This window comes from Kitasatospora cystarginea (assembly GCF_039533515.1).
Classification (GTDB): Bacteria; Actinomycetota; Actinomycetes; order Streptomycetales; family Streptomycetaceae; genus Kitasatospora; species Kitasatospora cystarginea.
In genome coordinates, this window is the sequence record NZ_BAAATR010000043.1 from 1 (window position 1) to 57,671 (window position 57,671).

Consider the following 57,671-nt stretch of genomic DNA (forward strand, 5'->3'; position numbering starts at 1 on the left):
GGGCTACCTCACCCCACTCGAGACCCGACAACGACACCAGCAGGGTCACGCCTTGGCGGCGTAAACGGACAGTGTCCAACTGCAGGGTGGAACTTCAAGGTCACCGTCGTGCCCGCCTTGACCGTCAGGCTGGCTGGTGCGAACGCGAAGTTCTGGATCGTCACCGTGTTCCTGGTCGCCGGTGCCGTTGTGGCCGGAGGGCTTGCCGGTGTGCTCGTGTTGGGCATCGCCGGGGCGCTCGGGGCGGAGCTTGAGGTACCGCCGGAACCGGTCGAGGAGGGATGCGGTGATCCGCCGCAGGCGCTGAGCAGCACCAGCGTGCTCGCGGTGGCAACGGCCAGGCCGGCTGCCACCAGGGCCCGTCGGGGTGAGGGAACGGAGTTCGGGTGCACGGTGTGTGCCTCTCTGCTGGTCAGCCCGCGATAGGGGCGGGTGGGGGTCGGTCATCCGGTCGGTGTTCCGCGCGGGGACCCGGCGTCGAGGACGTGCACGGCATTCAGGTCAACGCGGCCGCCGTGCTGTTGTGCGTGGATGGCGGATGCGGGGGCGCCGGTTGCGACGGCGTAGTCGCTGTGTGTGATGGCGGGCGCGCCGGGCAGGAGGCGGGCGGTGCATCCGCTGTGCTCGTGGAGCGCCTCGTGGAGCCGTGGCACGTGGTCGGGTCGCGTGACCGGCCGCGCGGTGGGGGAGGTCCCGAGGGGCGGCGGAGCCATCTCGGTCATCTCGGCTCACTCCTTGCGGGACGGGGGAGGCTCGGGGATGGGTGCTCGTCTGGTTCCACGGGTGCCGGGGCCGTGCGGTTCGGCGCGTAAGTACCTTTTGCGAGATTTCAGGGTTTTGTGGCATATGCGATGATCGACTTATGCCGTGGAGTCTTCGGAAACGCGGTCCATCGAGTGAGCCGGATCGCTCTGGGAACCGTGTCTCTGGTACGGGGACCATTTCCCGCGCGGACGAGGAACTGCTCCGCACGCTGTACGCGGAGCATGCCGGGCCGCTGCTTCACTTCGTCCTGCGACTGACCTCAGGAGACTGGCAATGGGCCGAGGATGTCGTGCAGGAGACACTGCTGCGGGCCTGGCAGCACCCGGCGGCGTTCGACCCCGAGCGCGGACCGGCCCGGGCCTGGCTGTGCGCGGTCGCCCGGAACCTGGTCATCGACGCCCGCCGGGCCCGCGGGGCCAGGCCGACCGAGGTCGATGGGGAGGTGCTGGAACGGGTCGCGGAGCAGGCGCCCGGAGAAGACGAGATCGAGCAAGCGCTGCAGAGCTGGGCGGTGGCCGAGGCCATCCGGACCCTCTCCCTGGAGCACCGGGCCGTGCTGCTGGAGACGTACTACAGGGGCCGGACGATGGTCGAGGCCGCGCAGGTGCTCGGCGTTCCGGTGGGCACCGTGAAGTCGCGCACGTACTACGCCTTGAAGGCGCTGCGGCTGGCGCTGCAGGAACGGGGCATCGAGCCGTGACAGCGGCGTGGAGGAGGTGCGGACCATGAACGGCGACCGTGACGCCATCCGGCTCTCCCTGGGCGGATACGTGCTGGGAACGCTGTCCCCGAGGGAGACGGAGCAGGTGCGTGCCCACCTCGCGGAATGCGCCGAGTGCCAGGCCGAGCATGCCGAACTGGCTGGGCTGCCCGCGCTACTCGCGACGGTCAGCGAGACCGAGGCCGCAGGCGAGGCAGCGCCCGCGCCCAGCGAGGAGCTGGCCGACCGGTTGGTACGACGGGCCGCCGCAAGCACGCGAGCGCAGCCGGAGCAGCCTGCGGCCGCTGCCGTGCCGGGGGCACCGCGGCGAACCGAGCGAGCCCGACTCGACCGGCTGCTCCAGCAGGCCGCGTCCCGACGTCGTACCGCCGTGCGGAGGCAACTGGTCGGGCTCGCAGCCGCCACGACGCTCATCGCCGCGGCAGCCTCGGGCGGTACGTGGCTGGCTACCGTCGCGTCCACGAGCAGCCAGGTCGCGCAGCCCGCCGCGACGTCACCGGCCCCGGTCCGCACCTTCTCCGGAACCGACCCCACCACCGGCGTGTCCGCCACGGTCGAGGTCTCGCCCGCTGCCTGGGGCAGCGCCCTGCAGGTCTCGGCGAAGGGAGCGCCCCCCGGGATCACCTGCAGCCTGCAAGCGGTCGGGATCACGGGCACCACAGCGACCGCCGCCACCTGGCAGGCCGGCGAGTACCCGGGTGACGCCAAGATTTCCGGGACCGTACCCATGTCCCCAGGAACGATCAGTCACTTCGACATCTACGCCGGCAACGGCCAGAAGCTGCTCACCATCCCGGCGTGAGGCCCCAGCCGCCCGGTCGGCTCCTCAGAGCCGGCAGCCCGCCAAGGCCGGCACGGGCTGGCCGGACGAGCGGGGCAGGTCATGCCGCGCGGCGCGACGTTCACCGCGGGACGGGGAGGCAGATTCGGGCGACGGCGGTCATCCCCGCCCCCATCGCCGACCGCGCCGGGTTCGAAGGTCATGACGTGCTCATCGCGGTCGCCATGTGAGCGACGCGCTCACATGGCGACCGAAGCCTCAACTGGGTTCGGTCACGCCGACCACTGAAGGCAGGCGTGGACTTCGCGACCCTCCGGAGCCTGGCGGACCTCGGTCGATTGTGCGAGGAACCCGACGATGCCGTTGCCACGGCCGTGTTCGTCCGGGGCGATGTCATGACTGGGGCGGTCTACGCCAGCTCCGGAGTCGACGACCACGATGTGCAGCACGTGGTGGTCGAGGACCAGCTGCAGCGTCATGCACTCGTGGCCGTACCGGGCGGCATTGGCGGCGAGTTCGTCGACGATGAGAACGGCGGAGTCCCGCTTGTCCCGGGGAATGCTCCAGCTGTCCAGCAGCTCCGCCGTGAAGTGACGGGCGGCGGAGACGAGTGCTTCCTGCGCCGGCAACGTGAGCAGCGCCTGGTGACGGCAGCAGCCTCGCGCAGGCAGCGCGCCCGTAATGGGTGCGAACCGGGGACGCTGCGGGCTTCGGCGTGTGGCGTGGAGCCGAGCGTTGCGGCCGCGGCGGGAGTCTGCGGGGAGTAGCTGGGTCATCTCAACTCACTCCTTGCGGCTGGGAGGGGAAGGGGAGGAGATCTCGTGAATACCAGCGCTTGTCTACTTTCACGTGCGAAGGCGCCGTGCGGTTCGGCCCGTTCATGCCTCCGGAGTTCGCCGGTTGGGGGGCACACGGCGCTCAGCGGAGCCGTGACCTGCGGCGACCTCAAGGGTCGACGGGTGCCTACGAGGCGTCCGGGCGGCTCGGGCGATGGTGCTGGGCGATCATGATGGTGGCGACGGTGTGCCTCGGGGCGTGGAGGCCGGTGTTGGGTAGGTCGAGCTCGGCGCTGCGCTTGCGGACCTGGTCGAGGACCCACTGGGACCGCAGCGGCGAGCCGTCGGCGCGACCGACGACCAGGCCCTCCAGAGGCCACTCCGGGTGGCCGAGCTGTCGCTGCAGCACGGCGAGTTGCTGTCGGAGCACCCGGGTCTCTGCGTTCCAGGTCGCTCATCGCATATGCCAAAAATCTACGAAATCTCGCAAAAGGTGCTTACGCACCGAACCGCACAGCCCCCGGAACCGTGGAACCTGACGAGCACCGATCCCCGGGAACCCCTCCTTCCCCCATCCGGCAAGGAGTGAGCCGAGATGACCGAGATGGTTCCACCGCCCCTCAGGACAGCGACTGCGCCGTCGCAACCGGCGCCGCCCGCGTCCAGCCACCGGCGCACGCCCCGTTCACTGGGCTCCGCTACGCCACCGACCCGCTGCTCAGCCGACACCCCCACATCGGCCCATCCGCGCACGGCAGCACGACGCGCTGACCCAGAAGCCATGCACGTCTTCAACGCCGGGGCCCGGCACGGAAAACATCAACCGAATGACCGACCCCACCCGGCCCGCCTCGCGGGCTGATCAGTAGAGAGCACACACCCATGTACCTGAACTCCCCGGTCCGCAGCGGCCCGAGTGATGCACCCGAGTGGTCCAAGCGTTGCCACCTGTTGCCACGGCCCGCCACCAGCGAGAAGGAGCCACCGAAATGAGTGGAAAGCAGAAGACACTCGCCGTCCTGATCGGAACCGTGCTGGCAGCCGGACTCACCAGCCCGGCTTTCGGGGCCACCGCCACCGCCGCCCAGTCACCGGCCACGAGCACCGCCGCTGCGGGGTCCGGCAGGTCGGTCGTGGCGTGGAACCGCGAACTCATCGGCATCCTGAGCGATCCCAAGGCCCAACCGGCCACCGTCCACCCCACGCGGAGCTTCGCGCTGCTCCAGGCCGCCGAGTACGACGCGGTGGTATCGATCACCCAGTCGGACCCCCCGTACGTGTTCTCGGTGCCGGCACCTCAGGATGCGCGTGCGGACGCCGCGGCGGACCAGGCAGCCCACGACGTGCTGGCCGCCCTGTACCCCACCAAGCGCGCAAGCGTGGACCAGCGGCTGAGCAGCCAGATGTCCGCGATCGCCAACGGCGCCGGCAAGCAGGCGGGCATCGGCGTGGGAGCAGCGGTCGCGCGCCAACTGATCAGCCTGCGGTCCACTGACGGGTCCTCAACCAAGCCGCCGCAGTTCACCGCTGGCAGCCTGCCCGGCGACTACCGGCCCACACCGCCCGCCTTCCCCGCACCGGTGTTCAGCAACTGGGGCTCGGTCAAGCCGTTCGTGCTGACCAGCGGGAGCCAGTTCCGCCCGGCGGCGCCGCCGGCCGTGAGCACCGCCACGTACGCGTCCGCCCTGAACGAGGTCAAGGGCCTGGGCAGCAAGACCAGTACCACCCGTACCCCCGATCAGACCGCGGCCGCGAAGTTCTGGGCGGCGGCGCCCGTCTGGAACGTCTGGAACCAGGTCGCGCAGGGCCTGGTCACCTCCCAGAACGCGAGCCTGGCGCAGGCGGTGAAGGTCTTCGCCCACCTCGACCTGTCGCTCGCCGACACCGCGATCGCGATGTACGACGCCAAGTACGCCTACCACGTGTGGCGGCCGGTGACCGCGATCCGGCTCGGCGACACGCACTACAACCCGGGCATCGTCGGCGATCCCAACTGGACCCCGCTGCTGCCGACCGCCCCGGATCCGTCCTACCCCGGCGCTCACGGCGCTCTCAGCCAGGCCGCGGCGACGACGCTCACCGGGCTCTACGGCACTCAGCACCGGATCACGGTGACGTCGAAGGGCGTCTCCCGAACCTTCGCCGGCTTCCAGGACGCCGCCACCGAAGCCTGGCTCAGCCGGATCTGGTCCGGCCAGCACACCGCCATCGACAACCAGTCCGGCCAGCAACTCGGCACGCAGGTAGCCGATTTCGTGGCGCACCACCTCTGACCGTCCGTGCGGCGTCAGGGCGCCGTGACCAGGAGCCGGCTGTACCCGACACGTCGGGTACAGCCGGCCGCCGATACGCGCGTAGCTGGGGCCTGGCTAGTGGACGAGGGCTTCGGGCACGGCCCACAGTCGGGTGGCGTTCTCCCGGTCCACGGCGTAGGGCGCCACGCCCGCGATGGCACCGGCTCGCTCGGGACCGTCTGTGCCTGTGCGCAGTCCTCGAAGTAGCGGCCGGTGATGCCCACGCCGGCGTCGTACCGAGTCGGTGGTTCAGCCAACCCCTCTGGAGGTCCATCGTGGCGAAGTGGAGCGAACGCAGTGCGGACGAGCAGCAGGAAGCGCGGGCGCTTCGAGCGTCGCTGGCCAGGGCCGGAATCGGTGCGTCGCTCTCCCAGATCGCCAAGGAGTGGGACGTGGCCGGCGCCTGGGCAGCCGGGAGCATTCCGCTGGAGCAACTGCTGCGGCAGACCGGGTGGACCGAGACCACCAGCAAGCCCGATCAATCACGCGAGGCGCCGGACGACCCGGCTGCGGCGAGTGAGTGCTGGATGGAACGGCGCCGCAAGTCGCGGACGTGGACGGCGTGCTGGTCGTCCGGTGCACTTGGGTCCTGCTTAATCGGGCTCATCACGCGTGCCGCGCCGACGACAAGGAACGCTTGAGCCACCTCACCGTGTCCGGCCCGAACGGCAAGGAGACGGTCAGGCTGACCCTCTCCTACTACACCCTGGACGGTGCTGGTCCCTACCACCTGATGACATGCGCAGCCTCGACATGCGCGACAACGACCTCATGTACGCGGTAGTTGCCGCCGAGACGCAGGAGTAGGGCTTGGCAGCGCCACGTCGGCAACCGCCTCCTGAGCGGTTGGCTGTCGCTCTGATTGCTTTGCGTAGCCGGCATCGGAGGCAGCAGGAGCAGCCGGCAGTCCTCTCCGTGCCACGCTTCGGATCCCCGAGTCCTGGAGTCCCTCAACTGGCCGAAGGCCAGCGAGGCCAGGGCGCGCACCGCTTCGGTTGCGTAGCCCTGGTCGGCGTACTGCGGGTTGAAGACCCAGCCGATGTCGGCCTGCCGGGCGCGCGCACTCGCGAGGGTGCGGACCACCTCGCCAACGACTGCTGACTCGTCCGCCCGGCACACGGCCAGCAGGAGCACATCGCCATCGGTCTTCCAGACGGTCCCGCAGGCTCGCGCGGCGATGGACTCGGCACAGCCCTCACGGGTGAGCGACGGGCGATAGAGGTAGCGAGCGACCTCCGGTAGGGACTGGTACGCGTACCGGTCATCAACGTCACCCGATGTGAATAGTCGCAGGATCAGCCGTTCGGCGGCGATGGTTGTACGAGTGCGGCGACTACACCGCCGCGTCGGCGACAACGTGATCGTGATCGAGTACACCGACTCCGGCATGAAGACCGCGTGCCGAGGCTGGGGAGACAGGATCAGCATCGTGCGGCGGGACGAGAAGCTCGTGCCCGCAGACAGCGCGGGACACCTCCGCCAGACATGCGGCACGTCGTGATCCCCGAGAGCGAGGCCGTGAGGGGCGTGTGGCGCGGGACACGGGCCGCGGCCGGGGTGGGACTCGCCTTGAAGCCCGGTCCCGGCGCTCGCGAGGTGCACCACGCTGAGGCCCGAGCATCTGCCGCCGGCCGACGTGGACTCGGTCGTCGGGTGACGCCGGTCGCCATGGCGATGTCCGCTGGCTGCGCGCCGGAGCGGGCTCAGGAGTGGGTGACGTTCGCCGTGATCAGGCGGAGCAACTGCTTGGCGGTGGCGTCCTGTTCCGGGGTGAGGCCCATGGCGTCGCCGATGGCGAGCGGGACGGTGCTGGCCTTCGCGCGGAGGTCCGCACCCGCCTGCGTGAGGCGGACGGCGACGGAGCGCTCGTCGTCCGTGCGACGCTCGCGGATGACCAGGCCGCCGGCCTCGAGGCGCTTGAGGAGGGGGGAGAGCGTGCTGGACTCCAGTTGGAGTGCGGCACCCAGCTCGCGTACGGAGACGGAGTCCCGCTCCCAGAGGGTGAGCATCACCAGGTACTGGGGGTAGGTCAGGCCGAGGCTGTCCAGCAGGAGCCGGTAGCGGGCCGTGACCGCGCGCGAGGCCGCGTACAGGGCGAAGCAGAGCTGGTCATCCAGCAGGAGCGAACCCTGTGCGCTCCCGGTCGCCGCTGTCTCCATCGGTCGTGCCCTCTCAGCCTGTCGCTTGGCCCATTCCTCCCACCCTATCGTTCGAAGTACGCGCGACCATAGTGTGCACAATTGAGTAGCGCACAACTTAATCGCGCGCTACCTTATGAGTGTGCCCGCCGGACGGCGGGCGCGACGACCGTCAGGGCCGGCCCGGCCCTGACGCTGCACGCCCTGATGAGGAGCCTGGCATGACCGAGAAGATCACTGGTCCCGTCCTGGAGCCCGCCGCAGCCGCGTTCGCGCAGGCCACCGCCGAGCCGCCGTTCCTGTTCCAGCTGCCCCCGGCCGAGGGCCGCAAGGCCGTCGACGATGTCCAGTCCGGCGAAATCGCCAAGCCCGAAGTGGACGAGGAGTGGGTCACCGTCCCCGGCGGCCCCACCGGCCAGGTCCGGGCTCGGATCGTCCGGCCCGCGGGCGCCACCGGCGAGCTGCCGGTCATCGTCTACATCCACGGCGCGGGCTGGGTGTTCGGTAGCGCACACACCCACGACCGGCTGGTCCGCGAGCTCGCCGTCGGCACCGGCGCCGCCGTGGTCTTCCCCGAGTACGACCTCTCACCCGAGCACCGCTACCCGGTGGCCATCGAGCAGAACTGGACGGTCGCCCGATGGATCGTCACCGACGGCGCCGCTCACCACCTGGACTCGACCCGGATTGCCGTGGCCGGTGACTCGGTCGGCGGCAACATGAGCGCCGCCCTGACCCTGATGGCCAAGGAACGCGGCGGACTGCCGCTGCTCCAGCAGGTCCTCTTCTACCCGGTGACCGACGCCGCCTTCGACACAGGCTCCTACCGCCAGTTCGCCGAGGGCTACTTCCTGCGCCGCGACGGCATGCAGTGGTTCTGGGACCAGTACACCACCGACGAGAACCAGCGCACCGAGATCACCGCCTCCCCGCTGCGCGCCACCACCGACCAGCTCACCGGCCTGCCCCCGGCGCTGGTCATCACGGCCGAGGCCGACGTGCTCCGGGACGAGGGCGAGGCGTACGCCGACAAGCTCCGCCAGGCCGGAGTGCCCGTCACCGCCGTCCGCTACCAGGGCATCATCCACGACTTCGTGATGCTCGACGCGCTGCGCGGGACCCAGGCCGCCGAGGCCGCCATCAACCAGGCCGTCGCCACCCTGCGCACCGCGCTCGGCACCGTCTGAGCGGCCCGGACTCCGCTACCGGCCCGATCGCCGGGCGGCGGGCGGGCCCCGGCGCGGCCCGGGCATCTCCCTCGGGAGTGACGCCGCCGGGGTGATTCCCGCCCCGGCCCGCGCGCGGCAGGATGGCTCCGCCGCGTCCGGCGAACGGTCCGGCCGGTCGGGCGCTCCGAATGGGGTGAACCATGTCGAGCGGCGTGTGGGCTGCGCTGTCCGGAGGCGTTGTGATGCTGCTCTCCGGTGCGGCCGTGCGGGGTTGAGCGGGCGCCCGGCCGGAGAGTCGGGGCGTGTCGAGCGGACGGGCCTGGCTGCTCCCGGGCGGGATTCGCGCTCGTGCGGGAGGGCTGCGGCAAGGCCGCGCCGGGTCGGTGATTCAGCGGTCGGCTGCCGGTCCGCTTCCGGCAGGGCTGCCGAGTACGGAGGCCGTGTAGTCGGCCAGCCGGTGTCGCAGTTCCTCGCGGGGGACGCGCTTCTCGCCGGCCAGATGCTCGACGAGATCGGCCCGGGTGGCGGCGAGCAGCGCGTGGGCGGCGAAGTCGCTGTCGCCCGGGCCCGCGATCCGTTCCAGCAGGTCCCGGAGCAGGGCGTGCCACCGCTCGTACTGGTCGGTGCGGTAGGGGCTGTCGGCTGCGGTTCCCTCCAGGGCCAGTGCGAGGTGGCGGTTGTCGAGTTTGAAGCACAGGAGGGCGTCGAGCAGGGCAGGGACGCGTTGAAGGGGTGGGGTGGCGGGCCCGAGCGGGGGAGGGCCGTCCTCGACGGCTGCCCTGACCGGTTCGAGCCGGGCCTCGTACAGTGCGCGGATCAGGCCGGAGCGGTCGCCGAAGGCGCGGAAGAGCGTGCCCTTGCCGACGCCGGCCGCGGCCGCGATGTCGGCCATGGTGATGTCCTCGGGGCTCCGTTGGGCGAGGAGTGTGTCGGCGGCGGCGAGGGCGGCCGTGCGGTTGCGGACCGCGTCCTTGCGTGGCGCTCGCTCGGGCATGGGTCTCCTCCAGTTGCGATCCGGACCGGCGGTCCGTATCTTTCCCGGAAGAAGCGGACCGCTGGTCCGTATCGTACGGGACGGAGAACCCCATGCCCGCAACCACCTCGGCGGCGGATCTTTACCGCCACAGCCTGCGCCTGCTCCTGGAGAAGGACATTCCGGCCTGGGTCGGCCTCTGGGCCGAGCACGGCGTCATGGAGTTCCCCTTCGCTCCGCCGGGCTGGCCGCAGCGCCTGGAGGGCAGGGCGGCCATCGCCGCCTACATGCGCGACTATCCCGACCACATCGACCTGCACGACTTCCCCGACCTGCGGATCCACCAGACCACGGACCCCGGGACCATCGTGGTCGAGATGCGGGGTGTGGGCCGCCTGGTCGAGACGGGCGGGCCCTTCGAGATGACCTACATCGCCGTCGTGACCGTGCAGGACGGACGGTTCACGTCCTACCGCGACTACTGGAACCCGCTCGCCGTCAACGATCCCGGCCTGGACTTCACGAGGAGCAACGCCCGATGAACGCCGCCGCCACCCTCGTCATCGGCGCCACCGGCACCACCGGCAGCCGTACCGCCGCGCAGCTGGTCGCCGCCGGCCACCGCGTCAAGGCCGCCAGCCGTCGCGCCACCCCGCTCCCGGGCGCGCAGCCGGTCCGCTTCGACTGGTACGACCCCGCCACCTTCGCCGACGCCGTCTCCGGTGCCGACCGTGTCTATCTCGTGCCGCCCGTGGGCGACCCGGACCCGGCCGCGGTCATGGTGCCGTTCCTCCGGCAGGCCCGGGAAGCCGGCGTGCGGCGCGCCGTACTGCTCAGCTCCTCCGCCGTCCCCGAAGGGGGCCCGGCGGTGGGAGTGGTGCACCGGGCCCTGCCCGGTCTGTTCGACCAGTGGGCGGTGCTGCGGCCCTCCTGGTTCATGCAGAACTTCACTGGAGCGCACCTGCATGCCGACAGCATCCGGGGGGATGGCGTCATCCTGACCGCGGCCGGGTCGGGCCGGGTCGGATTCGTCGACGCCGACGACATCGCCGCCGTCGCCGTCCACGCACTGACCGGGGACCGCGCGCCCGACACCGACCTCGTCCTGACCGGACCGGAGACGCTCAGCCACGACGATGTCGCCGTGATCCTCACCGAGGTCACCGGCCGCCCCGTGCTCCACCGCCACCTCTCGCACGAGGACATGCGCGAGCGCCTGGCGGCGATGATGTCGCCGAAGTTCGTGGCGCTGCTGGCCGGCATGGACCGCGCCATCGCCGAGGGGGCCGAGGACCGCATCACCGACACGGTCGAGCGCCTCACCGGCCGCCCACCGCACAGCTTCCGGGAGGTCGCCCGGAGGGAGCTCACCGACGCCCGGTGACGTGGTCCCCGGACTGGACGCCTCGGTCCTGAAGCCGGACCGGCACGGGGTGCCGACGGAGCGTCGTGCCCCGGAGAGGCTCAATTCACTGCGCAGATAGGCGGCTGGGCGGCGTCGGGGGCGGGTGTCCCAGCGGTGGGTGGTCCAGGCTCGGCGGATCAGACTCCGGACGGTGATGACGGTGTCGGCGAGGTCGAAGAAGGCCTCGATGACGCTGGTTCGGCGCTCGTAGCAGCGGGCGAGGCGGTGGAAGGCGTTCTGCCAGGCGTGGGTGCGCTCGACATGCCATCGCCGGGTGGCCTGGACCGGCGCCTTGGTCCCCTTGCGCGCGATCTGACCGCACAGCTTCCGCTCGTCGAGCACGGCACGGGACTTGTCCGAGTCGTAGCCGGCGTCGAGGTGGACGGTGATCTCGTCGGGCAGCGGCCCAAGTCCCTCCAGGAGATCGAGAGTTGGCGCCAGGAGCGGCGAGTCGTGGCGGTTGGCGCCGGCCAGGACGCGGCCGAGCGGGATGCCGTAGCCATCGGTCATCCCGGACCGTTTCACGCCCTGCTTGCCCCGGTCGACGGGTGAGCGTGCGGCCGCTTCGCCGCCGCCGGGGGCCTTGGTGACGGCGCCGTCCACGGTGATCTGGTCGAGGACGAGGCCGACGACGCGGTCATAGGCCTGGAGGGCGATCTGCTTCAGGCGGGCGAACAGGCCCAGGCCGATCCACTCGTCGCGGCGGCCTCGGATCGTGGCGGCCGAGCAGGTCGAGTCCGCTGTCGCCTCGTAGGAGCAGCCGAACCGCAGGACTTGGAGCAGCTTGTCGAAGACGATCCGCTCGCTGATCCGGCGTCGGTGGCAGCCCAGCGGGTGGGCTGGATCGAACTGTGGCCGCTGCGGCAGCAGGGCGGCGAATTGGTCCCAGAGCGGTTCGGTCAACCAGAACGGCAGCACAGGCACAGGTCTCCCCAATGATCACAGAACGTCGCAACTCCATGATCAAGGAACCTGTGCCTGTCTCGTCCGCCGACTGGTCCCACCAACCGCCTATCTGCGCAGCCTCTTAATGCTGCGCAGAGTGTCGTGAGCATGCCGAATCACGAGAGGGTTTTCTGCTGCTTGTCCTACTATTGGCGCTAATGTCCAGTTTGGTTCGGCCGGTGCGAGCGTCTTGCACTGTCATGAATGGATCCAAAACCCGTCAACTAGTCAGATTTTGGTAAAAGTACGGTAGTTCTGAGCCGTTGACGCGCGTAGACTCCCACCGTACCTGTCCGGCGTTGTGGCCGGACCCGATTACACCTACGGAGCCCCCCTCATATGGACACCCTGTCCACCGCCGACTCCGACGGCGCCATCGAGACCCGAGGTATCGAGCCTGTACCGGACGGTGAGCGGCACGGCCGCGTCCGCGAGCTCTTCCCGACCTGGGTCGCGGCCAACATCAGTGTGCTGCTGCTCACCATGGGCGCCGCCCTGGTGGTCTTCAACCAGCTGAACTTCTGGCAGGTCCTGATCGTCGCCGCCTGCGCCGCGGTCGCATCGTTCGGCATGGTCGGATTGCTGTCGGTCTCCGGTAAGTGGGGTGGCGCGCCCGGCGCGATGCTCTCCCGTGCGACCTTCGGTGCGCGCGGCAACCTCTTCCCGGGCTCGATCCTGTGGGTGGCCCGTTTCGGCTGGGAGACGATCAATGCGGTCACCGGTGCCTACGCCGTGCTGACCGTCCTCGACCTGCTCTTCGGCATCAAGAGCAACACCGTGCTCATCGTGGTGACGCTGTTCCTCTTCGTCGCCAGCACCTTCCTGGTGAGCGGCATGGGCCGCAAGGCGCTGAACGTGTGCAACAAGTGGTCGACCTACCTGTTCGGCGTCTTCAGCATCATGGTGCTCGGCTACCTGGTCGCCAACGTGCACTGGAACGAGGTCTTCGCCAAGCCGGCCGGCACCACCGCGATGATGATCGCCGGTATCGGCACCATCGCGGCCGGCGGCATCAGCTGGGTGCCCACCGGCCCCGACTTCGCGCGCTACCTGCCGCACAAGGCCTCCGGTAAGAAGATCGTCGGTGTGACGGTCTCCGGCGCAGGCATCGTGGTGGTCCCGATGGTGCTGATGGGCGGCGTCATGGCGGTCTCCACCCCGGACCTGGCCAAGGCGCAGGACCCGGTCTCCTTCCTCGGCGACATCCTGCCGACCTGGCTCGCCGTGCCGTACCTGATCACCGCGATCGTGGGCATGCTGCTGATCAACAGCCTGTCGATGTACTCGGCCGGCTTCACCGCGCAGACCATGGGCGTGAAGCTGCCGCGTGCCATGGCGGTGAGCATCAATGCGGTGATCTCCCTGGTCGGCGGTCTGATGCTGATGCTGGTGGCGAGCAGCTTCCTCGGCTCCTTCATCACCTTCCTGGTCCTGCTCGCGGTCTCCTTCTCCGCCTGGATCGGCGTCTACTCGGTCGACATGCTGCGCCGCCGCTCGCGCAAGGTGCGCTACGACGCCGAGGGCCTGATGGACACCACTCCCAGCAGCCGCTACTGGTACTCGGGTGGCTTCTGCTGGCAGGCGATGGTCGCCTGGGCCGTCGCGCTGATCGCGGGGCTGTGCTTCACCAAGTGCGACTGGTTCACCGGCCCGCTGGCCTCCACTCCGGTCGGTGAGTACGGCCTCAGCTGGGCCGCCACCATCGCCATCTCGGCGCTGCTCATGGCCGTCCTCCCGACTCCGCGGGAGAACACCCCGGCCCCGGTCGAGCCGGCCGCCGCCGAGGCCGCAGTCGAGGAGCGCGAGACCGCGACCGTCTGACGGATCACGGCTCCCGCAGGAACGCGGAGGTCCCCCACACCGTGCACACGGCGTGGGGGACCTCCGCGCTCCTGCGGGTGGCCCCTACGTGTCGGCCCTGTTCTCGTATAGCTACGGCCAACGGACAAGTAGCTCTCTGTAGCTGACCCAGAGGACGTGTGTCCCGGGTTCGGCTGTTTCCGCCTCTTTGGTGATGTGCCTGCGTCACCTTGGTCGCGTTCGTGCGATGGAGGAGGAGCTGAGCGTGCGGCAGGACTGGGAGCCGGAGGACCTGATCGAGGTCTGGACGCTGCTCGAAGACGACATGAAGCGGCTGCGGAACAAGTCCGGGGCGAACCGGCTGGGCTTCGCGATGCTGCTGAAGTTCTTCGAGGTGGAGGCGAGGTTCCCGGAGGTCGCCGCGGAGGTCCCGACCGTCGCGGTGGCGTACGTTGCCCAGCAGGTGAAGGTGCCGGTAGAGGAGTGGGTGTCCTACGACTGGCAGGGCAAGGCGATCCAGCGTCACCGGGGTGAGATCCGCGACGCCTTCGGGTTCCGGGCGGGCACCGAGGAGGACCAGGAGCGGCTGGCCGAGTGGCTGACCGCCGAGCTGTGTCCGGTGGAACTGTCCCGGGATCGCCTGGCCGAGGCGGTGGTGGCCCGGTGCCGCAACGACCTCATCGAGCCTCCGGCCCCGGGGCAGATCCGGCGCCTGAAGGGGTGGCCGGGGGCGGCCGGTCGTTCTTCACCGAGCTGAAGACGGACCCCGGGGCGCCGGGCCTGGAGAGCCTGCTGGCGGAGGTCAACAAGCTCCAGCGGGTGCGGAGGCTGGAGTTGCCGGAGGACCTGTTCGCGGACGTGTCGGAGAAGCTGGTGGACGCCTGGCGGGCCCGGGCGTCCAAGGAGTACCCGGCGAACGTGCAGCGGATGAAGCCGCCGACGCGCCTGACGCTGCTGGCGACGCTGTGCCACGTGCGGCAGAGCGAGATCACCGACTCGCTGGTGGACCTGTTCATCCAGCTGGTGCTGCGGATCAACACCCGGGCGGAGAAGCGGGTCGACAAGGAGTTCACCAACGACCTGAAGAAGGTCCGGGGCAAGGACGCGATGCTGCTGCGGGTCGCGGAGGCCGCGCTGGCGGAGCCAGCCGGGACGGTGCGCCGGGTGATCTACCCGGCGGTCGGCGGGGAGAGGACGTTGAAGGCGCTGGCGGCGGAGGCCGCGGCGAACGAGGCCCGGTACAAGGCGCGTATCCGCACGGTGCTGCGGTCCTCGTACTCGGCGCACTGGCGCAGGATGCTGTCGCCGCTGCTGCGGGCGCTGACGTTGAAGTGCAACAACACCGCGTACCGGCCGGTGATGGACGCGATTGGCCTGCTGGAGCGGTACCTCGAACAGCCGCTGAAGGAGGGCGCGTTCTTCGACCCGGCCGAGACGGTGCCGCTGGAGGGGGTGGTACCCGAGCAATGGCGGGCCGCGGTGGTGGACGACAAGGACCGGGTGGAGCGCATCCCGTACGAGCTGTGCGTGCTGGTGGCTCTGCGCGACGCGCTGCGGCGCCGGGAAATCTGGGTAGTGGGGGCGAACCGGTGGCGCAACCCGGAGGACGACCTGCCGCAGGACTTCGAGGACAACCGCGACGTCCACTACGACGCGATCCGCCAGCCGCAGGACCCGGCGAAGTTCATCGACACCCTGCAGAAGAAGCTCCGCGGCTCCCTGGACCGGTTCGAGGCCGCCTTGGTGGAGGACACCACCGGCGGGGTGGCGATCACCAAGAAGCGCGGCGAGCCGTGGATCAGGGTCTCGCCCCGCCCCAAGCAGGAGGAGCCGGAGAACCTCGTCGCCGTCAAGGCCGAGATCGAACGCCGGTGGGGAACGATCGACCTCCTGGACATCCTCAAGTACGCCGAGTTCGACACGGACTTCATCGCCGAGTTCACCTCGGTGGCCACCCGCGAGAACCTGTCCAAGGACACCCTGCGGCGCCGGCTGCTGCTGGTGCTGTTCGGGCTGGGCACCAACATGGGCATCAAGCGGGTCGCGGTGACCGGCAAGCACGGCGAGAGCGAAGCGACGTTGCGGCGGGTGCGGCACCTGTTCGTGAACCGAGCCAACCTGCGCGCCGCGCTGGTGAAGCTGGTGAACGCCACCTTCGCCGCCCGCGACGAGATGTGGTGGGGCACGGGTACGGCGTGCGCCTCCGACAGCCGCAAGTTCGGCTCCTGGCCCAGCAACCTGATGACCGAGTGGCACCAGCGCTACCGGGGCCCCGGGGTGATGATCTACTGGCACGTCGAGCGGAAGTCGGTGTGCATCTACTCCCAGCTGAAGTCCTGCTCCGCGTCCGAGGTCGCTGCCATGATCGAGGGCGTGCTGCGGCACTGCACCGACATGGAGGTCGACCGGCAGTACACCGACACCCACGGCGCCTCGATCGTCGGCTTCGCGTTCGCGCACATGCTCGACTTCAAGCTGATGCCCCGTCTGAAGAACATCGGCTCCGCGAAGCTCTACCGGCCGGCGGCCGGTGAGGACGCCAACTGGCCCACCCTGGCCCCGGTGCTGTCTACCAGGACGATCGACTGGGAGCTGATCGCCCAGCAGTACGACCAGATCGTGAAGTACACCACCGCGCTCCGCCTCGGTACGGCGGAGGCCGAGCAGGTACTGCGCCGGTTCACCAAGGGCGGGCCCAAGCACCCGACCTACCGGGCGATCGAGGAGCTCGGGCGGGCGGTGCGGACGGCGTTCGTCTGCGACTACCTGGCTGACGTGGAGCTGCGGCAGGAGATCGGCGAGGGCCTGCAGGTGGTGGAGAACTGGAACTCCGCCAACAAGGACCTGTTCTACGGCAAGGACGGCGACCTGACCGGCGCGGACAAGGAGAGCCAGGAGGTCAGCATGCTCGCGCTGCACCTGCTGCAGTCCGCCCTGGTGCACGTCAACACCCTGCTGGTGCAGCAGGTGCTGGCCGAACCGAAGTGGGCCGAGCGCCTCACCGAGGCGGACCGGCGGGCCCTGTCGCCGCTGTTCTGGACACACGTGAACCCGTACGGCAGGTTCGAGCTGGACATGAACAGCCGTCTCGATCTCGGTCCCGTCGCGTCTATCCCGGGTCAGCGGACGGGTGAACCGCAGCCGGCAGCCGCCGGGTGAGGTCGGCTACCGGCTCGACGCACGAACCACGGGTACGTCAGTCGGTGTCAGTCGCGGCCAACACGGCCAGGCGCCGCCGGTCCGGTGCAAGGGCGGCCAGACCGATGTCCCAGGCCACTTGCTCGAACCACTTCGTGTCGGCACCGAAGCCGTGCCAGATGCAGTCCCGCACACGTGCTTCGACCTCGTCGGCGGTGGCGCCTTCCGGGCTTCCGGCGAGCGCGGCCAGGGACTGCCAGGCCGCCAGACGGCCGTAGGCACCGTAGGAGCCGGAGTTGTATGCCCCTCCCGTGGACGCCGCCGCGAAGAGCACTCGCCATACCTGGGCCGGCGGACGGACAGCGACCGACAGAGTGGCCTTCTTCCCCACTCCATTCAGACACTCCAGCCCCACCGTCAGGAGCGAGTTCGGGACCGATGCGACGTCCAGGGGTTCTGCGAGTTCGAAAACCCGCGCCTCGATGCGCCCGTTGGACTCTTCGGCCCAGTTCGCCACGGCCTTGGCCATGGCCGCGGCCGCGGCTTCTGTTGTCGCTTCCTCCACCGACGGCACATTCGCGCTGGCGATCACCGCCAGTTCGCGGCTCTCCCCAGGCCCGTACGGCATCGAGTGACTGCCGCCACGAAGGCTGTAGCTCGGAAGATCCGCACATCCTTCCACGTCGGACAGCGCCAGCGGCAGCCAGCCCAGAGGGTGATGACTCCAATGCGACGACGATGCCCAACCCGCGATCCCGGGAGTCTCCTCGACAGCGACGCCCCTGAGAACCAGTTCGTGGACCAGACAGGCCCGAAGCTCCTCCGAAGCGCTTCCGGTGAACGCCGCAGCCAGGTCCGTCGGCTCCTGACTGGAGGCAAGCAATGAGGCCGTGTAACGGTCCAGCTTCCTGCTGGTGACCTCCGCCGAGGAGACCAGCCGCAGCGCCTGGGCGACATTCTCGGGACCGGCGGTGGTGGACAGCAGCCGAAGCAGATGGTCGAAGACACTTCTGTACTGCCACATCTGCCCGGAGCCGTACGCCCTGGCGAGAGCGATGCCAAGGTCTGCGGGGAAGGCAGCGTCCCCCTGAGCGACACGGCCGTCGGCCACCGCCCACACGCCGGTGACGTCCTTCAGGTCCGGCAGCTCTGTCACGATCTTCTGTATCTGATCAGCCACGGCCCTGAGACTACGCGTTCTGACGCCCTGCCTCATCTCATAAACGACCCTTTCCGGGAGCAAGATCGGAAACGGCCGTCGGGGGCGGCCCGGACGCTCAATCGGTTCTCAGAACTCGTTCTCACTCAAGTGGTGATGGGGCCCTGTTCTGGGAATGGTTTGTGAGAGGATTTCGGCCGTGACGGACCCTCAGGACACCACCGCGAGCGACGCCGACGACGTCGAGCGCCACCCCTGCCCCCGCTGCCAGGTCCAACCCGGCTCGCCCTGCCGCTCGCGCTCCGGCGCGGTCGCCGGGATCTACCACACCGGCCGCTTCAAGAAGGTCGCCCGGCTCGCCAAGCTGCTGCGGGTGCCGACCCCGGCCGACCGCGGCCCCGGCCAGCCCTGGCGGCCCGGCACCCCGCCGCCGGCCGCCCCCGAGACCGGCACCCCGGGCGCGGACATCCGCATCGGGTACGCCCGCTGCAGCCACCTCACCCAGGAGCTCCAGTCGCAGCTGGACGCGCTCAGCACGCACGGCATCCCCCGGGACAAGGTCTTCTCCGAGAAGATCAGCAGCCGCGTCCGGGTTCGCCCCCAGTTCGAGGCCGCCCTCGCCCTCGCCCGCGAGATCAAATCCCACGCGCCGCACTGCCGGGTGTTGTTCACCGTGTACGAGATGAAGCGGCTCGGTCGCGACGCCGCCGAACTCACCGCACTGGCCGACCACCTCACCGCCCACGGCCTGGTCCTGGAGATGCTCGCCGGCCCGCTGCCCGGCATCTACGACCCCAGCGGCCCCGGGCGGACGCTGTTCGGGTTCTTCGCCGCCATGGCCGAGACGGAGCGCGAGAGCATCCGCGAAGCCACCCTCGAAGGACTCGACGCCGCCGCCCGCAAGGGCAAGCACGGCGGCCGGCCACCCGTCATCACCGACGACATGCTGCACACCGTGCTGCGGCGCCGGGCAGCAGGCGAGTCCGTCGAGCAGATCCGCCCCGACCTGATCATCCCCACCGGCAAGCGCAAGGGCCAGAACCCAGGCCTGGCCAGCATCTACCGGGCGCTGGCCGAGCACGAGAAGCGCCAGGCCTACCCCGAAGCCGTCGCCCAGGCCCACGCCGACTTCGCCGCTCTCCAAGCGGAAGAGATCCCCCACCCCCGGTCACTCTGAGCTACTTGTCCGTTGGCCGTAGCTATACGAGAGCAGGGCCGTGTCCTCCGACACGCGATCTTGTGCCAAGTGATCTTGACCGGCGCTAGGTTTCTGCCACTTGATCTTGAACGGCGGCGGGGAGTCGGTGGCGGTTGCCGCGTTGGCGTACGGCTGTGCCGACCTGTCGGCCGGGGTACGCGCCGACGTGATGAGCACCTTCGGCACCCACTTCGGCACGGGTGACCCCGAACGATCCCCGGACATCCTGATCACCGGCACATCCGACGCCGCGCCCGAGGTCCGAAAAGCAGCTGTGAGCGCACTCTGGAGGTCACACGAAGGACGGGTCACCGATGTCCTGGTCGCCCGCACCAGCGACTCTCGAAGTCGACGCCCGCCATGCGGGCTGAGTCGCTCGCTGCCAGCGCCTCGGCATGCATCGCGAGCGCGAACCTGCCCACCAACCCCAGTGCGCGGTCGGGATCGGCGAGCACCGACTTCCGGAACTCCGCCCGGAGCAGCCCTTCAGCCAAGTTCAGGGAGGGCGCCTGCGCGGTGTCGGCGTTCACGCCTTGCCAACGAACTGTCCGCCCATCAGGCACGGCGGGTCGTCCCGGTCCTCTGATCGGTCAAGATCACTTGTCAATCGGTCAAGATCGCCTGTCAGGGGACACGCTACGGACGGTCTCGCCCCTCGGGGCGGGTGGTGCCGGTCGAACGCGCGGGGCGCCGGCTGATCGTGTGATGGTTCTGCGATCATCTCGATGTCCCGGGTGTGCCCGGCAATGCGGAGGGGGCGGCAGGGTGTGCACCCTGCCGCCCCCGGGGGCGCTCCGGCCGGTGGGCCTACGAGGACGTGGCCTCGCGGGCCCGGCGGCCGGCCAGCCAGACGTAGACCAGGATGCCGGCGAAGAGGAACAGCACGCCCTGGTAGACGGCCGCGTAGCCGGCGCCGGCGAGCAGCCACAGGGAGAAGGCGAAGGCGCCGAGGCCGAGGACGGCGTCCCTGGTGAGGCGGCCGGGGGTCACCTTGCCGCTCTCGCCGCGGACCAGCCAGTAGAGCTGGGCGGCGGTGGAGAGGAGGTAGGGGACGGTGGCGGTGAAGGTGGTGACCAGTACCAGGATGTTGAACGCGCCCTGGGAGCCGGTGGTGAAGTTGAGGATGGTCAGCAGTGAGGCCAGTGAGACGCTGACCAGGACGCCGAAGACCGGTATCCCGCGCCGCTTGGCGGCGAAGACCGCCGGGAACAGTCCGTCCTGCGCGGCGGCGTACGGCGCCTGCGCGGCCAGTAGGGTCCAGCCGTTGAGCGCGCCGGTCATCGACACCAGCGCGGCGACCGCGATCACCGTGCCGCCCCAGGAACCGCCGAACATGTTGTCCACGGCGTCGGAGAACGGCGCGGTGGAGTGGACCAGCTTGTCGTGGGCGACCGTCCCGAACACGGCGAGGGTGCCGAGCAGGTAGACCAGCGCCGCGCCCGAGGTGCCGAGCACGCTGGCCCGGCCGACGTTGCGCTCCGGGTCGCGGACCTCGCCGGCGCTCATCGCGGCGGACTCCACGCCCAGGTAGCTGAAGAGCAGGATCGCGGCGGCGGCGGTCATGCCGCCGGCCCAGCTTTGCCCGGAGGCGTTGAAGGGGCCGAGCTTGGACGGGTCGAAGAAGCCCAGGCCGCCGATCGCGACCAGCGCGAGCGGGATGAACTTCAGCACGGTGGAGACCAACTGCACCGCGCCGACGTACCGGGTGCCGGCCAGGTTGGCCAGCGCGGGCAGCCACTGGACGGTCAGTGCGGCGCCGATGGTGAGCCACTTGGAGTGCTGGATCGGCACCAACACGTCGAGGTAGCCGACCGCGGCCACCGCGAGCGCGGCGTTGCTGACCCAGGTGGTGATCCAGTACGACCAGGCCGACAGGAAGCCGGCGAAGTCGCCGAATGCCTCGCGGGCGTAGACGTACGGCCCGCCGGTGCGCGGGTTCCGTCGGGCCAGCTGTCCGAAGACCAGGGCGAGCGCGATGGCCCCCACCGTCAGCACGACGAACGACACCAGGCTGACCGTGCCGTAGGGCGCGACGGCCGCGGGGATCATGAAGATCCCGCCGCCGATGATGTTGCCCATGACCAGGGCGGTGGCGGTCGGCAGACCGAAGCGTCCGGTTCTTCCGGTGGCCGGGGCGGGCTCCTGTGCGGGATCGGGCGTGCTCGGTGGGGCTGCCTGCCGTGGTACGGCCGGACTGGTCTGCATGAGGGTGGTGTGCCTTTCCTGGTCCTGCTCGCGCTCGGTGGAGCGGACATCAATGCTGGCGTAGCGGACACTCTTGACCAAATCGCCAGGAATTGTGTCGCAAGCCCGATATCCCGCCGAAAAACTTGCGGCCACGGACCCCCTCGGCCGGTACTCGTCCTGCGTCGCCCGGCGCCGCGCGATGCCGTGCACCGCAGGCGATCCCCAACTGGAGCTTTCGAACATCCCAGCACCACTTATGGCCCAATTCACGCTTTCGAGTGAGTTTCCGTGAGGCGAGGCCTGATGCTGCGCACCGGAATAAAACCGGCGCAATCGAACAATCTCACGCCGGGGCAATCGCTATGGCGACAATCTCTGATGGCCGGAAGAAGAGCTGATCTTCCTTCTGTCATAGGCATTCTGACGCTCAGTCAGTTCTTCGGACCAAGGGACAAGGACCAGGACCTGCCATGACCACCGAGACCGTCCAGCAGAACCAGCAGAGCCTCAGTACCTCCGCCGCCAGGAACCTGGCCACCACCACCAAGACCGTGCCGCAGATGCTCGGGATCACCCCCCCGCTACCTGCTGCGCGCGCTGCCCTGGGTGGACCTGGAGGCCGGCGTCTACCGGGTCAACCGCCGTCGGGGCTTCATCCTCGGCGACGGGCTGATCAGCACCTACGTGGACGGCGGCGGTGCCTCCCGGGTGATCGCCGAGGACCTGCGCGAACTGTCCTTCCTGCGTGACCAGGAGAGCCCGCTGCTGACCGCGCTGGCCGGCGGCTTCGTCCAGCGCGAGGTCGCGCCCGGCGAGCTCATCGCCGCCGTTGGCGCCCCCGTCGAGGCGCTGCACATCATCGCGTTCGGCCGCGCCGAGAAGCGCGCCACCGGCCAGTACGGCGAGGACGCCCTGCTCGCCGTGCTCGGCGACGGTGACTTCTTCGACGCCGGCGCCTGGGTGCGCGGCGAGGCCGTGCCGTACCAGGTCAAGGCGGTCACGCCGTGTACCGTGCTCTCGCTCGACCGCCGGGTGCTCACCGAACTCGCCGACCGCGAGCCCGCGTTGCGCGCCGGACTGGACGCCTTCGCCGCCGACGGCCAGGGGCCAGCCGACCGCGAGCACCCGATCAGCCTGACCTCCGGCCACAACGGCGAGCCGCAGCTGCCCGAGACCTTCGTGGACTACGAGGAGAACCCCCGCGAGTACGAGCTGAGCATCGCGCAGACGGTGCTCAAGGTGCACACCCGGGTCTCCGACATCTACAACTCCTCGATCGACCAGGTCCAGGCGCAACTGCGGCTGACCACCGAGGCGTTGCGCGAGCGCCAGGAGTGGGAGATGCTCAACAACCCCGGGTACGGGCTGCTCCACAACATCGTGCCCGGCCAGCGGGTGCACACCCGCACCGGTGCGCCCACCCCGGACGACATGGACGAACTGCTCACCCGGGTCTGGAAGCAGCCCGCGTTCTTCCTGGCCCACCCGAGGGCGATCGCCGCCTTCGGGCGGGAGTGCACCCGGCGCGGAGTACCGCCGCAGATCGTCGAGCTGTTCGGCAGCCCGTTCATGACCTGGCGCGGCGTGCCGCTGCTGCCCTCCGACAAGCTCGACCTCAAGGGCTCGGACTCGGCGCCCGGAACCACCAACATCCTGCTGATGCGGGTCGGCGAGGCCCAGCAGGGCGTGGTCGGACTGCGCCCGGCGAAGGTGCCGGACGAGGTGGAGCCGGGCCTGTCGGTACGTGCGATGGGCGTCGACCGCCAGGCCATCACCTCCTACCTGGCGACCTGCTACTTCTCCACCGCCGCGCTGGTGGACGACGCCATCGCGGTGCTCCAGAACGTCGAGGTGTCGAACTACCATGACTACTCCTGACGGATTTCGGCCCGCTACCGGTCCTGCCGCACTCGCCGCCGCCCCGGCCGGCGGGCCGGCCCCGGTCGCCGCACCGGCGACCGGGGTGTTCGGGAGGTTCCCGGCACCGGGGATGCCGGCGGTGCCGGACCCGCTGCCCGGGGCGCTCGCCCACGCCGCCGGCGGCACCCGCTACTGGCTGCCGCAACAGCCGCTCCAGGCACCGGCGGTGACACCGCGCGTCGCCCCGCCCACCGCGCCGCCGAGCGGATTCGACGTCGAGGCCGTCCGGCGGGACTTCCCGCAGCTGCACCGCGAGGTGAACGGCCGGCCCCTGGTCTGGCTGGACAACGGCGCCACCACGCTCAAGCCCCGCCAGGTCGCCGAGGCCGTCGCCGAGCACTACTCGACGGGCACCTCCAACGTCCACCGCGGTGCGCACAGCCTGGCGAGGCAGGCCACCCAGGTGTACGAGGAGGGCCGCGAGGAGGCGGCCAAGCTGCTCGGCACCCAGGACACCGACGAGATCGTCTTCGTCCGGGGCACCACCGAGGCGGTCAACCTGGTGGCGCAGACCTGGGGCCGGGCCAACCTCGGGGTGGGTGACGAGATCCTGGTCTCGGCGGCCGAGCACCACTCCAACCTGGTGCCCTGGCAGCAGATCGCGGCCGAACGCCGGGCCCGGGTCCGGCCGATCCCGCTGCTGCCCGACGGGCAGTTGGACCAGGACGCGTACCAGGACCTGCTCGGCTCGCGGACCAGGCTGGTCGCGCTGACCCATGCCTCCAACGTGCTGGGGACCGTTCCGCCGGTGGCCGAAATGACCGCGCTGGCCCACCGGTACGGCGCCAGGGTGCTGGTGGACGGCGCGCAGGCGGTGAGCCACTTCCCGGTGGACGTCACCGCGCTGGACGCCGACTTCTACGCCTTCTCCGGACACAAGGTCTTCGGCCCGACCGGGATCGGCGTGCTCTACGGCAAGCGTGAGCTGCTGGAGGCCATGCCCCCGTGGCAGGGCGGCGGCAACATGATCGACTCGGTGAGCTTCGAGGAGACCACGTACGCGCCGATCCCGCACCGGCTGGAGGCCGGCACCGGCCACATCGCCGGGGTCGCCGGACTGCGGGCGGCCCTCAGGTACCTCGCCGGGCTCGACCGGCAGGCCGCCACCGCGTACGAGGAGCAGCTCACCGCATACGCGATGGGCGCGCTGGCCACCGTCCCCGGGCTGTACCTGATCGGCAGCGCACCGGGCAGGATCGGGGCGCTGACCTTCGTGCTCGCCGGGACGGACCCGATCGCGCTGGCCGGGGCGCTCGACCGGCAGGGCATCGCGGTGCGCGCCGGGCACCACTGCGCACAGCCGGCGCTGGCCTCCTTCGGCCTGCAGAGCGCGGCCCGGGCCTCGCTCGCCCTGTACAACACTGCGCAGGAGGTGGACACCCTGGTCGCCGCGCTCCAGGACATCCAGGAGCAGGCGCAGTAGCGGCACGACGGGCGGGCGCCGGCAACGGCGCCCGCCCGGCTGCTACTGCGCAGGCGGCGACTGGAGCCGGTTCGCCAGGGCCGAGGAGAACGAGGAGACACACGCGGCGAGTTGGGAGGTGCTCAGCTTCGCCGGGTCCCCGCCGCAGTCGGTGGCCGACGGCGGCGCCGAGGGGGCGGTGGTGGCCGAGGGCTGGGGCGAAGGGGACGGAGTGCCACCGGGGGAGGGCTGGGAGCCCGGCGGACTCTGCTTGAGGTAGACCAGGTTGGGCGTGGTCCGGCCGTCACCCGAGACGTCGATGTAGTCCTGGGTCTGCCCGTTGATGTCGACGAACCCGCGCCACATGCCCTTCCCGAACGGGATGATCTCCTGAAGGTTCCCGCCCGCTCCGGTGGTCACCGTGACACCGGTCTGCTGGGTGATCCAGGCGACCATCCGGCTGGAGAGCTCGGTCAGGTTGACGGGCCTGCTGGTGTCGCCCTGCACGTACACCTGGAGCTCGTTGAGATCGGCGTCCACCTCGTCGGCGCGCACCACCGCGAAGGCTATGATCGCCTCCGAGGAACTGTTCCTCGGCACCAGCGGAGTCACGTAGTAGTAGTGCCCGTCGGTGGCCGAACGCAGCAGGTACTCGCCGGGGTTGGTGGCGTTGGTGTCGGTGGAGGTGTGGGCGAAACCGAAGCCGTCGCGGTTCTTCGCGCCCCGGCCGGCCAGCCACTGGACCGCGCTGATCTGCTCCTTGACGACCGATCCCGGGTAGACCGTGCCCGGCAGCTCACCGGGGTGCACCGTGCTCCGGTGCTCGATCACCGGCTTGCCGCTCGGCGAGCCGGTCAGCACCAGCACACCGTCCGGACGCTGCACCGTCCGCTTGTGCCAGGCGATCTGCCGGGTCACCGCGATGACGATGACCGGCTTGGCCGTGGCGAGGTCGGTCCCGTCGCAGTAGCCCCAGACGTCCTGGTCCTGGTAGAGGAGTCCGGGGAACCGCTCGGCCAGCAGGTTGCGCAGGCTGTTCGCCCGGTTGCCGCCGAAGGCCCGGTCGAAGGAGTGGTCGCCCTTGAACTCGCAGGCGCTGTTGCTGTTGGAGGTGCCGTCCCAGACGGCCACGCCCTCGGTGGGCTGGGAGCCCGAGCCGTCCAGCACGCCCGTCCAGACGCCGTGGCCCTGGCCCTTGCCCGGCAGGTAGTGGATGCTGTGGCCCAGCAGGCTGACACCCGAGGCGAGGGCGGAGCCGGTCTTCAGCGCGGTCGCGGCCGCGGCGTAGGAGGCGGTGCGCGGCTCGAAGTCGAAGTTCGGCATGGGCCGCACCTTGATGCAGGCCGGGACGTCGGCGGCGCCGAGGTGGTCGCAGCGGTCGCCGTCGCCCTTGCGCGCGTCCCTGGTGAGCGGACGGGCGGAGGCCGGGGCGTCGGACGCCGAGGCCGGGATGTCCAGCACCGTGGCCCGTGCGTAGTAGCGGCCCAGGTCCTTGTCGTTGTCCCAGAACGCCATCACCGTGCACCCGGTCGACGCCAGCAGGGCCAGCGACGTGGCGCCGACCAGCAGGTAGTCGACCCACCGCGGCAGCACGACCGTCACCGCCACGTTGACCGCCATGACCAGGTTGCCGATCAGGCCGATCGTCGCCCAGATCCAGAACAGCGCCGTCGCGTGCACCGGAGTGCCGTGCGGCAGGAACTGCGCCTGGAGGAACAGCCGGTAGCTCTGGTCCTGCTGTCCGAAGCCACCGAAGACGAAGTGCTTGACCACCCATATCAGCAGTGCGAGGGCCGGCATCCACAGCCACCACAGGGCGAGAAGGCCCAGTCTCCCCAAGAGCAACCTGCGTCGAGTCGTACCGGCCATGGACCCCCCTGTCGGTGCTGTCGTATGTCCGCCCCGAGTCTGCCGCCAATCAGTAGGCTTTGTCCGCGATTTGTTGAACCGTCAGCGAGTGCCGGCCCGGCACCGGCTCAGCGGCCGCGCAGCGCCCGCCCGCCGAACCCGTTGCCACCGCCGGCGGCCTGCCACCACCGCTCGACCGCCTGCTGGTCCATCGCCGCCCAGTCGGGCGTCTCCTGGACCTGGGCGCGCCCCAGGCTCCGGCCGAGTTCGACCGTGGACCGCCCGACGGGCGCCCGCTCGGCGTCGTAGGAGTGCAGCGCCTCGGCCCAGCTGCCGGCCGTATCCAGGGCGCGCTCCAGCGCGGCGGCGTCCTGCAGTGCCTTGATCGCGCCGCTGCCGGTGGGCGGACGGGCGATCGAGGCGGCGTCACCCACCACGGCAAGCCGGCCGCGTGCGTAGTGCGGCGTGGCCATGTCGTACATCGGCTGCACGAAGCGCGTACCGGCGGGGGTGAGATGGATGACCTCCTGCCAGTAGGGCGGGAAGTGCTCATTCACCAGGCCGAGCTGGTGCTCGGACAGCTCGCTGGTCATGGCCCTGGGGTGCACGTTCGTCGGGCCGCCGAACCGCAGGCCGTCGGCGGCCGGCGGACTGGTGTAGAAGACCCAGTTGACGTCGGTGCCGTGGCCGCCCGGGCCGGGGATGCGATAGACGATCATGTGTCCGCCGGGGAAGACCACCGTCGAGGCGTCCTGCTCCGGGAACGCCTCGGGCGGGGAGGGCAGCCGGCCCGCGGGCAGCGTGCCGCGCCAGGCCACGAAACCGCCGTACCGCGCCTGGGCGTCCGGGAACATCGCTGCCCGCACCACGGACCGGTACCCGTCCGCCCCGACGACCAGCTCGAAGTGCTGCTCGCCGCCGTCCGCCAGGTGCACCACCGCGCCGTCGGTGCCGGAGACGACCCTGGTCACCGTGGCGCCGGTGCGGTAGTCGACGCTGTCGGGGATCCGGTTGCGCAACTCCTGCCAGAGCGAACCCCAGTTGTACGAGCGGAACGGGAACGGCAGCACGCCGATCTGCCGCCCGGCCCGCACCGTGCCCTCGCGCACCACCCAGGGCCGCCGGGCCAGTTGGACCCAGGGCATCCCGGCGTCCAGATAACCGGCCGCCTCCAGCTCGGCGTACCGGTCGTTGTGCAGTGCCAGGCCGACGCCCCGGTCCTGCAGTCGGCCGACGGCCCGCTCGAACACCACCACCTCGTCCGCACCCGTGCGTGCCGCGGCCAGCGCGGCGGCGCAGCCCGCGATGCTTCCGCCCACTACGGCTACCCGTCCTCCGCGCACAGCCGCCTCCTTCCCTCGCCGAACGAGTATGACGGTGCGTCGGACGTTCAGCCGTCGATTCGGTGCAGTTTCCAGAACTCGGTCAGGTCGGTGGCGGTGGCGGCCTGCGCGGCGGCCTTGAACTCGGCCGTGGTCGAGACGCCGTACCAGTGGGTCCGCGCGTAGGTGCGCAGGAGTTCGGCCATCGTGGTGCCGCCGATCAGCCGGCGCAGGTCGTGCAGCGCGCACTTGCCGTAGTCGTAGACGACCGTCCCGTACCGGGTGGGGTGGGCGTCCCAGTAGCGCATCGAGTTGGTCAGCCGCTCGGCCGCGGACTCCCAGGAGACGTCGCGCCAGCAGCCCTCGCCCAGCTTGCCGAGGGCCAGGTCGGTGGCGTAGTCGCTGAACGACTCGTCCAGCCAGGGGGCGTGGTACTGGTCGTCGCCGACGATGCCGTACCACCACTGGTGCGCGAGCTCGTGGACCAGCGCCGTGGTGCTGACCCGGTCGAGCACGAACCCCGGGTACTCCATCCCGCTGAACCAGAAGCCGTCGTCCAGCACGGCGGCCAGCCGGCCGTACGGGTAGGTGCCGAACCGCCGGGCGTGGGCGTCGACCGCCGAGGTCGCCAGGGCCAGCATCGACCGGGCGTCCGCGGAGCCGACGCTCGCCGTCGAGTAGACGTCGATCCGCACCCCGGCCGGGGAGGTGGCGGAGACCCTGGTGAACGGGCCCGCCGCCCAGGCGAAGTCGCGGACCCGCTTCGCCACCGCCCTGGTGACGGTCCGTCCGGCGGACCCGGGAATGTCGACCGAGCGGCCGGTGGCGGGCACCAGCAGCCGAGAGGGGTGGTCGAGGGTGACGGTGAAGTCCGCGGCCTGCGTGTAGAAGGACTCGCCGTTGTCGGTGTACGGATCGAGGTGCACTCCGGCGGCGTCCCGGATCGCCAGCACCGGCAGTGCGTTGCCGAGGAAGCTGTACGGTCCGTCGTGACCGAACCGATCGGTGCCGTCCGGGACTTCGACGCCCAGACCGAAGGCGATCACCCCGGTCGCACCCCGGCCGAGCGGTGCGGGCAGTGCGACCCTCAGCGCGGTGCAGCCCACCGACAGCGCGTCCGGGGTGCCGCCGGTGAGGCCGGTCACCGTGACGGGCTGTGCCGCGCAGCCGCCGTGCGCGTTGTCCCACAGCCGGAGGTAGACCTCACGCAGCGGCTCGGCGGAGGCGTTGGTGAAGCGCACGGACTCATGGCCGTGCCAGCGGGTCCCGGTGCCGTCACTGCTCAGCTCGACCGTGTAGGCGGGGGCCGCGGGCGTGCGGGTCGGGTCGGAGTGCGGATCGGGCGTCCGGGCGGGTGTCGCGGCTGCCGTGAGGAGCACGGCGAGGGCGGCCAGCAGGGCCAGGGTGCTCCGCATGTGATCCTCTCGGTTCGGGCTCGCGATCGAACGGCCGGGCCGGGCCGCCCGACGGACGGCCCGGCCCCGGGGCGACGCGAAGTCACTCCCTGCGGCCGGCCTCCCGGTGGCGGGCCACCGCCCGGCGTACCGCCCCGTCCACGGCGGGCAACGCCGCGGCGATGTCGGTGTACAGCACGTACTCCACGGTCGCCACCGTGTGCAGGCCCTGGACCAGGAAGGTGTACTCCCGGCCCCGCTCCAGCAGCAGCACGATCGGCTTGTCGAAGGCGCTCGCCCAGCCCACCTCGACATGGGTGCCGGGTGAGGGCGGAGAGCCCGGCAGCGCGACGAAGACCTCCGCCTTGCGGATCTCCTCCTGGTCCAGCCCGGTGCACTGCTCCGGACTCATCAACTCGGCACCCCACGCCTCCCGGCGATGGGCGTTGTGGACGGAGATCCCCTGCGCCTCGAAGTGCTTGATCAGCAGGTCGAACGGGGCCCGGGCCTCGTCCGGCATCTCCCCGGTGGCCGGGTCGAGCAACTGGATGAAGGGACCGGCCAGGAACAGCGAACGGACGGCCGGTGCGTCCGGGTCGGCCGGCAGACCGGCGGTCGGTGCGGTGGTCTCGGTGGTCATACGGGTACCTCCGGAACGAGGCCGGCCTGCGGCGTCGGGTGGGGGCCGACCGGCGGGGCGGTCGAGGACTGGCGGAGCGGGGCCGCGGTCAGCACTTGCGGAAACACTGGATGTACGCGTCGCCGCTGGTGCCGTACGTGTACTCGGTGGTGTCGTACGCCGTGTACGGGTGGCGCTCGACCCGGATGGACGTGAAGTGCGGCAGGTACTGCCAGCGCAGTTCGGGCTTGGTGCTGAAGAACGGGATGAACACCCCGCCGGGACGCAGCACCCGGACCACCTCCGGCATGGTCCTGGCCCACAGGTCGGCGTTGGTCCAGACCTCCATGTCCAGCGCCGGGTCGAAGAACATCCCGTCGATGCTCTCCGAGGGCAGGGCGAAGACGTGCTGGAAGAAGTCGCCGCGTTCGATGGTGAGATTGCCGGGCAGCTTCGGGTGCCGGGCCCGGAACAGGTCCTCGACCTCTCCGAACAGCTCCAGGACCGTGTGGCTGCGGGTGGCGGGGTTGTTCGCGATGCGCAGTGCGGAGAGCCCGAGGCCGAGGCCGACCTCGTAGAAGTCGTGGCCGTACTCGCACAGCATGTCGGCGCTGGCCCACATCAGGTCCCGCTCCCAGGCCTGCATGGCCTGTTCACCGCCGATGCTCAGTGTCACCTCGCCATCGCGCTCGATCAGTTCGATCTCGGGCTTGGGCTGCGTTTCCATGGCAGACGTCCTTCGTTCCGTCAGTTGGGGGATCGGCGGGGGCTGCCGACCGGTCAGGTGCGGCGAGGCAGTACTCCGAAGTGGCGCCGGGCCGTGGAGACGGCGAGGTCCTGCACCGCGAAGACCGTGAAGTAGTAGGCCTGCGGGGCCGTGGTGGGGGCGAACCGCACGCGGAAGACGACGTCCTCCGGCTGCCCGGCGGCCCGCACCCTGACGGTGGCCGGTTCCACCGTGGCGTCCTCGCGCAGATAGGTCGGGACGAACAGGCCGAGCCGGACCGGCCCCGGGCGCGCGGCGGTGAGCGCGGCGCGCACCTCCAGCACCCCGCCCTGCTCCACCTCGTCCGCGGCGTAGGCCAGCAGAGCGGGCGCCTCGGGGAGCCGGAAGGTGACGTCGCCGCAGCGCATGCAGACCGCGCAGGTGGTGTCCAGGATGTGCGGGAGCAGCCCGCGCCGGGTGAACTCCTGGGCCGGGCGGCCGCAGTGGCAGGTCACCTCGCACACCTGTCGGTCGAGCGAGCTGCGGTCCCCGAAGTGCGCCGGGTAGTTCATGATCTCGTTCTCGGGGTTCGCCGCCACCTGCTCGGCGATCACATGGTCGAGCGACTGCAGGTCGGCGGTGAGCGAGGAGCGGATCTCATCCGGCGACTGGTCGGCGAGGTGGGTGGGCCGGGCCACCCACAGGTCCACCTTGCGGGCCAGCTTGGTCAGGCGGGGGCGGAGTGGATGGTTGTGCGGCAGCAGCTCGGAGGTGAGCAGGGCGGTCAAGCGGCGTCCCACCGTGATGACCAGGGGGTCGGGGCGATGGTCGGAGGGGTGGGGGATCTGCCGTGCGGAGATGTGCTGTTCGGAGGTGTGCTGTTCGAGGGGGTGATTCTCCGGGGCGTCTCCTTCCGAGGCGCGCTCTTCCGGGGAGTGCTGCTCCAGGGTTTGCGAAGGGGCGTCGGGCAGACCGAAGCGCATGAACGCCGGGTAGGGGTGCGAGCCCGCCAGGCTGGCGTTGAGGACGTCCACCGAGTCCGCGCCGGTGAGCGCGGCACGCATCCAGGCGACGTTCTCCGGACGGTCGGAGTCATGCACCGAGACGGCGGAGACGACGGTACGGGCCGGGCCGTCAAGGGCGTTGAGCAGCAACTGGTACTTGGGGTCGTACAGCGCCAGGTCGGCGAGCGGACCGCTGTTGCACGCGCTGAGCACCAGCTCCACCGCCTCCACCCGATTGAGCGGCACCAGCTTGTCCTCGGGCTTGTAGCAGGGCAGCCCGTACGCGCACCGGGGGCCGAGCAGCCCCGGCCTGGCGGGGACGGCCGGGTTCAGACCGCAGATGGTGAACTCGCCCAGGTTGACGCTGTCGTCCTTCCCGTGACCCTGGAAGGCCACCCGGCGCCACCGGGTGCCCAAGATCTCGGCCTGGATGTCCGCGCGCTCGAAGTCGCGGTCGTCGAAGACCCGCACACCGGGCAGGTGCGGCGGCCGGTCGGTGTCGGTGAACAGGCCCACTGCGTCGATGCCGGTCGCGGGCCGCGCGTACTGCTTGGCGATGTTCCAGGCGAGCGAGGCGGCGTCGCGGCCGCTCAGCAAGGTCAGCCGGTGCCGTCGGCTGCGGTAGGTCGCCAGCAGCAGGGCGCGCACCGGGTCGAGGTTGAGACGGTCGTAGCAGCCGAGCAGCAGGAGTTCTCCGGGATGCCGGCGGTGGAAGGCGGCGAGGTCGGCCAGCTGCTCCTCGTCCACCCACTCGCGGGCCAGTGGGCGGGCCAACTCGGTCACACCTTCGGGGAGTTGCTCCGTACCGAGGACGATGCCGAGGTCGACCGGCCGCGGTGGCCGCACGGCGGTGTACACGCGCGACGCCAGCTCCACGCTCCGTACCAGGTCGGCTCGGCCCTCGACCGGTACCGGCACCGACACCGCCGCCGGGTCGCCGGTGTCCAGGAACTCCTTGACCGCGGAGGGCAGTTGGCGGAAGAGGACCGGGTGGAAGAGCGGGGCGGCTGCGTTCATCAAGGATTACCTCGCGGGCGGGAAGGGCGGAGAGGGGACGGGGCCGGGCAGGGCATCAATGGGGTGCGCGGGCGGCGCGGGCCAGTGGGCGCCGTCGGGGCACGGGGTGCTCGGGCCACCCGGGACACCCGGGACACCCGATCGGGCACGTGGCGTCGGGGCCCGGGCCCGCTGAGCGGGTGCCCGAGGGAAGGCCCTGACTTCTGCGGATGGTTGGCGGGGCATCCCCGGGGGCTGTCGGGAGCGTTGACCGGTAATCCTCTGAGGTGCTCGGGAGCGTTCATGCCGGGCACTCCGCGGGGGCGGTGGCGCCGCGGGACAGCAGCCCTCGGCAGGCGAAGGCCAGGCCGGCTCCGGCCAGGGCGAGGACGAAGGCGGTCGCGAAGACCCCGCGCGGGCCGATCCGGTCCATCAGCAGTCCGCCGGCCTGCTGGCCCATCGCGTCGCCCAGGACGGTGGCGAGGGAGGCCCAGGTGAACGCCTCTGCCAGCGAGCGGCTGTCCGCGACCGTGCTGACCAGCGTCAGCTCGCTCGCGGACACCAGCGCGATCGGTGCGCCGCCGACGGCGAGGGCGAGGGCGAGCACTGGTTCGGAGGTGGCCGCCGGCGCCAGCCCCGTCCCGAGGGCGTAGGCGAGCACCAGGCGCGGGAAGCGGACGTGCGGTGCGACCTGGGACTGCGAACGCCCCAGCCACAGCGCGCCCAGCGCGCTGCCGACGCCCCAGCACGCGTACACCGCACCGGTGGACCCCGGTGACCCGTGAGCGGCGACGAAGGCCGGGACGGCGAGTGTCATCAGGCCGATGGGGACGGCACAGGTGGCCATGATGCCGGTGAGTGCCAGCATCGCCGAGTCCCGCAGCGGGCCGAGAAGTCGGCGCGGCCCGTCTGCCCCGGCGTCCGCCTGCTCCGGCTCCGTGCCCGCCGGAAGGTGGACGAAGGCGAGCCCCAGGGCTCCCGCGCCGCCGACCACAGCGACGGTGGTCAGGGCCAGCCCGGCGGAGCCGGAGAGCATCAGGCCGGCGAGTGCCAGCGGAGCGCCGATCACCAGGACCTCGGTGAGCAGCGCCTCCCAGAGGTAGGCGGTGTCCCGGTCCTGCTCCTTCAGCGGAAGCCGGGCCCACAGCGACCGCATGCAGGCGTTGGCGGGTGGGAGCGCCACTCCGGCGAGTGCCGCCGCCACGGGCTGCGCCCAACCGCCCGGCCGGGTGGCCCACACCAGCACGGCGACCATCGACGGGTGGAGGACACCGGTGGTGGCCAGCACCGTCCGGCGTCCGCTGCGGTCCAGCCGCCGGGCGATCAGCGGGCCGCCGACCGCCATGCCGGCGGTGTAGAGCGCGGCGACCAGGCCCGCTTGAGCGTAGCTGCCGCCCTGCTCGCGGACCACCAGCACCATGGCCAGCGACATCAGGTAAACCGGCAGCCTGGAGACGATGCTCCACCAGGCGACGGCGCCGACACGGCGCTGAGTCAGCAGGGTGCGGAAGCGGTGGGGCAGGCCGTTCGTCACCGGTCCGGACCCCGTCCCGTGGCCTGGCCCGGTCCGGTGGCCGGGCTCACGGAGGTGACGGGTGCCAACTCGATGGTGAAGGTGTCGAGAACCTCGCGCATACGTGTCTCCACCTCGCCGATCGACGCTCCCACGACATGGACGTACCCCGACGCGTTGTGCGAGGCCCGCCGGGCCGACACCGAATCGCCGACACCGACCTTGAGAACGGCGTCGACGACCCCGGGGACACGCAGCAGTTCCTCCTCAGGGGTGATGCGATGAACCGTCCCCGAGCCGGGAAGCGGCAGCAACAGGTCGCCTGCGCACCGGCGTTCACGATAGTGGAGATCGGGGCGCAGGCCGCGGTACACGTCCAGGGTGGCACCGAAGACGTCGAAGCCGTACGCGTGGCCGTGGTTGGCAGGGATCTCGCAGCCCGCCAGCCGGACGCCGATCTCGCCCGCGTACACCTCGCCGTCGACCAGGAAGAACTCCATGTGTGCGTAGCCGTGGTCGATATCCATGCCCGTGACGATGCGCTGGAGCATGGCGCGCAGGTCGACCGGCGGGGCTTCGTCGGTGCCGACGCTGATGTTGGCGTTCATCGCGCCGTCGACGATGTCCAGCGGCCGGCAGGGCATCGCGCTCGGCCAGGCGTCCAGCACCTCGCCCCGGTGGATGACCGTGCACACCTCCCACTCGGTGCCGCCGAGGAACTGCTCCACCATCCAGTCCCGCGCGCCGAGGTCGATCCCCGCCAGGTCCGCCGGCCCGGTGAGCCGGTAGGTGTCCACGCAGGCGAAGGAGTCCACCGGCTTGAGCACCACGGGCCAGCCGTGCTCCTCGGCGAACCACTCGACCTCCTGGGCACCGCGTACCCGCGTGAACTCGGCGGTTTTCAGGCCGAGTTCACGGAACCGGTACTTCATCTCGGTCTTGTCGCGCACCCAGGCGACCTGGCGTTCGGTCAGGTGCGGCAGGCCGACCAGTGCGGCGAACCGCTGGGCGACGGCCTGGCGCGGCTCGGACGGGTTGCAGAACCGGGTCGGCCGGACCGGAAGCCCGGCGGCCCAGGCCTGGTACCGCGCGGCCTCCTCGGCCAGCGGCACCCCTTCGCGCACCCAGAAGGCCGGGAGATGTGCCGTCCGGTGCAGGTGGTCCTCCGACAAGTCCTGGCGGAACTCGGCGAACCGCAGCAGTACCAGGTCGTCCGGGAGGGTGTGGGCCGCATACCTGGTGAACGACGAGGGGCGGTCGTCCACCATCAGCAGCGCGGGACCGTCGGAGCTCATACCGCCTCCAGGACCCGCCGGACGGCCTTGGCCGCCAGGACCTGCTCCGGCTCGGAGAGTTCGGGCGAGAGCGGCACGCACAGGGTGCGCTCCAGCTGGTCGCGGGTGCGGGCGAAACCGTCGCGGCTGAGCGCCAGCGGCCCCTCGGGGGCGTGGTTCCACGGGAAGCCGTCGGCGTAGAGCGAGCTCCGGCCGGTGAGCACCGGGTGCTCGGGAAGCAGGTACTTGCCGAGCGTCCAGTTGGCGATCCCCTCGGCGGTGAGCGCGGTGACGGCGGCGTCCCGCAACTCGCGGCTCTCGCAGCGGAACCGCAGGCTGAGCTTCACGTCGCCCTCGGCTCTCGGCCGCACCTCCAGGTCAAGGCGGCCGGGTGTCTGCGCCATGGCGATGGCGTACATCCGCTCCAGCCCGGCGAGCAACTCGTCGAGATGGCGGAACTGCTGGCACTGGACGGCCGCCACCTGCTCGCTGGTGACGAAGTTCTCGCCGTAGTGGGCGTCCGGGTTCCAGGTCGGGTAGCGGCCGGGCACGCGGGCCGAGCCGTGGTCGTGGTAGCACCGCATGGTCGCCCAGGCGTCATCGTCGCCCGTGACGAGTAGCCCGCCCTCGCCCGAGGTGAGCACCTTGTTGTGGTGGAAGCTGAACGTCCCGGCGTAGCCCTTCGTCCCGACGTGCCGGCCGTCCGGGAACCGCGCGCCGAGCGACTGGGCGCAGTCCTCGATGAGATACGGCACACCCATGGGTAGCGGGGCGACCGTGCCCTCCATGTGGGCCGTGATGACCCGCTGGGCGCCGGACGGCAGCAGGCTGGCGTCCAGCGACAGCGAGTCGTCCGCGTCCACCAGGACCGGGATCAGGCCGCAGGAGAGCACCGCGCCGGCCACCGCGACGAAGGTGACCGCCGGGATGTAGACCAGGTCGCCGATGGACGGCCGGGTGGAGATCAGCGCCAGACGCAGCGCCTCGGTGCAGTTGTGGACTGCCAGGGTGTGCACGGCGCCCAGCCGCTCGCACACCTGGCGCTCCAACCGGGAGGCCATGCTCTCGGTCTCCGTCTGGTAGCGGAACAGAACCTGATGGTCGATCACCTCTTTCAGTTCCGTCATGTCGGACCACGCGAGGTAGTTGGCGCCGTAGGGGAGGAAGCGCTGGCCGAGTCGGTTGTCAAGGGTCATCTGGCGTCGGACTCCGTGATCGGGTGCACCGCGCCGTCGACGGCCATCTGCTGGCCCCGGTAGTTGCGGAGCAGCAGGCCGTCGGGGGTGGGGGTGAAGTACGGCTGGGCGATGGGGATTTTGCCGATCTTCGTGGTGAGTACGTACTGCGGCACCCCGAACCCGGTGATGTGGCCCTGCAGGCCCTCCATGATCTCCCAGCCCTTCTCCACGGAGGTCATGAAGTGCGAGACACCGGTGACGTTGTCGCAGTGGTAGAGGTAGTAGGGCCGCACCCGGATCCGCAGCAGCTCGGTCATCAGGGTGCGCATGGTGGCGACGTCGTCGTTGATGCCGCGCAGCAGCACGGTCTGGTTGCCGACCGGGATCCCGTGCCGCAGTAGGCGGTCCACCGCGGCGGTGGCCTCCTCGGTGATCTCCTTGGGGTGGTTGAAGTGGGTGTTCAGCCAGACCGGGTGGTACCGGGAGAGCATCGCGCACAGCTCGTCGGTGATCCGCTGCGGCAGCAGCACGGGGAACCGGGTGCCGATCCGGACGATCTCCACACTGGGGATCGCCCGCAGACCGCTGATGATCTCCTCCAGCTTGCCGTCCTGGTAGGAGAGCGGGTCCCCGCCGGTGAGCAGTACGTCGCGGATCTCGGGGTGCTCGGCGATGTAGCGCAGGTCCTCGTCGAACGAACCGCCCTCGTCGTCACGGAAGTAGGTGCCGTTGACATCGGTGGTGTGGAACTTCCTGGTGCAGTGCCGGCAGTAGACCGGGCACGCCTCGGTGACCAGCATGATCACCCGGTCCGGGTACTTGTGCACCACGCGGTTGGTCTTGCGGTAGAAGGTGTCGCCGACCGGATCGACCTCGGCACCGGAGAACTCGACCAGCTCGCCGGTTGCCGGGACGGCCTGTTGGCGGACCGGGCAGAGCGGATCGTCCGGATCCATCAGTGACGCGTAGTACGGGGTGATGCTCCAGCGGTACCTGCCCGCCACCCCGGCGATCGCCTTCTCCTCGTCCGGGCTGACGTTGATCCACTGTCGGGCCTTCTCGATGTTGGTGATCCGTCGGCGCATGTGCCAGCGCCAGTCGTTCCACTGCGCTTCCGGGACACGGGGTCGGATGAACGTGGGGCCTGCGGTAGTCCCGGTTTCGCGGGGTGTGCCGGACATGGCGGCTCCAGGGTCGACAGGTCTTCGATGGCTCGGGGCGGGTCACCAGGGCTCGCACGGCCAGGCCATGGTGTGGATGGCTCCCGACGGGTTCACGGTGGGGACGAGGTCGGGGCGAGGGCGGGCAACGGGAGGAGGGGCGGGCTTCACCGGGCGGGTTCACGGGGCGGGCTCGACAGGGCGCGCCGGTCGGCGGGTGGGTGGAGCACCGGACGGGTGGGGCCACCGGGCGAGCCGGCTCACAGCGGGGCGAGGGAGAGCTGACGGAGGGTGCGGGCGACCCGCTGCGCACCGCGCAGGTCGTCCAGGGACGGGTCGAGGGCGCTCCACTGGGCCACCGCGCCGTCTTCGGGCGGCACCCAAAGGGACGGGTCACCGGGGTCGGTGGCCAGCGGCACAGGGACCAGCTCGGTGACCCGCGCGGCCAAGTCCCGCTGGGCGGCTCCGAGCGGTGGTACGAACCCCAGCGGCGCACGACGGGCCTGGGCCAGTACGAGTGCGCCCAACGTCGGCGCGGCCAGGAAGACTTCGGCGGCGGCGTGCAGCGCGTCCACGTCCACCTCGGCGGCGCGATGCACCCGCACGGCGGCGAGTCCGGGCTCGCGGGCGTACCTGGGGGCGGCGCCGGGACCGTGGTCGGGGCTGGGGCTGGGGCTGGGGCTGGGAGTGGAGTAGGAGCAGGAGCCAGGATCGGGGTCGGGGCACCGGAGGGTTTCGGTGAGGCCGTCCAGGGCGGCGTGAACCGGTGCGAGCCGGGTGTCGCAGACCACTTCGCAGTGTCCGGTGCGGCGCACCGCCTCGTGGACCAGGGCCCGCAGCGGCCCGGCGGCGAAGGCCTCGAGCTCCTCGTTCGGTACGTCCCACGCGGAGAGCAGCAGCAGGGCTCCTGCGCGGTGCCGGTTCCTGGTCAGCCGGGTGGGCGCGAGTGCTCCCGTGGGCCGCGCCCCGCCTGTGGGGCCGAGCAGCCAGCCGGGCCGGTGCTGCCGGTGGAGTGCCCGCTCGGCCGGCCGGGCCGGCGCCGGCCCGGCATGGCCGGAACTCAGGTGCACGACCGGGATGCCCAGCTCCAGCAGTCGGCCGGTGGCCGCCTCGTCGTCGCAGACCAGTGCCACCTCGGGTAGCGGCGGATCGGGCAGCGCGGGATCGGTTGGCGGATGCTCGGGCACTGCCGGTGCGAGCGGTGCGTCCCCGGGAGGCAGGTGGACCGGACGGAGCCCGCCGAGGTGAGCGGCGACGTGGCGCAGGGCGAGCAGTGAGTCCAGCTGTTCCTCACGGGCGGCCAGCAGGACCCGGCGGCCCGGTGTGACCGGCTCGCCGCGGCCGGCGGTCAGTACTGCCACGGTGTCACCGCCCCGAGGCGGGCGACATCGTCGCTGTACCCGGCGGCCGTGGTTGAACAGCCGCTGCACACCTCAGGCCCCCGCCGGCGGTAGAAGTCGGCGTGCGCTCGGAAGGCCGGTGTGTCCAGCAGGATCACGCCGCCCTCGCGGATGGGGGCGCCACCCGGGCCGTCGTCGTTCTCCCGGTGCGGGATGCAGCTGCACGCGTACATCCGGCCGTGCTTGCCGTCGATGTAAATGACGTCGTCCGCGACGTGGCACAGCGGGAGCGAGGCGCGTGGGGTGATGGACGCGGTGAAGTAGCGCTCCTGCTCCTCGGCGGTGTCCCCGTAGAACCGCTTGCCCATCGGGACCAGCAGGGCGCTCGGGTCGGCGTCGTAGATCGGGTCGCACACCGCGCGGACCTGGTCGTGGTCGGGGTAGTGGATGGGGCGGTCCAGCTTGAGCGCGGACAACTCCCACTGACGCACCCCGGCCGTGGTCAACACCCGCTGCAGCAGCGGCATTTCGGCGAAGTTGTGCGGGCCGACCACCGTGTTGACCCGGGGCAGGATCCCGAGCGCGGCGGCGGCGCGCAGCCCGCGCAGCCCGGCGTCGAACATGCCGGGGGAGCGTCGGTAGGTGTCGTGGGTCGCGGCCGAGGCGCCGTCCAGGCTGACGATCACCTGAGCGAGCCCGGCCTCGGCGAGACGCTCCACCATCTTCGGCAGCATCGAGCCATTGGTGATCAGGGACATCTTCATCCCCGCCGCCGTGCCCGCGCGGACGAGCTCCACCACATCCGGGTGCATCAGCGGTTCCCCGCCGGTGAACCGGACATAGGCCACCCCGGCCTCCCTGGCCTTCGGCAGCAATTCGGCGAAATCCTCGCGGGAGAAGCGGAATGTGTCGCGGGAGAGCGCGAAATCACACATGAAGCAGTCGGCGTTGCAGGCTTCCAGAATTCTGATGAACAGATAGCGGTGACGCTCACGCACGGTGGAGGACATATCCGGGCCGTTCATGGGAAGGGGCGGGACGAGCCGGGCGTCAGGAAGGTGGGGAGGTGCCTCGCAGGGTGGCGAGCAGGGCGTCGGCGACCTGGGCCGCGCCGCCCGTACCGACCGTGGTGGTGAGCGCGCCCCAGTCGACGCCCTCGGCGGTGGAGTGGCGCAGCGCGCCGAGCACGGCGTCCCTCAGCGCCCTGGTGGTGCCCCGGCCGTCGGCCGCCTGCGCAGCCGCGCCGATTCCGCCGTAGATCAGCTCCAGGGCGCGGTCCTCGCCGTGCGACCGCAGCGACAGCGCCTCCTCCTCGACGAGGACGTCCTTGGGCCAGACCACCCGGACCTCGGCGCCGACCGCCTGGCTGTGGAAGCGGCCGTTGAAGATCTGGCTGAGGTTCTGCGGCGGCAGGCAGACGGTGGGTACGCCCAGGCTGCCCGCCTCCAGCAGTGTGGTCAGGCCCGGGGAAGTGAGCAGGACGTCACAGTGGGCGAGCCGGTCGAGGAAATCGCCGTGGGTGAGGCTACCCGTGGTCGTCCGCGGCGGTGCGACCGCGGCGTCGACCAGGCGCCCGGCGAACTCGGCCGGGAGGTTGCCCGCCACGTGGACCTCATGGACCCCGTGGGCGGCGAGTGCCTCGAGCACGGCGGGGACGACCAGGCGGGGGTAGTTGGTCCAGTCGGCGAGCCGCGGCGCCCGCAGGCCGCCCAGGCTGACCAGGGCGCTGCGGTACTGCCGGGGAGCGCTCGGCGGACGGTCGAGCACGGCCGCCGGCGGCGTGCCGATGACCGCGTCGACCCAGTGCAGCGCGCGGACGGAGGCCAGCACGTCCAAGCACTCGGGTGGCAGCTCGGCGCACTTCTGGGCGCAGTAGACGGTGGCGTCCAGTGGCAGCGCGGTGCGGTCGCCGGCCGACCACATGAAGGGCAGGCTGTCCACGAACACGGTGGGCACACCGGCGGCCTGCAGCGCCTTCGCAGCGGAGCCGTCCAGCACCACCAGTGCGGCCCGCACCCCCTCCGAGCGCACGATCTCCGCGAGGGTGTCGGGAGTGCCGTCGGCCGACAGGTCGTACCAGCGGTCGACAGGGTGCTCGGAGAGCAGCGGGCGGCCGAGGGCCGAGCCCAGGCCGATGAATCTCAACGGCGGTGCAGGGTGATCCGGCGGCCCCGGACGACCCGGTGGTGCGGGGCCGCCGTGCAGCGCGGAGAGGATCGCGCTGAGTTTTCCCGAGCTTCCCCAGCCGAATTCCGCCCCGACGACGGCGACGGTTTGCGAAGCTGAATCAGTGTGCATCGGATCTACCTCGGCTTCCTGGACGGGCCGCCTTCGATCGGACACAACCTTTGCGCATTAAGCCGACCGGCGCAAGGGTTTCATCCGGATTTCCGATCCGGGAGTGAATATTCGGAACTGACATATCCACATTCGATCTGATCGATGGTTTGTGTGAAAAGTTTGGACGTGGTCAAAATGGGTCGAGCGCGGGCGGCCCGGCCGCTAGGCTTCCGGGCCATGGGCTACCTCGAAGCCAGCGGCCTCGGCCACACCCTCGCCGACGGGCGTGAGTTGTTCAGCGACGTGTCGTTCCGCGTCCCGGCCGGGGAGATCGTCGCCCTGATCGGCGACAACGGCGCGGGCAAGACCACGCTGCTGCGGATGCTCTCCGGTGAACTCCCCGTCCAGCTGGGCGCGGTGCGCAGACAGGGGGCCGTCGCGGTGATGCCCCAGTTCATCGGCAGTCTCCGCGACGACCGCACGGTACGGGACCTGCTGCTCACCGTCGCACCCCAGGCGCAGCAGGCGGCCGCGGCCGCCGTGGACGCGCTGGAGCTGGAACTCATGGAGACCGACGACGAGGCCGTCCAACTCCGTTACGCACAGGCCCTGTCCGACTGGGCCGAGGCCGGCGGCTACGCGGCGGAGGTGCTCTGGGACACCGTCACGGTCGCGGCGCTCGGCCTGCCCTTCCGGCTCGCGCAGTACCGCGAGGTCGGCACGCTCTCCGGGGGCGAGCAGAAGCGCCTGGTCCTGGAGGCCCTGCTGCGCGGCCCGGCCGGGCTGCTGCTGCTGGACGAGCCGGACAACTACCTCGACGTCCCCGGGAAGCGCTGGCTGGAGGAGCAGCTGGCCCGCACCAGGCAGGGGGTGCTGCTGATCACCCACGACCGCGAGGTGCTGAGCCGGACGGCGACCCAGGTGATCACCCTGGAGGGCGGCACGACCTGGACGCACGGCGGTGGGTTCGGCACCTGGCACGAGGCGCGCGAGGCCCGGTGGAAGCGGGCGGCGGAGCTGCGGCAGCGCTGGACGGAGAAGCACGAGCAGCTGAAGGAACTCGTGCGCACGCTGCGCCAGCAGTCCGCGATCAGCGACGAGATGGCTTCCCGCTACCACGCCGCGCAGACCCGGCTGGCGAAGTTCGAGGAGGCCGGCCCGCCGGCCGCGCCCCCGCGGGTGCAGCGAGTCGCACCCGCCCTGCGCGGCGGCCGTACCGGTGTGCGGGCGATCACCTGCCGGAGCCTCGAACTCACCGGTCTGATGCGCCCGTTCGATCTCGAGGTCTTCTTCGGCGACCGGGTGTGCGTGCTCGGTTCCAACGGCTCGGGCAAGAGCCACTTCCTGCGCCTGCTGGACGAGTCCGGCGGTGAGGCCGCGCCGACCGTGGAGCACTCCGGTGAGTGCCGCCTCGGCGCGCGGGTGCGGCCGGGCCTGTTCGCCCAGACCCATCGGCACCCGGAGTGGCACGGCCGTACCCCGGTCGACATCCTCGGCCGTGGCGAGGGCGACCGGGAGGGGCTCGGCCTGGAGAACGCGATGGCCGCCCTGAGCCGATACGGACTCGCCGGGGCCGGCCGGCAGAACTTCGAGACGCTCTCCGGCGGTCAGCAGGCCCGCTTCCAGATCCTGCTGCTGGAGCTCGCCGGATCGACCCTGCTGCTGCTGGACGAGCCGACCGACAACCTCGACCTCATCTCGGCCGAGGCCCTGGAGCAGGCGCTGGGCACCTTCACCGGGACAGTGGTGGCCGTCACCCATGACCGGTGGTTCTCCAGGGTGTTCAGTCGCTACCTGGTGTTCCGGGCGGACGGCCGGGTGGTGGAGGCCGACGAGCCGGTCTGGGACGAGGGCCGGGTCAGCTACGCCCGGTGACCGCTACGCGGGTGGCCGCAGTGAAGATCCGAGTGGCCGGGGGGTGGCGGGTGGCGGGTGCGTCGACCGCCCGGAAAACCCCGAAGGGCCCGGCGCGGGTGCGCCGGGCCCTTTCGGGTGAAGCTGCTGGGAGCCTGTGGGTCGGCTTAGTACCAGTGGTGGGCGGCCCACCAGGACCAGGCGGCGTTCGGGCTGCCGTAGCGCTCGCACATGTACTTGTAGGCCCACTTGATCTGGGTGGTCGGGTTGGTCTTCCAGTCCGCGCCCTCGGAGGCCATCTTGGAGGCCGGCAGGGCCTGGCCCAGACCGTACGAGCCGCTGCTGGGGTTGGTCGCGGTGACGCTCCAGCCGCTCTCGTGCGAAATGATGTTGTTGAAGGAGGCCAGCTGGTTGGCCGGGACGATGCTGGCGGCGATCTGCTGCGGGGTCGCGGCGGAGGCGGCTGTGGGGGCGACCACGGCGCCGACGGTGGCGACACAGGCGGCACCGGCGAACAGAGCAGCGGACTTGCGCAGACGAGTGGTGAAAGTAGACAAGAAAGGCTCCTGAGGTAGGGGGCAGGGCTTCACGCCGAGGCAGGATGCGCGACCGGATGAATGGCTCGTGCGTCAGGCGTGATGTCGGTGCGCGCCCTATTCGGGAGAAGCGCCGACTTGTCTGACACGGGTGGAGGGGACCACCGGTGTGTCGTTGCGACTGAGGCCATTGTTAGCGGGCCCCGAGGCGGGCTCCAAGGGGTCAAAATCGCTAAACCTACGAGGCTCGATCGTAGTTACGGGGCGCGAGGGTGCCCTCGGCCTGCCCTCGCCTTCCCCCTTGCTCCGGGCCGAAACCTCGCGCACGAACCTTTTCTCGAATGCCTTAAACATGCTTCTGACCTGCACGGATGCCAGCCGCAGGGGAGGGGGCTCTATGGGGGTGGTCGGGGGAGGTGGGCATGCCGTTCGGGTGGCTGGCGGCCCCCCGGGCGCGAACCACTATCGGAGGTAGTGGACCCTTTCGGCGATGTGCGCACCATCACAGGGTCATCTGAACTATTTGCCCGATTTGGGAGGTTTAGCGGCGTTGCGAAGGGCTGATGACTTCAGATAAAGGGTCTGTGGTCCGCGGCATTGGAGTGGCCGGGGTCACGGCAGTGAAGTGACTCAAGCCACAGGAACTCGGGTGACCCAGGTCGCATTCCGAGTCGAAATGTGGCCTGGGTCACTCAAATGGGGTGGGATGGTCAGCGCAGCGGCAGCGCCAGCTCCGTGGGATCGGTGGCGCTGGAGTCGAAGGAGACGCTGCTCCCCAGCGGGGTGTGACCGCCGTACAGCGGGTCCTTGGTGTCAAGAACCAGCGCCAGCCGGTGTCCGGCGGGCAGGTCGTAGGCGGTGGCGAAGAGCTGTACGTCGAGGGCGAAGGCCCGGCCGGGTTGCTGGCCGGACCAGCTCTGCGGGGCGTGCGAGATCAGCTTCCCGATCCCGAGCGCGTCCACGTCGTAGAGGTAGGCGAACACCGTGCCCTCCGGTGCGGACGCGGTGACCGTGGTGTGCAGCCGGGCGGCGCCCCGGATGCGCTGGACCTCCGAGTAGGGCTCGGACTGCCAGACGGCGCCGGCCGAGCGGGGCAGCAGGGGGAGGGCGACGGTCGGCGGCAGGCCGATGGCCTGGTCGAGGCCGCCGGACAGCCCGGGGACGCCGCCGTCGGCACCCGAGTCGGTGCCGCCGACGACGGACGTGTGCCAGTCGCTGCCGACCGGTCCGTCGAGTTCTCCGGTGCCGAGCCGGTTCGGGGCGCCGAGCCGCAGTCGGTCGGTCCGGGTGCTGGTCGCCTCCCAGTTCTCGTAGCTCTCGTGGGTGCCGGTCGGCCGGACCTCCAGTTCCACCGACTGTCCCTGGCCGCCGCCGCCCTTGAGGTGCTGGTCGAGCCAGCCGCGCGCGCTCGCCCAGGTGGGGTTGGACAGCCCCAGCAGGCCGCTCAGTTCCTGGGTGGCGTGGTCGCCGGGGCGCAGTTCGAGCCGCTTGGGCACGGTCAGCCGCTGGTAGAAGGAGGTGATCTGGCTGGGGTTGAAGAAGCTGTCGCTCCAGGCGTTGGCCAGGAAGACCGCCGTGCCGTTGGCGTTGATCCGGTCCAGGTAGGTGGCGGGGGACCTGGTCTTCGCCCACTGCACGACCTCGGGTATGTCGCGGTCGGCGAACAGGTCGTCCATGGCCCGGGCGAACTCCGGGCTCTTGCGGCCGGTCAGTGCCTGGAGCGCGGCGAGCTTGTGGGCGGCGCCGAGGTGCCGGGTCTGTCCGCTGTAGAGCGAGTCGGCCAGGTCACCCCAGCCGCTCAGTGAGGCCACGGCCTTGATCCTGGGATCGAAGGCGGCGCCCATCAGAGTCAGGCCGCCGCCCAGTGAGAGCCCCACCATGCCGATGCGCTGCGGGTCGGCCGGGGTGTGGGCGAGGGCCCAGTCGATCACCGAGGAGATGTCGGCCACGTCGGTCGGGCCCGCGACGTCGATCTTGCCGCCGGAGAGCCAGAAGCCGCGGACGGTGTAGGTGACGGCGACGTACCCCGCGGCGGCGAGCTGCTTGCCCTGGGCGACGTACTCCAGGTCGTTCTGTCCCCAGCTGGCCGGCTGTACGACCACCGGATAGCGGCCCTGCGGGTCGGCGCCGGGCGTGCCGGGGGCGGGAGTGAAGACGTCGGCCTTGAGGACCACACCGTCCTTCATCGGGATGTCCACCAGCCGGAACGGCTTGGCGCCGTCGGCGGCGGCCACCGGTTCGGCGAGCGGGGCCGCCGATGCGGGAGCGGCGCTGAGCGCGCCGCCGAGGGCAAGTGCCGTGACCAGCACGGCACTTGCCGCTCGGTGTCCGCCGGAGTGGTGGGATCGCGTCATGGGTGCTCCATCAGGATCTGACGGTGCCTCGGCGGCATCCGTCGGTCAGCTGATCCGGAGCGTATGGGCTGATCACCGGCCCTGACGAGATGATGATCAGCCAAACTTACTGGCGAGTAATCTTCGGTCGCGACGGCCTTCCCGTCACACCAGTCCGACCCAGGAGTGGGTGCCGAGCAGGGTCTTGATGTCCGAGGCGAGGCCGTTGTCCGGGTTCACCTGGAAGCCGAGCTCGTACAGGGTGTTCTTGTCCCAGTTCGTGGTCAGCAGGCGGACCGGGGTGTCGCCCGGGTGGGCCTGCAGCGAGCGCTTGAGTTCGGCCACCAGTTCCGGGTTGATCTTCCCCGCCGGCAGGGTGATCTGCACCGGTGGCTTGCGGCCGAGTTCGGCGGAGGAGACGTCCACGGTGGTCATCTCCGCGCCGAAGATGCTGAGCGCGCCGTCGCGCTCGTTGAGCCGGCCCTTGACCGAGACCACGTTGTCCTCGACCATCTGGTCGGCCATCAGGTTGTAGGTGGCCGGGAAGAACAGCACCTCGACCGAGCCGTCGCGGTCGGCCAGCGTGATGATGGCCCAGGCGTTGCCCGCCTTGTTGATCCGGCGGTCCACGGCGGTGATCAGGCCGGAGAGTTTGACCTCACCCTCGGTTCGGCCCGAGCCGAGCAGTTCGACGATCGAGACGTCGCGGTTGCGGGAGAGCAGGTGCTCGGCCCCGTCCAGCGGGTGGCCGGAGACGTAGAGGCCGAGCATCTCCCGTTCCAGGCTGAGCAGTTGCTTTCGCGGCCACTCCCGGTCGGTGAGTTCGAAGTCCAGTCCGATGGTCGGGGTGTCGTCGCCGCCGAGCGCGCCGAACAGGTCGTCCTGGCCGATCGCCTGCTGCTTCTTCACTCCGGTGACGGCGTCGATCGCGCTCTCGTGCACGGTGCTCAGCGACAGCCGGGTGTGGCTGAGCGAGTCGAACGCTCCGGCCTTGATCAGCGAGTCCACGGTGCGCTTGTTGCAGGCGACCAGCTCGACCTTGTCCAGGAAGTCGGGGAAGGAGGTGTACTTGCCCTTCTCCTTGCGGGTCTTGATCATCGACTCGATCACCGGCACACCGACGTTCCGGACGGCCTTCAGGCCGAAGCGGACGTCGCTGCCGACTGCGGTGAAGTCGACCACGGACTCGTTCACGTCCGGGGAGAGGATCTTGATGCCCATCGACCGGCACTCGGCCAGGTAGACGGCCATCTTGTCCTTGTCGTCGGCGACCGAGGTGAGCAGTGCGGCCATGTACTCGGCCGGGTAGTTGGCCTTGAGATAGGCGGTCTGGTAGGAGACCAGGCCGTACGCGGCGGAGTGCGATTTGTTGAACGCGTAGCCGGCGAACGGGACCAGCACGTCCCAGACCGCCTGGATCGCCTCGTCCGAGTAGCCGCGCTCCTTGCAGCCCGCGTGGAACGGTACGAACTCCTTCTCCAGGACCTCCTTCTTCTTCTTGCCCATCGCGCGGCGGAGCAGGTCTGCCTGGCCGAGGCTGTAGCCGGCCAGTACCTGGGCGGCTCGCTGCACCTGCTCCTGATAGACGATCAGGCCGTAGGTGGGGCCGAGGACTTCCTTGAGCGGCTCCTCCAGCTCCGGGTGGATGGGCAGGATCTCCTGCTGGCCGTTCTTGCGCAGCGCGTAGTTGGTGTGCGAGTTCATGCCCATCGGGCCGGGCCGGTACAGCGCCGAGACGGCGGAGATGTCGGCGAACTCGGTGGGCTTCATCAGCCGCAGCAGGGCGCGCATCGGACCGCCGTCGAGCTGGAAGACGCCGAGGGTGTCGCCGCGGGCCAGCATCTGGTAGGTGGTCGGGTCGTCGATCGGGATCTTCTCGATGTCGACCTCGACGCCGCGGTTGGCCTTGATGATCTGCAGGCAGTGATCGATGATGCCCAGGTTCCGCAGACCCAGGAAGTCCATCTTGATCAGGCCCATGGCTTCGCACGACGGGTAGTCGAAGCCGGTGATGATCACGCCGTCCTTGTCCCGCATGTGCAGCGGGATCAGGTCGAGCAGCGGGGTCGAGGAGAGGATGACCGCGGCCGCGTGCACACCCGTGCCGCGGATCAGGCCCTCGATGCCCATGCCGGTGTCGATGATCTTCTTGACGTCCGGCTCGTTCTGGTACATGGCCCGGATCTCGGTGCCCTCGTTGTACCGCGGGTGCGACTCGTTGAAGAGGTCGGCGAGCGGGACGCCCTTGCCCATCACGTCCGGCGGCATCGCCTTGGTGATCCGGTCGCCCATCGAGAAGGGGTAGCCGAGGATGCGGTTGGCGTCCTTCACGGCGGCCTTGGCCTTGATGGTGCCGAAGGTGTTCACCTGGGCGGTGTAGGCGGCGCCGTACTTCTCGGTGACGTAGCGCACCATCTGGTCGCGCTGGCGGTCGTCGAAGTCGATGTCGACGTCCGGGGGGTTGATGCGCTCGGGGTTGAGGAAGCGCTCGAAGAGGAGGTCGTGCTCCAGCGGGTCCAGCTGGGTGATGCCGGTCAGGTAGGCGACCATCGAGCCGGCCGCCGAACCACGGCCGGGGCCGACCGGGATGCCGTTCTTCCGGCCGTACTCGCAGATGTCGGCGACCACGAGGAAGTAGGCGTCGAACCCCATCGGGGTGATGACGCCCATCTCCAGCTCGACCCGGTCCAGCACCTCCTGGCTCGGGCTGTCGCCGTAGCGGTGCTCGAGGCCGGCCTCGATCTTCTTGCGCAGGTACGAGGCCTGGGTCTCGCCCTCGGGGACGTCGAACTGCGGCATCCGGTCGACGTAGTCGAAGACCTCCTTGTACGACTGGACCCGCTCGGCGATCACCAGGGTGTTGTCGCACGCCTCGGGCAGGTCGCGGAACAGCTCGCGCATCTCCGCGGCGGTCTTGACGTAGTAGCCGGTGCCCTGGAACTTGAACCGGTTCGGGTCGTCCTTGTTCTTGCCCACACCGACGCAGAGCAGGCTGTCGTGCGCGTCCGCCTGGTCGGCGGTCACGTAGTGGGAGTCGTTGGTGGCCAGCAGCGGGATGTTCAGGTGCTTGGCCAGCCGCAGCAGATCCTCGCGGACATCGCGCTCGATGGACAGGTCGTGGTCCATCAGCTCCAGGAAGTAGTTCTCCTTGCCGAAGATGTCCTGGTAGGCGGCGGCGGCCTTGACCGCCTCGTCGTACTGGCCGAGCCGCAGCCGGGTCTGCACCTCGCCCGAGGGGCAGCCGGTGGTGGCGATGATCCCGGTTGAGTTCGCGGCGATCAGCTCGCGGTCCATCCGGGGCTTCATGTAGTAGCCCTCCATCGACGCGAGCGAGGAGAGCTTGAACAGGTTCCGCAGGCCGGTCGAGTTCTCGGCCCACATGGTCATGTGGGTGTACCGGCCACCGCCGGAGACGTCCTTGCCACCCTCGCCGTCCGAGCTGGCCGGGCGTTGGCCGCCCGGGGACCAGAAGGTCTGCTTCTTCTCGAAGCGCGATCCCGGCGCGACGTACGCCTCGATCCCGATGATCGGCTTCACGCCGGTCTTGGCGGCGGCGTTGAAGAACTCGTAGGCGCCGAACATGTTGCCGTGGTCGCTCATCGCGATGGCCGGCATGCCCTGCCGCTCCGCCTCCGCGAAGAGCTTGCCGTTCTTCGCCGCCCCGTCCAGCATCGAGTACTCGGTGTGGACGTGCAGGTGGGCGAACGTGTCAGACACTGCGGTTGGGCTCCTCGCGGATCGGGCCGGACAAGAACTGCTCAACCCTAGCGGGCTTCGCGAGCCGGTCCGGCCCGATCACGTGCCCAGGGGCTTCCTTGACGAGGTTTCCACGCGCGGACGCGCTCGCTATGCCAGAGTGATGCGGATGCCGACGGTGCCGTCGTTGCCGCGGCGCAGCCGGCTCCCCAACAGGGTCAGTACGCCGAGCAGGCCGTACTTCTGGCGGAGCAGCGTGCGGTAGGCCGCGGTGCGCTCGGGGGTGCAGATCTCGGCCGTGGCCGGGACCTGCTCGCCGGTCGGATTGCCGCGGACGTCGCACGGGCCGACCAGGACGTCGGCGCGGTTGCGGATGCGGCGCACCTTCCAGGAGTCGGCCACCGTCCAGATGCCGAGCGCGTCGCCGTCCCGGAGCACCCAGACCGGGGTGGGCACGCCCGTGCCGTCCTTCCGGAAGGTGGTGACCAGCAGATAGCTTCCGGCGGCGAGGCGGACCAGTCGTTCGAGCCGCTCCTGGGGCGTGTCGTTCATGCGCGGAGTTTAGACCGACCGGCCGTGTCGCCGCAGTGGCGGGGAAACCGCGCGAGGGCAGGCTGCGCGGTCGCGGGTTCATCCGAGAAGCTCCCGGGAAACCCTCGCCGGAACCAGTAAGGAATACCCTGATGGAATTCCGGTACGGTGGAATCCGCGTCGTTCGCCGGCTGATTTCCGAGCCGAAATCAAAGGGGCCGGACGGCAGGGCCCTAGGGGGCGAATAGGGGTTGTGGGGCTGTTGGAGCCGCTCTTAGCGTGACGCGGGGAGAGCAGCGTCTGCCGGCGTTTTTACGGCTGTCATAACGGCGGTCACCGGTGGGACGTCGCCCATGGCATACCGCCGCCCGGTCGGAAAACCTTCTGCGCGGGCGATACTCCGCTCGCAGCTGCAAAGCCGTAAAGAGGGCACATCAAATGGCGAATGAAGAGACACTCCGCGGCTACCTCAAGCGGGTGACGGCCGATCTGCACCAGACCCGGCTGAGGCTGCGCGAGGTGGAGGCCAAGGACCAGGAACCGATCGCCATTGTCGGAATGAGCTGCCGCCTCCCGGGAGGCGTCGGCTCGCCCGAGGAACTGTGGCAGCTGGTCGTCTCCGGCGGGGATGCGATGTCCGAGTTCCCGGCCGACCGCGGCTGGGACGTCGAGGCGCTGTACCACCCGGACCCGGACCACCCGGGCACCTCGTACACCCGAGAGGGCGGCTTCGTCCACGACCTCGCGCACTTCGACCCGGCCGTGTTCGGCATCAGCCCGCGCGAGGCCCTGGCGATGGACCCGCAGCAGCGCCTGCTGCTGGAGGCCTCCTGGGAGGCGTTCGAGCGGGCGGGCATCGATCCGCTCTCGCTGCACGGCAGCCGTACCGGCGTCTTCGCCGGCACCAGCAACCAGGACTACCTGCCCGTCCTGCTGAGCTCCACGGACGACGTCGAGGGCTACCTGGGCACCGGCAACGCGGCCAGTGTCGCCTCCGGCCGAGTGGCCTACAGCCTGGGCCTGGAAGGCCCGGCGGTCACGGTGGACACCGCCTGCTCCTCGTCGCTGGTCGCGCTGCACCTGGCGGTGCAGGCGCTGCGGAACGGCGACTGCACGCTGGCCCTGGCCGGCGGTGTGACCGTCATGAACACTCCCGGCACCTTCGTCGACTTCAGCCGGCAGCGCGGACTCGCGGCGAACGGCCGCTGCAAGTCCTTCGCCGACGCCGCCGACGGCACCGGCTGGAGCGAGGGCGTCGGCATGCTGCTGGTCGAGCGGCTGTCGGACGCCCGGCGCAACGGGCACCCGGTGTTGGCGATCGTGCGTGGAAGTGCCGTCAACCAGGACGGTGCCTCGAACGGTCTGACCGCGCCCAACGGGCCCTCGCAGCAGCGGGTCATCCTCCAGGCGCTGGCCAGTGCCCGGCTCACCCCCGACCAGGTCGACGCGGTCGAGGCGCACGGTACGGGCACCCGGCTGGGCGACCCGATCGAGGCGCAGGCGCTGCTGGCCACCTACGGCCAGGACCGGCCCGAGGGCCGGCCGCTCTGGCTGGGCTCGCTGAAGTCCAACCTCGGCCACGCCCAGGCCGCCGCCGGTGTCGCCGGCGTCATCAAGACGGTCATGGCGATCCGGCACGGCGTACTGCCGAAGACCCTGCACGTGGACCGTCCGACGCGGAACGTGGAATGGTCGGCGGGCGCGGTCGAGCTGCTGACCGAGTCCCGGCCGTGGCCGGAGACCGGCCGTCCGCGCCGGGTCGGCATCTCGTCGTTCGGTATGAGCGGCACCAATGCGCACACCATCATCGAGCAGGCGCCGGAGGAGGCCGACGCCGCAGCGGAGGGCGAGCAGGGCCCCGCCGATGCCGTGCTGCCGTGGGCGCTGTCCGGAAAGGGCGAGGCGGCCCTGCGCGGGCAGGCGACGCGGCTGCTGTCCTGGCTGGAGACCGCACCCGAGCTCGCGACGGGCGATGTCGGCTACTCGCTGGCGGTGGGCCGTGCGGCGCTGGAGCGCCGTGCCGTCGTGGTCGCCGAGGACCGTGCCGAGTTCCTGCGCGCGCTGGGCGCGCTGGCCGCCGGTGAGGCCGCGGCGAACGTGGTGCAGGGCTCGGTGGTCGAGGGACGGCTGGCGTTCCTGTTCACGGGGCAGGGGAGTCAGCGGGCCGGGATGGGCCGCGAGTTGTACGAGGCGTTCCCGGCGTTCGCCTCCGTTCTGGACACCGTCTGCGCGGAGCTGGACGGGTACCTGGAGCGTCCGCTGCGTGAGGTGGTCTTCGGCGGCGAGGGGCTGGATGAGACCGGTTACACGCAGCCGGCGCTGTTCGCGGTCGAGGTGGCGCTGTTCCGGTTGGTGGAGTCGTGGGGTGTTCGGCCGGATGTGCTGGCTGGTCATTCGATCGGTGAGCTGGCCGCGGCGCATGTGGCGGGTGTGCTGTCGTTGGCGGACGCCGCCAAGCTGGTGGCCGCCCGTGGGCGGTTGATGCAGGCGCTGCCTTCGGGTGGTGCGATGGTGGCGGTGCAGGCCTCGGAGGCCGAGGTGCTGCCGCTGCTGGCCGGCGAGGTGGGTATCGCGGCGGTCAACGGGCCTTCCTCGGTGGTGATTTCGGGCGTCGAGGCGGCTGTGCTGGCGGTGGCGGAGCAGTTGGCGGCGCAGGGTCGGAAGACCAAGCGGCTGACGGTGAGTCACGCGTTCCACTCGCCGTTGATGGAGCCGATGCTGGCGGAGTTCCGCAAGGTCGCCGAGGGCTTGAGCTTCGCCGAGCCGCGGATTCCGATCGTGTCGACGCTGACGGGTGGGGTGGCTTCGGCGGAGGAACTGTGCTCGCCCGAGTACTGGGTGCGCCACGTCCGCGAGGCCGTCCGCTTCTGCGACGCGGTGCGCACGCTGGAGGGCGAAGGCGTCCGTACGTATCTGGAGTTGGGCCCGGACGGGGTGCTGTCCGCGATGGGGCAGGAGTGCGTGAGCGAGGACGCGGCGTTCGCGTCGGTGCTGCGCTCCGGCCGCCCGGAGGCGCGGGCGCTGACCACCGCTGTCGCGCAGGCCTACGTCCGTGGCACGGCCGTGGACTGGGCGGCGGTGTTCGCGGGTCGGGGTGCCCGTCGGGTGGATCTGCCCACCTACGCCTTCCAGCGGCAGCGCTACTGGCCGACGCCCGCGGCCTGGGACGAGACCGCCACGGCGGCCGGCGGTGGCAGCGACCCCGTGGACGCCCGGTTCTGGGAGGCCGTTGAGCGCGGCGACCTGGAGATGCTCACCGCGACCCTGGACCTGGACGGCGATCAGCCGCTGAGCTCGGTGCTGCCGGCCCTGACGGCCTGGCGCAGGCAGAGCAGGGACCAGTCCACGGTCGAGGGCTGGCGCTACCGGGTCAGCTGGCGGCCGGTTGCCGAGGTGGCGTCGGCCACGGTCGCGGGCGACTGGCTGCTGGTGGTCCCGGTCGGCTGTGCCGAACCCGAGTGGGCCTCGGCTTCGGCCGGAGCGCTGACGCGGTGCGGCGTCCGGGTACGGCAGGTCGAGTTCGACCCGGCGACGGCGGCCCGGCCCGAGCTGGCCGAGCAGCTGCGCGCCGCCCTGCCCGAGGACGGGCAGCAGATCGCCGGTGTGCTCTCGCTGCTCGCCCTGGTGGACGGCTCCCACCCCGGACTCCCGTCCGCGCCGGCCGGTCTCACCGGCACCCTGGCACTGGTCCAGGCACTCGGGGACGCTGGGATCGAGGCGCCGCTGTGGTGCGCCACCCGCGGTGCGGTCTCGACCGGGCGGTCCGACCGGCTGCAGGACCCGAGGCAGAATCAGGTCTGGGGTCTGGGCCGGGTGGTGGCGCAGGAGTACCCGGAGCGCTGGGGCGGTCTGATCGACCTTCCCGAGACCCCGGACGAGCGCGCGGTCAGCCGGCTGGTCGCCGTGCTGGCCGGCCTCGGTGACGAGGACCACCTCGCCGTCCGCGCCTCCGGGATCCTCGCCCGCCGACTGGTACGGGCCCCGCACGGCGACGCCGTCGCCCAGGGCTGGTCCCCGCGTGGTACCGCGCTGGTGACCGGTGGTACGGGCGCCCTGGGCGCCCATGTCGCCCGCTGGCTCGCCCGGGCCGGCGCCGAGCACCTGGTACTGACCAGCCGCCGGGGCCGCGATGCCGAGGGAGTCGCCGAACTGGAGGCGGAGCTCACCGGCCTGGGCACCAGGGTGACCGTCGCCGCGTGCGACGTCGCCGACCGTGAAGCGCTCGCAGCGCTGCTCGACTCGCTCCCCGCCGAGTACCCGCTGAACACCGTGGTGCACGCGGCCGGTGTCCTGGACGACGGCGTGCTGGACGCGCTGACGCCGGAGCGACTGGCGAACGTGCTCCGTCCCAAGGTGGACGCGGCCGTCAACCTGGACGAGCTCACCCGGGAGCTCGACCTCTCGGCCTTCGTGATGTTCTCGTCCTTCGCCGGTACCTTCGGCGGCCCCGGCCAGGCGAACTACGCCGCCGCGAACTCCTTCCTGGACGCGCTCGCCGAGCAGCGCCGCGCCGCCGGACTCCCCGCCACCGCCATGGCCTGGGGCGCCTGGGCCGAGGGCGGTATGGCCGTGGACGAGGTCGTCACCGAGCGACTGCGCCGAGGCGGCGTGCCCGCGCTCGCCCCGGACCTCGCCGTCGCCGCCATGCAGCACGCGCTGGACCGCGACGAGACCTTCTCGATCGTGGTGGACATCCTCTGGGACCGATTCGCCCCCCAGTACACGGCCATCCGGCCGAGTACCCTCTTCGCCGAACTCCCCGAGGCCCAGCGGGCGATGGCGGCCGCCGACGCGGAGGAGGCCGCCCAGTCCGACAACTCCTCGCTCCAGCAGCGGCTGGCCAACGCCTCGGAGAGCGAGCGCAGCCGGCTGGCGCTGGACTTCGTCCGCGCCCAGGTCGCCGCGGTGCTCGGCTACTCCGGTCCCGACGCGGTCGAACCCGCTCGCGCCTTCCGCGAGTTGGGCTTCGACTCGCTGACCGCGGTCGAGCTGCGCAACCTGCTGGCCGCGCTCACCGGCCTGCGCCTGCCCGCCACGCTGGTCTTCGACTACCCGAGCGCCACCGCGCTCGCCGAGCACCTGTGCGCCGAGATCCTGGGTGCCGCGCCGGCCGTGGCCCCCGTCGCCCCGGTGCCGGCGGCGGGTGCGGTGGACGACGACCCGATCGCGATCGTCGGCATGAGCTGCCGCTTCCCGGGCGGCGTCGGCTCGCCCGAGGACCTGTGGCGGCTGCTGGCCGCCGGGACGGACGCCCTCGCCGGCTTCCCGACCGACCGCGGCTGGGACCTCGAGGCCGTCTACCACCCGGATCCGGAGCACCCCGACACCACCTATGTGCGCGAGGGCGGCTTCCTGGACCAGGCCGGGCACTTCGACCCCGGCTTCTTCGGGATCTCGCCGCGTGAGGCGCTCGGCATGGATCCCCAGCAGCGACTGCTGCTCGAGGTCTCCTGGGAGGCGTTCGAGCGGGCGGGCATCGACCCGGCCTCGCTGCGTGGCAGCCGTACCGGCGTCTTCACCGGTACCAACGGCCAGGACTACCTGCCGCTGATCCTCAGCGCGCCCGATGGCTCCGAGGGCTTCCTCGGCACCGGCAACGCGGCCAGCGTGATGTCCGGCCGAGTGGCCTACAGCCTGGGCCTGGAGGGCCCGGCCGTGACCGTGGACACCGCGTGCTCGTCCTCGCTGGTCGCGCTGCACTGGGCGATCCAGGCGCTGCGGGCGGGGGAGTGCTCGCTGGCCCTGGCCGGCGGTGTGACCGTGATGTCCACCCCGGGTGCGTTCGTCGACTTCAGCCGGCAGCGCGGGCTCGCGGAGGACGGCCGCTGCAAGGCGTTCGCCGATGCCGCCGACGGCACCGGCTGGGGCGAGGGCGTCGGCATGCTGCTGGTCGAGCGGCTCTCGGACGCCCGGCGCAACGGGCATCCGGTGCTGGCGATCGTGCGCGGAAGCGCCGTCAACCAGGACGGTGCCAGCAACGGTCTGACCGCGCCCAACGGGCCGTCCCAGCAGCGGGTGATCCGGCAGGCGCTGGCCTCGGCCGGCCTGTCCGCCGGTGAGGTGGACGCCGTCGAGGCGCACGGTACCGGCACCGCACTGGGCGACCCGATCGAGGCCCAGGCGCTGCTCGCCACCTACGGCCGGGAGCACTCGGACGACCGTCCGCTGTGGCTCGGTTCGCTGAAGTCCAACATCGGGCACACCCAGGCCGCGGCGGGTGTCGCCGGTGTGATCAAGATGGTGATGGCGATGCGGCACGGTGTGCTGCCGCAGACCCTGCACGTCGACGAGCCCACCCACCAGGTCGACTGGTCGGTGGGTGCGGTCTCGCTGCTCACCGAGGCGCAGCCGTGGCCGGAGACCGGCCGTCCGCGCCGGGCGGCGGTGTCCTCCTTCGGCGTGAGCGGTACCAACGCGCACACCGTCATCGAACAGGCGCCGCCCGTCGAGGAGGCTGCCGAGGACGAGACCCCGGCGGTGGCGACGCCGGTGGCGCCGTGGCCGCTCTCCGCCCGGACGGCGGAGGCACTGCGCGGTCAGGCCGAGCGGCTGCGCGAGCTGCTGGAGCACGGGTCCGGTCTCGAACCGGTGGATGTGGGCTACTCGTTGGCGATGGGCCGGTCCGCGATGGAGCGCCGTGCCGTCGTGGTGGCCGAGGATCTGGCGGGCGTCGTCCAGGGCCTGGAGGCGCTTGCCGCGGGTACCAATGTGCCCGGCCTGGTCGAGGGAACGGCGGGCCTCGGCCGGCTGGCGTTCCTGTTCACGGGGCAGGGGAGTCAGCGGGCCGGGATGGGCCGCGAGTTGTACGAGGCGTTCCCGGCGTTCGCCTCCGTCCTGGACACCGTCTGCGCGGAGCTGGACGGGTACCTGGAGCGTCCGCTGCGTGAGGTGGTCTTCGGCGGCGAGGGGCTGGACGAGACCGGTTACACGCAGCCGGCGCTGTTCGCGGTCGAGGTGGCGCTGTTCCGGTTGGTGGAGTCGTGGGGTGTTCGGCCGGATGTGCTGGCTGGTCATTCGATCGGTGAGCTGGCCGCGGCGCATGTGGCGGGTGTGCTGTCGCTGGCGGACGCCGCCGCTCTGGTGGCCGCCCGTGGCCGCCTGATGCAGGCGCTGCCTTCGGGTGGTGCGATGGTGGCGGTGCAGGCCTCCGAGGAGGAGGTGCTGCCGCTGCTGGCGGACGAGGTGGGCATCGCGGCGGTCAACGGGCCGACGTCGGTGGTGATTTCGGGCGTCGAGGCGGCCGTTGTCGCGGTCGCCGAGCAGCTTGCGGCGCAGGGCCGGAAGACCAAGCGGCTGACCGTGAGCCACGCCTTCCA

General features: G+C 70.7%; 39 protein-coding genes and 3 pseudogenes (1 of these 42 running past the window's edge). 15 read left to right on the top strand and 27 right to left on the bottom strand.

Annotation, left to right across the window (positions count from 1 at the left end; translation table 11 throughout):
• Positions 1 to 426 (top strand): hypothetical protein (locus ABD369_RS32970; protein ID WP_344640288.1); only part of this gene is annotated, 426 nt, incomplete at its 5' end.
• 17 nt (positions 427 to 443) lie between these two features.
• Here ABD369_RS32970 and ABD369_RS32975 read toward each other — a convergent pair.
• Positions 444 to 722 carry a hypothetical protein gene (locus tag ABD369_RS32975; RefSeq protein WP_344640289.1) on the bottom strand — a complete coding sequence of 93 codons (279 nt, stop codon included), beginning with the start codon at positions 720 to 722 and terminating at the stop codon, positions 444 to 446.
• Between the two features lie 140 nt (positions 723 to 862).
• Between ABD369_RS32975 and ABD369_RS32980 the strand changes: the two genes are divergently transcribed.
• Together ABD369_RS32980 and ABD369_RS32985 are read left to right on the top strand one after the other, a co-directional pair.
• The gene (locus tag ABD369_RS32980; protein WP_344640290.1) at positions 863 to 1,465 is read left to right on the top strand and encodes a sigma-70 family RNA polymerase sigma factor; all 603 of its coding nucleotides are present in this window, start codon (positions 863 to 865) and stop codon (positions 1,463 to 1,465) included.
• Between the two features lie 25 nt (positions 1,466 to 1,490).
• Positions 1,491 to 2,288: an anti-sigma factor family protein gene (locus tag ABD369_RS32985; RefSeq protein WP_344640291.1), complete on the top strand. Its 798-nt coding sequence runs from the start codon at positions 1,491 to 1,493 to the stop codon at positions 2,286 to 2,288.
• A gap of 251 nt (positions 2,289 to 2,539) precedes the next feature.
• On the opposite strand, the gene ABD369_RS32990 is transcribed toward ABD369_RS32985, so the two are convergent.
• Together ABD369_RS32990 and ABD369_RS32995 are read right to left on the bottom strand one after the other, a co-directional pair.
• Complete coding sequence (locus ABD369_RS32990; protein WP_344640292.1) at positions 2,540 to 2,896, bottom strand: ATP-binding protein; 357 nt, start codon at positions 2,894 to 2,896, stop codon at positions 2,540 to 2,542.
• Positions 2,897 to 3,230: 334 nt separating this feature from the next.
• Positions 3,231 to 3,452: a hypothetical protein gene (locus tag ABD369_RS32995; protein ID WP_344640293.1), complete on the bottom strand. Its 222-nt coding sequence runs from the start codon at positions 3,450 to 3,452 to the stop codon at positions 3,231 to 3,233.
• Positions 3,453 to 4,032: 580 nt separating this feature from the next.
• On the opposite strand from ABD369_RS32995, the gene ABD369_RS33000 reads away from it, so the two are divergent.
• Complete coding sequence (locus ABD369_RS33000) at positions 4,033 to 5,316, top strand: vanadium-dependent haloperoxidase (RefSeq protein ID WP_344640294.1); 1,284 nt, start codon at positions 4,033 to 4,035, stop codon at positions 5,314 to 5,316.
• A gap of 296 nt (positions 5,317 to 5,612) precedes the next feature.
• On the top strand, positions 5,613 to 5,978 hold the full coding sequence (locus tag ABD369_RS33005; RefSeq protein WP_344640295.1) for a hypothetical protein: 366 nt from the start codon (positions 5,613 to 5,615) through the stop codon (positions 5,976 to 5,978).
• An 82-nt stretch (positions 5,979 to 6,060) separates the two neighbouring features.
• Here ABD369_RS33005 and ABD369_RS33010 read toward each other — a convergent pair whose 3' ends face one another.
• Entirely contained in the window at positions 6,061 to 6,765 is a 705-nt protein-coding gene (locus ABD369_RS33010) for a GNAT family N-acetyltransferase (RefSeq protein ID WP_344640296.1), read from the bottom strand.
• 275 nt (positions 6,766 to 7,040) lie between these two features.
• On the bottom strand, positions 7,041 to 7,496 hold the full coding sequence (locus ABD369_RS33015) for a MarR family winged helix-turn-helix transcriptional regulator (RefSeq protein WP_344640297.1): 456 nt from the start codon (positions 7,494 to 7,496) through the stop codon (positions 7,041 to 7,043).
• A 200-nt stretch (positions 7,497 to 7,696) separates the two neighbouring features.
• Between ABD369_RS33015 and ABD369_RS33020 the strand changes: the two genes are divergently transcribed.
• Positions 7,697 to 8,662, top strand: coding sequence for an alpha/beta hydrolase (locus tag ABD369_RS33020; RefSeq protein ID WP_344640298.1), 966 nt, complete (start codon positions 7,697 to 7,699; stop codon positions 8,660 to 8,662).
• Between the two features lie 370 nt (positions 8,663 to 9,032).
• Here ABD369_RS33020 and ABD369_RS33025 read toward each other — a convergent pair whose 3' ends face one another.
• Positions 9,033 to 9,638 (bottom strand): TetR/AcrR family transcriptional regulator, encoded by a 606-nt coding sequence (locus tag ABD369_RS33025; RefSeq protein ID WP_344640299.1) that lies wholly within the window; start codon positions 9,636 to 9,638, stop codon positions 9,033 to 9,035.
• A 92-nt stretch (positions 9,639 to 9,730) separates the two neighbouring features.
• Between ABD369_RS33025 and ABD369_RS33030 the strand changes: the two genes are divergently transcribed.
• Positions 9,731 to 10,159: a nuclear transport factor 2 family protein gene (locus ABD369_RS33030; protein WP_344640300.1), complete on the top strand. Its 429-nt coding sequence runs from the start codon at positions 9,731 to 9,733 to the stop codon at positions 10,157 to 10,159.
• A complete protein-coding gene (locus ABD369_RS33035; RefSeq protein ID WP_344640301.1) occupies positions 10,156 to 11,001 on the top strand; it encodes an NAD(P)H-binding protein in 846 nt (281 codons plus the stop codon). Before ABD369_RS33030 ends, ABD369_RS33035 begins: the two co-directional genes overlap by 4 nt.
• Before the next feature lie 105 nt (positions 11,002 to 11,106).
• Here ABD369_RS33035 and ABD369_RS33040 read toward each other — a convergent pair.
• Positions 11,107 to 11,946 (bottom strand): annotated as a pseudogene (locus tag ABD369_RS33040) (IS5 family transposase); the annotation flags it as partial.
• A gap of 360 nt (positions 11,947 to 12,306) precedes the next feature.
• Here ABD369_RS33040 and ABD369_RS33045 point away from each other — a divergent pair.
• Positions 12,307 to 13,788, top strand: a complete 1,482-nt coding sequence (locus tag ABD369_RS33045) for a purine-cytosine permease family protein (RefSeq protein ID WP_344640302.1) — start codon at positions 12,307 to 12,309, stop codon at positions 13,786 to 13,788.
• A gap of 244 nt (positions 13,789 to 14,032) precedes the next feature.
• A pseudogene (locus ABD369_RS33050) lies at positions 14,033 to 16,926 on the top strand (Tn3 family transposase).
• 37 nt (positions 16,927 to 16,963) lie between these two features.
• On the opposite strand, the gene ABD369_RS33055 reads toward ABD369_RS33050, so the two are convergent.
• Complete coding sequence (locus tag ABD369_RS33055) at positions 16,964 to 18,085, bottom strand: DUF6183 family protein (RefSeq protein WP_344640303.1); 1,122 nt, start codon at positions 18,083 to 18,085, stop codon at positions 16,964 to 16,966.
• Positions 18,086 to 18,263: 178 nt separating this feature from the next.
• Here ABD369_RS33055 and ABD369_RS33060 point away from each other — a divergent pair, with 178 nt between their 5' ends.
• Entirely contained in the window at positions 18,264 to 19,241 is a 978-nt protein-coding gene (locus ABD369_RS33060) for a recombinase family protein (protein WP_344640304.1), read from the top strand.
• Between the two features lie 329 nt (positions 19,242 to 19,570).
• Here ABD369_RS33060 and ABD369_RS33065 read toward each other — a convergent pair whose 3' ends face one another.
• Together ABD369_RS33065 and ABD369_RS33070 are read right to left on the bottom strand one after the other, a co-directional pair.
• Positions 19,571 to 19,792, bottom strand: a complete 222-nt coding sequence (locus ABD369_RS33065) for a hypothetical protein (RefSeq protein ID WP_344640305.1) — start codon at positions 19,790 to 19,792, stop codon at positions 19,571 to 19,573.
• 277 nt (positions 19,793 to 20,069) lie between these two features.
• Complete coding sequence (locus ABD369_RS33070) at positions 20,070 to 21,467, bottom strand: amino acid permease (RefSeq protein ID WP_344640331.1); 1,398 nt, start codon at positions 21,465 to 21,467, stop codon at positions 20,070 to 20,072.
• Between the two features lie 452 nt (positions 21,468 to 21,919).
• Between ABD369_RS33070 and ABD369_RS33075 the strand changes: the two are divergent.
• Both ABD369_RS33075 and ABD369_RS33080 read left to right on the top strand, forming a co-directional pair.
• A pseudogene (locus tag ABD369_RS33075) lies at positions 21,920 to 23,327 on the top strand (family 2B encapsulin nanocompartment shell protein).
• Entirely contained in the window at positions 23,314 to 24,792 is a 1,479-nt protein-coding gene (locus tag ABD369_RS33080; protein ID WP_344640306.1) for a SufS family cysteine desulfurase, read from the top strand. Before ABD369_RS33075 ends, ABD369_RS33080 begins: the two are co-directional and overlap by 14 nt.
• A gap of 42 nt (positions 24,793 to 24,834) precedes the next feature.
• Here ABD369_RS33080 and ABD369_RS33085 read toward each other — a convergent pair whose 3' ends face one another.
• The 13 genes from ABD369_RS33085 to ABD369_RS33145 form a co-directional block, all read right to left on the bottom strand.
• Positions 24,835 to 26,571: a hypothetical protein gene (locus ABD369_RS33085; protein WP_344640307.1), complete on the bottom strand. Its 1,737-nt coding sequence runs from the start codon at positions 26,569 to 26,571 to the stop codon at positions 24,835 to 24,837.
• A gap of 176 nt (positions 26,572 to 26,747) precedes the next feature.
• Entirely contained in the window at positions 26,748 to 27,962 is a 1,215-nt protein-coding gene (locus ABD369_RS33090) for an FAD-dependent monooxygenase (protein ID WP_344640308.1), read from the bottom strand.
• A gap of 47 nt (positions 27,963 to 28,009) precedes the next feature.
• On the bottom strand, positions 28,010 to 29,356 hold the full coding sequence (locus tag ABD369_RS33095) for a M1 family metallopeptidase (RefSeq protein WP_344640309.1): 1,347 nt from the start codon (positions 29,354 to 29,356) through the stop codon (positions 28,010 to 28,012).
• Between the two features lie 82 nt (positions 29,357 to 29,438).
• A complete protein-coding gene (locus ABD369_RS33100; RefSeq protein ID WP_344640310.1) occupies positions 29,439 to 29,975 on the bottom strand; it encodes a hypothetical protein in 537 nt (178 codons plus the stop codon).
• 88 nt (positions 29,976 to 30,063) lie between these two features.
• Entirely contained in the window at positions 30,064 to 30,681 is a 618-nt protein-coding gene (locus ABD369_RS33105; protein ID WP_344640311.1) for a class I SAM-dependent methyltransferase, read from the bottom strand.
• A gap of 53 nt (positions 30,682 to 30,734) precedes the next feature.
• The gene (locus tag ABD369_RS33110; protein ID WP_344640312.1) at positions 30,735 to 32,681 is read right to left on the bottom strand and encodes a hypothetical protein; all 1,947 of its coding nucleotides are present in this window, start codon (positions 32,679 to 32,681) and stop codon (positions 30,735 to 30,737) included.
• Between the two features lie 280 nt (positions 32,682 to 32,961).
• Positions 32,962 to 34,194, bottom strand: coding sequence for an MFS transporter (locus tag ABD369_RS33115; RefSeq protein ID WP_344640313.1), 1,233 nt, complete (start codon positions 34,192 to 34,194; stop codon positions 32,962 to 32,964).
• A complete protein-coding gene (locus tag ABD369_RS33120) occupies positions 34,191 to 35,468 on the bottom strand; it encodes an ATP-grasp domain-containing protein (RefSeq protein WP_344640314.1) in 1,278 nt (425 codons plus the stop codon). The genes ABD369_RS33115 and ABD369_RS33120 overlap by 4 nt, the downstream gene beginning before the upstream one ends.
• Positions 35,465 to 36,643: a DegT/DnrJ/EryC1/StrS family aminotransferase gene (locus tag ABD369_RS33125; protein ID WP_344640315.1), complete on the bottom strand. Its 1,179-nt coding sequence runs from the start codon at positions 36,641 to 36,643 to the stop codon at positions 35,465 to 35,467. The genes ABD369_RS33120 and ABD369_RS33125 overlap by 4 nt, the downstream gene beginning before the upstream one ends.
• Complete coding sequence (gene blsG / locus ABD369_RS33130) at positions 36,640 to 37,806, bottom strand: arginine 2,3-aminomutase (RefSeq protein ID WP_344640316.1); 1,167 nt, start codon at positions 37,804 to 37,806, stop codon at positions 36,640 to 36,642. The genes ABD369_RS33125 and blsG overlap by 4 nt, the downstream gene beginning before the upstream one ends.
• A gap of 239 nt (positions 37,807 to 38,045) precedes the next feature.
• Positions 38,046 to 39,146, bottom strand: coding sequence for a CGA synthase-related protein (blsF, locus tag ABD369_RS33135; protein WP_344640317.1), 1,101 nt, complete (start codon positions 39,144 to 39,146; stop codon positions 38,046 to 38,048).
• The gene (gene blsE / locus ABD369_RS33140; protein WP_344640318.1) at positions 39,134 to 40,123 is read right to left on the bottom strand and encodes a cytosylglucuronate decarboxylase; all 990 of its coding nucleotides are present in this window, start codon (positions 40,121 to 40,123) and stop codon (positions 39,134 to 39,136) included. Before blsE ends, blsF begins: the two co-directional genes overlap by 13 nt.
• A gap of 52 nt (positions 40,124 to 40,175) precedes the next feature.
• Positions 40,176 to 41,423 (bottom strand): hydroxymethylcytosylglucuronate/cytosylglucuronate synthase, encoded by a 1,248-nt coding sequence (locus ABD369_RS33145; protein ID WP_344640319.1) that lies wholly within the window; start codon positions 41,421 to 41,423, stop codon positions 40,176 to 40,178.
• Positions 41,424 to 41,642: 219 nt separating this feature from the next.
• Between ABD369_RS33145 and ABD369_RS33150 the strand changes: the two genes are divergently transcribed.
• On the top strand, positions 41,643 to 43,280 hold the full coding sequence (locus tag ABD369_RS33150; RefSeq protein WP_344640320.1) for an ATP-binding cassette domain-containing protein: 1,638 nt from the start codon (positions 41,643 to 41,645) through the stop codon (positions 43,278 to 43,280).
• A gap of 146 nt (positions 43,281 to 43,426) precedes the next feature.
• Here ABD369_RS33150 and ABD369_RS33155 read toward each other — a convergent pair whose 3' ends face one another.
• The 4 genes from ABD369_RS33155 to ABD369_RS33170 all read right to left on the bottom strand — a co-directional run bounded on the left by ABD369_RS33155 (position 43,427) and on the right by ABD369_RS33170 (position 50,376).
• Positions 43,427 to 43,816, bottom strand: coding sequence for an aggregation-promoting factor C-terminal-like domain-containing protein (locus ABD369_RS33155; protein ID WP_344640321.1), 390 nt, complete (start codon positions 43,814 to 43,816; stop codon positions 43,427 to 43,429).
• 689 nt (positions 43,817 to 44,505) lie between these two features.
• A complete protein-coding gene (locus ABD369_RS33160) occupies positions 44,506 to 46,149 on the bottom strand; it encodes a CocE/NonD family hydrolase (RefSeq protein WP_344640322.1) in 1,644 nt (547 codons plus the stop codon).
• Positions 46,150 to 46,293: 144 nt separating this feature from the next.
• Complete coding sequence (gene dnaE, locus ABD369_RS33165) at positions 46,294 to 49,845, bottom strand: DNA polymerase III subunit alpha (protein ID WP_344640323.1); 3,552 nt, start codon at positions 49,843 to 49,845, stop codon at positions 46,294 to 46,296.
• Positions 49,846 to 49,974: 129 nt separating this feature from the next.
• Complete coding sequence (locus tag ABD369_RS33170) at positions 49,975 to 50,376, bottom strand: PPOX class F420-dependent oxidoreductase (RefSeq protein ID WP_344640324.1); 402 nt, start codon at positions 50,374 to 50,376, stop codon at positions 49,975 to 49,977.
• 417 nt (positions 50,377 to 50,793) lie between these two features.
• On the opposite strand from ABD369_RS33170, the gene ABD369_RS33175 reads away from it, so the two are divergent.
• A protein-coding gene (locus ABD369_RS33175; protein ID WP_344640325.1) for a type I polyketide synthase crosses the window boundary here: on the top strand, positions 50,794 to 57,671 show its beginning. It continues 8,560 nt past the right edge of the window; the window shows 6,878 of its 15,438 coding nt (coding positions 1-6,878); it begins with the start codon at positions 50,794 to 50,796; its stop codon lies beyond the right edge, outside the window.

Bases quoted from the DNA above. Each gene is read 5' to 3' on its own strand.
- ABD369_RS32980 (WP_344640290.1), top strand. From the start codon at position 863: ATGCCGTGGAGTCTTCGGAAACGCGGTCCATCGAGTGAGCCGGATCGC.
- blsG (WP_344640316.1), bottom strand. From the start codon at position 37,806: ATGTCCGGCACACCCCGCGAAACCGGGACTACCGCAGGCCCCACGTTC.
- ABD369_RS33025 (WP_344640299.1), bottom strand. From the start codon at position 9,638: ATGCCCGAGCGAGCGCCACGCAAGGACGCGGTCCGCAACCGCACGGCC.
- ABD369_RS33145 (WP_344640319.1), bottom strand. From the start codon at position 41,423: ATGCACACTGATTCAGCTTCGCAAACCGTCGCCGTCGTCGGGGCGGAA.
- ABD369_RS33160 (WP_344640322.1), bottom strand. From the start codon at position 46,149: ATGACGCGATCCCACCACTCCGGCGGACACCGAGCGGCAAGTGCCGTG.
- ABD369_RS33015 (WP_344640297.1), bottom strand. From the start codon at position 7,496: ATGGAGACAGCGGCGACCGGGAGCGCACAGGGTTCGCTCCTGCTGGAT.
- ABD369_RS33105 (WP_344640311.1), bottom strand. From the start codon at position 30,681: ATGGAAACGCAGCCCAAGCCCGAGATCGAACTGATCGAGCGCGATGGC.
- ABD369_RS33110 (WP_344640312.1), bottom strand. From the start codon at position 32,681: ATGAACGCAGCCGCCCCGCTCTTCCACCCGGTCCTCTTCCGCCAACTG.
- ABD369_RS33030 (WP_344640300.1), top strand. From the start codon at position 9,731: ATGCCCGCAACCACCTCGGCGGCGGATCTTTACCGCCACAGCCTGCGC.
- ABD369_RS33045 (WP_344640302.1), top strand. From the start codon at position 12,307: ATGGACACCCTGTCCACCGCCGACTCCGACGGCGCCATCGAGACCCGA.
- ABD369_RS33095 (WP_344640309.1), bottom strand. From the start codon at position 29,356: ATGCGGAGCACCCTGGCCCTGCTGGCCGCCCTCGCCGTGCTCCTCACG.
- ABD369_RS33000 (WP_344640294.1), top strand. From the start codon at position 4,033: ATGAGTGGAAAGCAGAAGACACTCGCCGTCCTGATCGGAACCGTGCTG.
- ABD369_RS33125 (WP_344640315.1), bottom strand. From the start codon at position 36,643: ATGACCCTTGACAACCGACTCGGCCAGCGCTTCCTCCCCTACGGCGCC.
- ABD369_RS33080 (WP_344640306.1), top strand. From the start codon at position 23,314: ATGACTACTCCTGACGGATTTCGGCCCGCTACCGGTCCTGCCGCACTC.
- ABD369_RS33035 (WP_344640301.1), top strand. From the start codon at position 10,156: ATGAACGCCGCCGCCACCCTCGTCATCGGCGCCACCGGCACCACCGGC.
- ABD369_RS33085 (WP_344640307.1), bottom strand. From the start codon at position 26,571: ATGCCGGCCCTCGCACTGCTGATATGGGTGGTCAAGCACTTCGTCTTC.
- ABD369_RS33120 (WP_344640314.1), bottom strand. From the start codon at position 35,468: ATGAGCTCCGACGGTCCCGCGCTGCTGATGGTGGACGACCGCCCCTCG.
- ABD369_RS33010 (WP_344640296.1), bottom strand. From the start codon at position 6,765: ATGCTGATCCTGTCTCCCCAGCCTCGGCACGCGGTCTTCATGCCGGAG.
- ABD369_RS33170 (WP_344640324.1), bottom strand. From the start codon at position 50,376: ATGAACGACACGCCCCAGGAGCGGCTCGAACGACTGGTCCGCCTCGCC.
- ABD369_RS33070 (WP_344640331.1), bottom strand. From the start codon at position 21,467: ATGCAGACCAGTCCGGCCGTACCACGGCAGGCAGCCCCACCGAGCACG.
- ABD369_RS32985 (WP_344640291.1), top strand. From the start codon at position 1,491: ATGAACGGCGACCGTGACGCCATCCGGCTCTCCCTGGGCGGATACGTG.
- ABD369_RS33100 (WP_344640310.1), bottom strand. From the start codon at position 29,975: ATGACCACCGAGACCACCGCACCGACCGCCGGTCTGCCGGCCGACCCG.
- ABD369_RS32975 (WP_344640289.1), bottom strand. From the start codon at position 722: ATGACCGAGATGGCTCCGCCGCCCCTCGGGACCTCCCCCACCGCGCGG.
- ABD369_RS33020 (WP_344640298.1), top strand. From the start codon at position 7,697: ATGACCGAGAAGATCACTGGTCCCGTCCTGGAGCCCGCCGCAGCCGCG.
- ABD369_RS33150 (WP_344640320.1), top strand. From the start codon at position 41,643: ATGGGCTACCTCGAAGCCAGCGGCCTCGGCCACACCCTCGCCGACGGG.